This is a genomic window from Streptomyces sp. NPDC006294 (assembly GCF_042870895.1).
Lineage (GTDB): Bacteria > Actinomycetota > Actinomycetes > Streptomycetales > Streptomycetaceae > Streptomyces.
Genome location: NZ_JBIAHV010000015.1, coordinates 113,694 through 170,119, shown reverse-complemented (window position 1 = coordinate 170,119; position 56,426 = coordinate 113,694). Strand labels below are relative to the sequence as shown.

The following is a 56,426-nucleotide window of genomic DNA, read 5'->3' as shown; positions in this document are numbered from 1 at the left end:
TCGGTGTCGAGATGAAGGTGGAGACCCAAGGGTCCATCGGCGCCGAGAACGTGCTCTCTGACAACGATGTCAGCGAGGCGGACGGCATCATCATCGCCGCCGACAAGGACGTCGACCGCAGCCGCTTCGAGGGCAAGAGGGTGCTGGCCGTCGGTGTCGCCGAGGGCATCCGCCATCCCGATCAGCTGATCGAGCGGGTGCGGGACGCACCGGTGCACCGCGCCCAGGGCGGCGCGGGCGCGGACGGCGGCGGCACGGCGGAACCGGCGCGAGGCGCGAAGGGCGGCGCGGGCGGCGGAGGCGGAGGCCAGGGGCGGGGCGTCACGTACAAGGCCCTGATGAACGGCGTCTCGTACATGATCCCGTTCGTGGTGGTCGGCGGGCTGCTCATCGCCGTCTCGCTGGCGCTGGGCGGTGACGCCACGGCCACGGGCTACGCCATCCCGGAGGGGTCCTTCTGGGAGGACGTCTTCAAGATCGGCGAGATCGGCTTCCAGCTGATGATCCCGATCCTGTCCGGCTACATCGCCTTCGCGATCGCGGACCGCCCCGCCCTGGTCCCCGGCATGATCGGTGGCTGGATCGCCAACAACGGCGCGTTGTACGACTCGGAGGCGGGCGCCGGCTTCATCGGCGCCATCGTCACCGGATTCCTGGCCGGCTATCTGGTGCTGTGGATCAAGAAGGTCAAGGTCCCGAAGTTCGCCCGGCCGATCATGCCGATCATCGTCATCCCGATCGTGGCGACGACGGCGCTCGGCCTCTTCTTCATCTACGTCATCGGCAAGCCGATCTCGTGGGTGTTCGCCCACCTCACCGACTGGCTCAGCGGTATGACGGGCGCGAGCGCGATCCTGCTCGGCGCGCTGCTCGGCCTCATGATCGCGTTCGACATGGGCGGGCCCGTCAACAAGACGGCGTTCCTGTTCGGCGCGGGGCTCATCGCGACCGGCAACCAGACGGTGATGGGCATGTGCGCCGCCGCCATCCCCGTCATGCCGCTGGGGCAGGGCCTCGCCACGCTGATGCGCCGCAAGCTGTACTCGGAGCAGGAGCGCGAGACGGGTATGGCCGCGATCTTCATGGGCATGTTCGGCATCTCCGAGGGCGCGATCCCGTTCGCGGCGGCCAGGCCGGCGCAGGTCATTCCGGCGAACATGCTCGGCGGCGCCGTCGCCGGTGCGGTCGCGGGCATGGCCGGTGTCGAGGACGCGGTGCCGCACGGCGGTCCCATCGTGGCGGTACTGGGCGCGGTCGGCGGGGTGCCGATGTTCTTCCTGGCGGTCGCGGCAGGCACGGTGGTCACCGCGATCACCACCAACGCGCTGATCGGCATCAAGGGCCGTGGCGCGCTCACCCCCGTCGACGAGCCGGCCCTCGTGGGTGCAGGGGCCGCCGCGGGCACCGCGGCGGAAGGGACCGGAACCGTACGGGAGACGGGCGCGGGCGGGACGGCCGGTACGTCGGCCGCAGCGGACGAGGAGAGCGCCGGCACCGAGGTCCTGTCCGGTTATCTGACCGCGCAGACCGTGAAGGTGCGGCTCGAGGCCGACAGCAAGGACGCCGCCATCCGCGAGATGGCCGCCATGCTCGCCACCACCGGCAAGGTCGCGGACCCCGAGGCGCTGGTGCGGGCCGCGCTCGCCCGCGAGGAGCAGGGGACCACGGGGCTCGGTGAGGAGATCGCCATCCCTCATGCCAAGTCCGACGCCGTCACCTCACCGGCCGTCGGCTTCGCCCGCTCCGCGCAGGGCGTCGAGTGGGGTTCCCTGGACGGCACCAAGGCCAAGTTGATCTTCATGATCACGGTGCCGGAGGCGGCCGCGGGCGACGAGCACCTGCGGATCCTGGCCATGCTGTCGCGCAAGCTCATGGACACGGAGTTCCGGGAACGCCTGACGGCGGCGCCGGACGAGACCGCGGTCCTCTCCGTACTGCGCGAGATCCGGTAGCCGGTCCGTGGCGGGGACGCCCGTCCCCGCCACGGATCCCGGCACTCCGGTCCCATAGGGTGCGGACGCCACACCTCGCGTGTGCGGCACCCGCACGGCCTTCCGCCCGCGGCGGGTCAGGTTCGGGAGGGGAGAGCTGCAATGGGGCCGAGCAGACCGGGGCGCGGGCTGCGGATCGCGGGACGGGTGCTCACGCCCCTGGGCGTCCTGCTGTGCGCGGGGACGCTGCTGACGCTCGGATCGGAGTACGGCAGCGTGACGATGGCCGGCCAGTCCATGCAGCCGACCTACGGCATCGGCGACAGGGTCGTGTTCGAGACGCTGGACGACGACCGTGTGCAGCGCGGCGACCTGGTGGTCTACAGCGTGCCGGACCGCTACCGCGGAGAGCCGGTGCTGCACCGGGTGATCGGCGTCGGCGGGGACCGGGTCGTGGGCGGTACGGACGGCGGCGCCCTGTCCCTGAACGGCGAGCCGCTGCCGGAGCCGTACGTGCGGCAGGGCGACGCGGTCGGCGGGATGCCGTTCGACGTCGCCGTGCCCGAGGGCCGGCTGTTCCTGCTCGGCGACGACCGCGGCAACTCCAGGGACTCGCGCTCCTTCCAGGACGAGCCCGGCGGCGGAACCGTGGCGTCGGCATCCGTGCACGGCCGGGTCCTCGACGACGTCACCGTGCCGGTCGCGCTCCGCCTCGCCGCCGCGCTGGGGGCCGTCGCCGGGCTGACCGGGGCGGGGCTCGGACTCGCCGGCGGGCTGACGGGGCGACGGCGCCCGGTTCCGCCCTCTGCCGCGGCGGCCCCCGGCTCTCAGGAACGGCTCACGGGAACCGGGCCTTAGCAGCGGGACAGGAACGTGAAAGGCCCCGGACCGGCGTGGTCCGGGGCCTGCGTGCGCTCGGGAAGTACGGGGCCCCGGTCGCGGTTCGGCTGCTCAGTGGTCCGAGCCGCCGGGGGACTTGTCCAGGTCGGTGGCGCCGGCCGCGACCGCCGTCTCGTGGTAGATGTCCGGCTCCAGGTAGATCACGCGCGCGATCGGCACGGCCGCGCGGATGCGGTCCTCGGCGGCGTTGATCGCCTGCGCGACCTCGTCGGCCCTCTCGTGCGCCTCGACGGCGATCTTCGCCGCGACCAGCAGTTCCTCCGGCCCGAGGTGGAGCGTGCGCATGTGGATGATGCGGGTGACCGTCTCACCGTCGACCGTGGCGGCCCGGATCTTCTCGATGTCCTCCGTGCCCGCGGCCTCGCCCAGCAGCAGGGACTTGGTCTCCGCGGCGAGCACGATCGCGATGATGATCAGCAGGACGCCGATGCAGAGGGTGCCGATGCCGTCCCAGACGCCGTTGCCGGTGGCCAGCGCCAGGCTGACGCCGCAGAGGGCGAGGATCAGACCGACCAGCGCGCCGAGGTCCTCGAGGAGGACGACCGGCAGCTCGGGCGCCTTGGCGCGGCGCACGAACTGGGTCCAGGTCAGCTTGCCGCGTACCTCGTTGGACTCCTTGATGGCCGTACGGAAGGAGAAGGTCTCGGCGATGATCGCGAAGACGAGGACGCCGACGGGCCAGTACCAGGCCTCGATCTCGTGCGGGTGCTTGATCTTCTCGTAGCCCTCGTAGATGGCGAACATGCCACCGACGGAGAAGAGCACGATGGAGACGAGGAAGGCGTAGATGTAGCGCTCGCGCCCGTACCCGAAGGGGTGTTGGGGGGTCGCCTCGCGCTGGGCCTTCTTGCCGCCCACGAGGAGCAGGCCCTGGTTGCCGGAGTCCGCCAGCGAGTGGACGCTCTCCGCAAGCATCGACGACGAACCGCTGAAGAGGAACGCCACGAACTTGGCCACCGCGATTGCGAGGTTGGCGACGAGTGCCGCCACGATCGCCTTGGTACCGCCTGACGCGCTCATGCTTGCCGGATGTCCCTTCGTACCTACGCCGACCGGTCCTGTGCCCGGCCTCTGCGGTGCGCCATTGTTGCAGCACCCCCGCGCGGTGCGGAGTCAGGCCACCACTGTCGCGCGGAAGACGGTACCGGCGCCGCCGTCCGCGCCCGAGATCGCCGCCTTCTCACCGGCGGGCACGAACGCCGACTCGCCCGGTGCCAGGGTCAGTTCACCGGCGGTGACGCGGCCCGCCGTGCACAGCAGGATCTGCGGCGTGGACGCGGTCACGTCGCAGGGCTCCGCGTCGGGCGCGAGGACGTAGCGCGACAGCCGGAACTCGTCGATCGGGGTGTCGTAGACCTCTTCGCCGGAGGGTGACACCTCGGGGCGCAGGATGCCGGGGTCGGTCGCCTCGAACCGGACGATGCGCAGGAGTTCGGGCACGTCCACGTGCTTGGGCGTCAGGCCGCAGCGCAGCACGTTGTCGGAGTTGGCCATGATCTCGACGCCGAGACCGTTGAGATAGGCGTGCGGCACCCCGGCCCCGAGGAACAGCGCCTCGCCGGGCTGGAGTTGTACGTGGTTGAGCAGCATGGCAGCGATGACGCCGGGGTCGCCGGGGTAGTGGTGCGCGATCGCGGCGTACGGGGTGTAGTCGCCGCCGAGCCGTTCGGCGGCCGCCGCGGCCTCCGCGACGGTGGCCGCCATCTCCTGCGGGTCCGCGGTCAGTACGGCGGTGAGCACTTCGCGGAGCGCGGCCGCCTCCGGCTGGGCGTGCAGCAGGTCGACGTACGGCTTGAGGGAGTCGACCTCGAGACCGGCGAGCAGCTCGGCCGCCGCGTCGGCGGAACGGAAGCCGCACAGGCCGTCGAAGGGCGTGAGCGCGCAGATCAGTTCCGGCTTGTGGTTGGCGTCCTTGTAGTTGCGGTGCGGCGCGTCGAGGGGGACGCCGGCGTTCTCCTCGGCTCCGTAGCCGTCCCTCGCCTGGGACAGGTCGGGGTGGACCTGGAGGGAGAGCGGGGCGCCTGCCGCGAGGAGCTTGAGGAGGAAGGGCAGTCGCGGGCCGAACTTGGCGACGGCCGCCTCGCCCAGCTCCCGTTCGGGCGCGGCGGCGATGACCTCGGAGAGGGGCTGCTCCGCCTCGCCGCCACGGGTGACGCGGGACGGCGCGCCGGGGTGGGCGCCCATCCACATCTCGGCCTGCGGCTCACCGGTGGGGGCGACGCCGAGCAGCTCCGGAATGGCGGTGGTGGACCCCCAGGCGTAGGGGCGCACGGTGTTGGCGAGGCGGTCCATGATCTTCCTTGGTCATTCGTCGGTGCAGTCGGTGCAGTCGGTGCGGGCTCAAGCCGGTGCGTCACGACGGCCATGGGCGACCGTGCGTTCGCGGCGCGGGGCGTCACATACGGGTGCGACGGCGGTACGCCTAGACCGGATGATCGCCCGACGCCGCGATGGCCAGGTAAACGGCGGCGAAATCGGTGATGGCCAGCAGCTCCGCGATCGACTCGAGCTCCGAGCCGTCCTCCGGTTCGAGCTCGCTGATGGGTGTGTCGTGGCTGAGCGCCAGCTCGCGGGCGGCGGGCGCTGCCGTGAGACCGCCGACCGGGCGGTCGCGCAGCAGTACGACGCGGGCTCGCAGCGCCTGCGGCTCGTCGACCCGGTCGCGGAAGAAGTCGTCCGGATCGCCGCCGGCCGCGAAGTCGCCGGCAAGGAGCACGCCGTGGGCGGGCAGCGCCTCCGGCAGCTCGGCGGCGAGCGCGGGCCGGCCGGCGAGTTCGGCCAGGACCGCGGCGAAGCGTCTGCCCGCCGGAGCGGCTCCGGCGCCCTCGGTCCAGATGAGGGGCAGGCTGTCGGCGAGGTCCGCGGCCAGCGTCTTGGCCGGGTTGCTGTAGGTGGCGACGGCGGGGCCGCAGCGCTCCGCCGTGGTGTCGAGGCGGTCGGCGATCTTGGCCAGCATCTCCGGCGGGGCGTCGAGCAGCCCGACCCGGTCGAGGAGCGCGAGCAGGGGCGTGAACAGCGCCCAGAGCGCGCCGGGGGCGGCCGCCTGGACCTCCTCGTACGCCTCCTCGTACGGCGCGGTGGCCATCGGGACGGCGAGGCCGTGGACGCCGTCGACCGCCTCGGAGAGCGGCGAGCCCTGCGGTGCGACGGAGACGACGGTGCAGCCGCGCCGGTACGCCTGCTCGGCGAGCAGCGCGAGGCCCGGTTCGCTGCCGTCGGAGGTCACCAGGAGCAGGAGGTCGACCGACCCGGCCCAGCCGGGCATGGCCCAGCGCAGGGCTCCGGCCGCGTGGGCGACGCCGGTGGGGCGGAGCGGGATGACGGGCGCGGAGGTGCCGGCGAGGGCGCCGACGAGGTCCGCGACGCCGAGGGAGGCGGTGCCGGGGCCGGCGACGAGGACGGCCCGCGGCCGGCCCTCGGGGGTGAGTTCGGCGATGCCGGCTTCGTCGGCGTGCCTGGCCGCCGCGCGTACGCGGGCCCCGGCCTCCGCCGCGCCGCGCAACAGGCCCCGGCGGTCGGCGCGGGCCAGGGCGTCCGGAGCGTCGAGGAGCGACTCGTCGAGCATGAGGGTGGGCCTCCGATCGCCGTACGCGGGCGGGGGGTCTTGTGCGGTTGTCAGGGACTCGGTCGTACCGGACACGATCGGCCGGAAGACCCGCCGCCGGACGCTCGGTCCGGTCGCGGGGCCCTCCGGCCGTCCCGCCTCACGCCGGGCGGCGTGCCTCGTCGACGAGCAGGACGGGGATGCCGTCCCTGACCGGGTAGGCCAGGCCGCAGTCCTTGCCGGTGCAGATCAGTTCGGGCGTGTCGGCTGCCGTGCGGTCGTCGAGCGGGGCGTGACAGGCCGGGCAGGCGAGGATCTCCAGGAGGCCGGCTTCGAGCGGCATAAGAGCGGTGTCCCTTCGGGCATGCCGCAGGCCGACGGTGCGATGACGATCGCGTCGGACATACGGTCACGGTCTGGCGGATCAGGCGTCGTCAGCCTACCGCCGGGGGGCGGGGTGCGGCTCGTTCTGGGTGCGGCGTGGACCGACGACGCCGAACGGGGCGCGGGGCCGGGCACGGCCCGGGGTCGACCGGACACGACGCGGGGGCCGCCCGACACGCCCCCGGAGCCGGCCCCGGGGGCGGCCGAGTATGAGCCGGGCCGGCATGCACGGCGAACGCACCGGCGCGAACCGATACGGCGACTCCCGCACCGGAGACGCGCGGCGCCACCGCGCACAGCGGCCAGGCGGCCGTGGCGACGCGGCGCCGGAGGCAGCCGCCCCGGCCGACCACGGCCGGGCACGCACCGGAGTCGGCCCCCGGCACGGCGGCGTGCAGGACGGCAGGCGGCCAGGCGGACGCGCCAACCCCTCGCCAGGGAGGGCGGGGCGCGGCATGGTGCCTGGCCGACCCGGCCGGAGGAAGGCCGGAGGACGGTCACGTACGAGACGGGACGGCCGGAGGACGGCCACGTACGAGCCCGGACGGCCGGCATGGCACCGAACGCACCGAACGCACCGAAGCCGGCCTGCCCCGGCCGCGCGCACCGCAGACGGCCGGGCACGGCCGCCTACGGTGGTCGGGCGGGGCGACGCGGGCGGTCCTCTGCCCGTGCGGGCGGCCGGCGGGACTTGCCGCCCGGCGACGCGCAGGCCCCGCCCCGCGGGGGCGTCAGGCGCGGATCAGTGCCAGAACCTCGTCGCGGACCTTGGACATGGTGGCCTCGTCGCGCGCCTCGACGTTCAGTCGCAGCAGGGGCTCCGTGTTCGAGGCGCGGAGGTTGAACCACCAGTCGGCGGCCGTCACCGTCAGCCCGTCGAGCTCGTCGGCCGCCACGCCCTCGCGGGTGGCGAACGCGTCCTTCACCGCTGCCGCGCGGCCGGCCTGGTCCGCGACCTTGGAGTTGATCTCGCCGGAGGCCGCGTACCGGTCGTACTGCGCGACCAGTTCGGACAGCGTGCCGTCCTGGGAGCCCAGCGCCGCCAGCACGTGGAGGGCGGCGAGCATGCCCGTGTCGGCGTTCCAGAAGTCGCGGAAGTAGTAGTGCGCCGAGTGCTCGCCGCCGAAGATCGCGCCGGTGCGGGCCATCTCCTCCTTGATGAAGGAGTGCCCGACCCGGGTGCGCACCGGGGTGCCGCCGTTCTCGCGGACGACCTCCGGGACCGACCACGAGGTGATCAGGTTGTGGATGACCGTGCCGCCGGAGTGCTTGGCGAGTTCGCGGGAGGCGACGAGGGCGGTGATCGCGGAGGGCGAGATGCCCTCGCCCCGCTCGTCGACGACGAAGCAGCGGTCCGCGTCGCCGTCGAAGGCGAGGCCCAGGTCGGCGCCCTCTGCGCGCACACGGGCCTGCAGGTCGACGATGTTGGCGGGGTCGAGCGGGTTCGCCTCGTGGTTGGGGAAGGTGCCGTCCAGCTCGAAGTACATCGGGACGAGGGTGAGCGGCAGGGACTCGAAGACCGTGGGGACCGTGTGGCCGCCCATGCCGTTGCCCGCGTCGACGACGACCTTCAGGGGCCGCATGGCCGACAGGTCGACGAGGGAGAGCAGGTGGGCCGCGTAGTCGGTGAGAGTGTCGCGCCCGGTCACGCTGCCCGGCGTCGCCGCCGGGGCGGGCGCGCCCTGCTCGGACCAGGTCTCGACGAGCTCGCGGATGTCCGCCAGGCCGGTGTCCTGGCCGACGGGGGCCGCGCCTGCCCGGCACATCTTGATGCCGTTGTACTGCGCCGGGTTGTGCGAGGCCGTGAACATGGCCCCCGGCAGCCCGAGGTGCCCGGAGGCGAAGTAGAGCTGGTCGGTCGAGCACAGCCCGATGAGGGTGACGTCGGCGCCACGGGCCGCGGCGCCACGGGCGAAGGCGCCCGACAGGCCGGGCGAGGACGGCCGCATGTCATGGCCGACCACGATCGCGTCCGCGCCGGTCACCTGGACGAAGGCGGCCCCGAACAGTTCCGCGAGCGACTCGTCCCACTGATCCGGCACCACCCCGCGGACGTCGTACGCCTTCACGATCTGCGACAGATCAGCAGCCACTGCCCAACCCCTTCTGAAGTCCATACGGTCACCACAAACTACCCGGACGGCGGAGGGCGGCCGACGGTCCCCTGCCGCAAAACCGTCGAGCGGGGGCGTGTGTGCCGTGAGCGGAAGGGGCGGTCAGGAGTCGGGGGAACGCAGCACCCGCAGATGGCCGCGGCGCGCGACCTCCATCGGGTCCGCGGAGCGCCGGCCGCCGGGGCCGCCCGCTTCCGCCGTACGCCGCTGGGGCCGTGCCGCCTCGCGGACCGCGTTCGCGAGCGCTTCGAGGTCGTCACCGCTGGGGCGGGCCGGGGCGGAGCCGTCGGTGAGCCGTACGACCTCCCAGCCGCGCGGGGCCGTCAGCCGCTCGCTGTGTTCGGCGCACAGGTCGTAGCAGTGGGGCTCGGCGTAGGTGGCGAGCGGACCGAGGACCGCAGTCGAGTCGGCATAGACGTACGTCAGTGTCGCGACGGCAGGGCGGCCGCACGCGGTGCGCGAACAGCGACGTACAGGGCTCACGACGTTGGACGGTACCGCACTCTTGAGCGGGCTGCGACGACTCTCCACCAGGTCACTCCCCCGTGTCGTCGTGTGACATCGGACATATCGGCAGTTCGAGCAACTGGCCTGACCTGCAGGGAAAGAGAACCACACGGGCGACGGCCACACGCCGTGCGGTCACGAGTCGGAGTGATTCAGGTCAATCGTGTCGAGAGCGCCGATCACGAGAGCCGTTGAATCGAGCCCAACATTGGCCGGAATGTTCAATTAGCGACATACCTGCGGCCGGCGACAGGGTGTCGATCGGCACCGGCCCCGGAGAGCTACCCTGCGTCAGTGATGGACAGTCCTGTACCCCCCCGACCGGCAGAGCCGAGGACCCGCCGCCGCGACCGGCACGGACGAGGCATGCGCGGTCCGGTGGCCCCGCCCCAGGTACCGCTCGCGGCCAGCCGCGCCGAGACCTTCCGTGACCTGGTCCAGGACTCGGTGGAGCGGCTGGAGCGGCACTGGCCGCAGCTGGCCGACGTCGACTTCATGGTGCTGGAGGTGCCCGGCACGCCCGACGATTCAGTGCCCCTGGGCAGTGCCGTCCCGGCGGCCAAGGACCGGCCCGCACGGATCATGGTCTATCGCCGGCCGGTCGAGATCCGGACAAAGAACCGCGACGAACGGGCACTCCTCGTGCACGAAGTGGTCGTCGAGCAGGTCGCGGAGCTGCTCGGGCTGGCCCCGGAGTCGGTCGATCCGCGCTACGGGCAGGACTGACGCACCCCACGGGCCCGCCCCGACGCTCTGAGAGCCGGTCGGCCCTCAGTCGTCCAGCACCGAGAGGTCCTGCTCCGCCTCCGGCACCGCGACCGTCCCCCGGTCGTCCGGCAGCGTCTGCACGGTGAACATCGGGATGCCGTCCTCTGGGATCTCCAGCATCCGCGACGCGTGCACCGGGCCTCCGGACACCGTCTCCACCGTGAGCGCGTACGCGCCCTTGAGGCCGGTCGGCGCGGGTGCGGGGACCGCCGTCGTCGTGCCCGCCTTCACGGTGTACTCCTTGACGACCTGGGCGCCGCCCTCCGTGCCCGGGGACGCGGTCACCCTCACCTTCGCGTCCTTGTCCGGCGCCGTCAGTGACAGCTGGGAGCCCTTGGCGCGGTTGTCGGCGACCGTGGCGCGCTCGCCCACCGGCGCGGCGGCCGGGATGAACGCGATCTCCTTGTCGTCGCCCTTGCCGCGCGTCACGCGCAGCGCGGCCACCACCTCACTTGCCGTGCCGCCGTCCGCGGGGCTGAGGATCAGCGACCCCGGCTCGCCCCGGGTGACGTCCTTCAGGTCGACGCTCGCCGTCATCCCGGACTTGACGTGCAGCGTCTCGTGTCCGGCCGGGGTGATCGTGCCGGTGGCGCCCGCCAGCCGCACCTTCAGCTCCGCGTCGTTGTCCCCGGGGGCGAAGGCCACGAGCTGCACCGAGGTCGCGTCGGCCGGGATGCCGGGGAGGACGGCGGTGCCGGAGGGGTCGGCGGAGGCGCTGAGCCAGTCGCTGCCGACGTTCTCCTCCATGGACCGCACGACGGCCCCGACGCGGCCGGTGCGGGTGGTGACGTGCACGGTGACGTCCTCCGCCTTCGCGTCCGTGAGCGTCGACAGCAGCACCGGGACGCCGGTTCCGCCGGGGACCGGGATGCCTTCGGCCACGGCGCTCTTGAGGGCGCCGTCCTTGCCGTGGAGCTCGACGTCGACGACGGCGGTGGCCTCGTCCGGGTTGGTCAGGTGCACATAGTCCTGGCGCTTGTCGGCGAGCGAGGCGCCGGGGAACCAGAAGTCGGTGTCCGGCGCGGTGCAGCTGACGCCGAGCAGGCCGCGGCCGCTGCCCGCGGACACCGTGGTGGTCTGCTGCGCCGTCCAGCCGGGGGCGAGGCTGCCGGTGGCCGTGCCGACGAGCGCCGGGGCCTGGCCGCCGTCCTCGTCGGCGGAGACGGGCTTGCCGGGCTCCTTGAGGGCGAGGAAGGGCTTGTCGGGGGCGGGCTTCTTCGCGTCGTCCTCCTTGCCCTTCTTGTCACCGTCCTTGTCCGCGTCGGGATCAGGGTCGGCCAGGGTGACCGCCGACGGCCGCAGCTCGGCCGCGTCCGCCTCCGCGGCCTCCTCTCCGGACCTCTGCTTCGACGCGCCGCCCTTCGCGGCGGGCGTGAACGACGTGTACCGCGTCTCCGCCAGGTCCGAGGTACTGGGCGCCGGACACAGCAGGCTGGTGCGCTCGACGGGCAGGCGGACCGGAGCCGCGGCCGCCGGCTCGGTCTCGCCCCCGGGGGCCGTGAGCGAGGCGAAGCCGGTGACCGCGGCGAGGGCCGTGGCGACCGCGATCAGTGAGATGGTCGTGCGCTTCACTCTGACTCGCCTCGCGTCGTGCCGGGGGCTTGCGCCGGGGGTTCTGGGTACGGGTCGCCGTTCGGGGCGCCGTCGGGTCCGCCGTAGTACGGGTCGTACTGCCCGTCCTGCTGGTAGGAGCCGCCGGACTGGTACTGACCGTCGGTCCCGTACTGACCGTCCTGCGGGTACGGCTGGTACTGCTGCCCGTCGCCGTAGGACCCGCCCTGGTACTGGTCGCCCTGGTACTGGTCGCCCTGGTACTGGTCGCCCTGGTACTGGTCGCCCTGGTACGGCTGCTGGTACTGGGGGTCGCCGTACGTCCGGTCCCCGCCGTACTGCTGCTGCCCGTCGCCGTAGCCCTGCCCGTCGCCGTAGCCCTGGCCGTCCGCGTACGGGGCGTCCCGGTACCCGCCCTGGCCGTACGGCGTCCCGTAGCCGGTGTCGGTGTACGTCTGCGCGTCCCACTCGCCGGGCTGCTGCTGCGGCGGCACCGCCGCGTACGGCGCGGGCTGCTCCGCGCCCCGCGGGTCCGGTTGCGGCTCCACGGGCTCGCCGCCGGCTTCCGCCTCGGCGGCCTCGGTCTCCGCCTGGGCCCGCAGTCTGCGCGCCCTGCGGCCCTCGCCCGAGACCGGCTGGTCCGGTACGGCGACCGGCTCGTCCGGCAGGTCGTCGTCGATCTCCCGGCGCCGCCCGGGGAGGGCGAGCACCACCAGCACGAGTGCCAGGAAGCCCTGGGTCCAGATCCACGCCGTGTGCGTGGCGGGGGCCTCGAACGTCAGCTCCAGCCGACCGCCCTGCGCGGGCAGCTCGAAGCCCTGGGCCCAGCCGTCGACCGTGGTCTTCTTGAGCGGGCGTCCGTCGAGGGTGGCCTGCCAGCCCTCGTCGGCGCGGTCGGCGATGCGCAGGATGCGACCGGATCCGCCGACGGGGATCTTGGCGTGCGCCTCCACGGCGTCGGAGGCGACCGGCAGCGGTTCGTCCTCGCCGTTCACGATCGTGGCGCGGGCGACCTGGCGGTCCACCCGCCACAGCGCGCTGCCGTCGAGCTGACTGAGCCGGCTCAGTCCGGGTGTGGCGTCCAGGACGCTGCTGGTCTCGCGGGGGGCGCCGTCGCGCACCAGCACGTACCGGATCGCGTAGCCGCTGAGCTGGCTGGTCTGGTCGGCGCCGGAGCCCGCGACCAGGTTGGCGACGATCTTGTCGAGGCGGGCGTCGTCGCCTGCCGCCTCGGTGAGCTCCGCGTCGCCGAGGCGGCCGCCGGAGCCGCGTACGAGCGTGTACGAGACCTTGGCGGCCGAGGCGCCGCCGAGCACCAGGGTGCGCGGCTGGTCCTGGGTGTCGCTCTCCTCGGCGACGAACGCGGGCACCTGGACCGGGTCGCGCCGCTCGAGGGGGCCGCCCGCGCCGCTGACCATCCAGTTCGCCGCGGCGATGACGGGGGCCAGGCCGGCGGCCAGCGCGACGAGGGCGGCGACCGGCTGCCGCCAGCCGAAGCTCTGGGACGCGACACGGGTGCGGCCGCCCTCGGCGCCGAGCACGGCGGCCGCGAGCAGTGCGATGCCGTAGACGAGCGTCGCGGGGCCGGCCCAGCCGGTGCCGCCGTCACCGGAGCCGTTGACGAGGGCCGCGAGGACCAGGGCGACCAGCGCGACCGCCCAGGCGGCGCGGATCGCGAACTGCCGCTCCTCGCGCAGCAGGGCGCCCAGCGCGGCCAGCACGATGCCGATCATGAGGATGCCGCCGACGGTTCCCGGCCCGCCGGGGCTGATGCCGAGCAGGTCGGTGGCGCCGGCCGCGCCGCCGTCGTAGGCGAGTCCGGCCTCGCGGAAGAAGCCGGCGGGTCCGGTCAGCAGGGAGAGCGACCAGGGGGCGAGGACGAGCACGGGGGTGCCCACGGCGGCGACGAAACGAAGCCCGTAGGCCGTGATGTCGTCGCGCCGCAGCACCAGGACGGCGACGCCGAGGATCACGGCGATCGGCCACACGATCGGGGTGAACGCCATCGCGAAGGTGAGCAGCAGCGCGTACGCCCAGGTGGCCCGCCAGCTGCCGCGGCCGCCGCCCGTGACGCGCAGCCCGTGGGCGGCGACGGCCGTGCGGGCGATGAGCGGCAGTACGACGGCGAGGACGGCGGTGCCCAGCCGCCCGGTGGCCAGCGCGCCGGTGGCGGCGGGCAGGAAGGCGTAGGCGACGCTCGCCCAGGCCCGCAGCAGCCGGGACTCGACGATGGGCCGGGAGGCGAAGTAGGCGGTGAGGCCGGCGAGCGGGACCGAGCAGACGAGCAGCACGGTCAGCGCGAGGCCGGTGGAGCCGAGGAACAGCGCGGAGAGCACCGCGAGGACGGCGAGGTAGGGCGGCGCGGTCTGTGTGCCGCCGGTGCCGATGGGGTGCCAGCCGTCCGCGTACCGGCCCCAGAGGTCGAGGACGTCCGGGGGCGCGGGCAGCAGGGCGCCGCCGGCCAGTGCCCCGCCGGCGAAGAGTCCGCGGCAGGCCACGAGGGAGACGACGAGCAGCACGGCGAAGAGGAGCGGGGCCGGCTTGCGGGCGATCTTCTTGAGCCTGGCGAACTGCTCGATCTCCATGAAGTCGGCGTCGTCGCCACCGGGTCCGGATTCGACGGCGCCGTGGCGGGAGCCGCCCGAGTCCGCGTCGGAGCCACCGAAGTTGGAGACGACCTGCTCGATCGTGGCGCGGACCGTCGCGCCGGGCGGCGGGAACAGAGGCCGCAGTTCGGCGGCCTCGACCGCCCGCCGGGACCGTCTGCGCCGCCCGGCCAGGACGCGCTCGGGGCGCAGCAGTACCGCGAAGAGGCCCATGACCTCGTCGACGGCCTGCCCGGGCACCTTGCCGACGAGATAGGCGAGCGTGCGCAGCATGGTGCCGAGGACGACACGCAGCAGTACGTAGGGCAGCGCGGCCCCACGGGTGTTGGTGAGCAGGGTGTAGACCGCGCCCGCCTTGTCGACGCGGTGGGGGCCGGCGACGGACCGGCCGGCGCAGTCGACGGTGCGGCGCTCGCGGGCGGCGGCCTCCGCGTGCCGCAGCACGGCGTCGGGGGCGATGAGGACGCGGTGGCCGGCCGAGTGGGCGCGCCAGCACAGGTCGACGTCGTCGCGCATGAGGGGCAGCCGCCGGTCGAAGCCGCCGAGTTCCTCGAAGACGTCCCGGCGGATGAGCATGCCGGCGGAGGAGACGGACAGCACGGAGCGGACCTGGTCGTGCTGGCCCTGGTCCTGCTCGCGGCGGTCGAGTCCGGTCCAGCGGCGTCCGCTGTTGGCGATGGAGACGCCGGTCTCGAGGAGCTGCCTGCGGTCGTACCAGCCGCGCAGTTTGGGGCCGACGACCGCGGCGTACGCGTCGGAGTCGGCGACGCGGAGCAGCTCGGCGAGGGCGTCGGGCTCGGGCGAGCAGTCGTCGTGGAGGAGCCACAGCCACTGCACGGGCTCGCCGTGCGGCAGCTCGGGCATCTCGTATGCCTCGTCGTGCCAGGTCCTGGTGACCGGGTCCCAGCCGCTGGGCCGCTTCAGATACGGCAGGTCGTCGGCGGTGAGGACGCCGGCGGTGCGGACGGCCTCCTCGACGGCGGTGCCGAAGCCGGTGCGGCGGGCGAGGTGCAGTACGCGGTCGGCGCCGAGGGCGTCGGTGAGCAGCTGCGCGGACTCGTCGGCGCTGCCGGTGTCGGCCGCGACGACGTTCTGCACGGGGCGTTCCTGGCCGATCAGTCCGGCGAGGGCGTCGGGGAGCCAGCGTGCGCCGTCGTGGGAGACGAGCACGGCGGTGACGACGTGCCGCGGGAACTCGGGCGCGGCTGCCGGGACAAACGCGGCTGTGGTGGCGGACATTGAGGTACGGGCCCTCCGGCCGGGGTCGCCCCGTAGGGGCTGTGGTGCGTCACGGACGGGGCCCCACACTAACGGCTGACATGTCGACGGTCCGCAGCCTGTGGACAACCCACAGACGGCGGACCGTTCGTTATGCACCTGGTTGACGCGGTTGTGCCGTTTCGCCGGACGAGCGGGCTGCCGAGCGGGCGGCGGTTCAGACGGCGGCCTTCTTGAGCCGCCGGCGCTCCCGCTCGGAGAGTCCGCCCCAGATTCCGAATCTCTCGTCGTTGTTCAGGGCGTATTCGAGACACTCGGAGCGGACCTCGCAGGCGAGGCAGACCTTCTTGGCCTCGCGGGTGGAGCCGCCCTTCTCGGGGAAGAAGGACTCGGGATCGGTCTGGGCGCACAACGCGCGCTCCTGCCAGCCGAGTTCCTCGTCCGCGTCCTCGACCAGCAGTTGTTCGAACAGCTCGGTCATGTGCGCCCCTCGTCTGTCTTTTTGCGTCCCCGTGATGTTGCCGCGATCGATTTCGGCCGAACGACACGAGTGAAATTACAAGTGTGTAGCTCCGGGCCAGTCAAGCTGAGATCTGCTATTGGGCCCGGTATTCACTCTGCGGAACCAAGGCTATGCGGAAAGTGTGCAAATCACCAAAAAGGTGACACATGCCAGCGGCCTGCTCCACACCCCCGCCACCCTCGAAGGGGAAGACGCCACAGAGCTCGATCTTGTTTCGGTCGAACCCCCGAAGCGATCCGGATCACAGTCCGATCACTTCGAGCCGCCGTGACGTTTACAGACGGAGTTGCTGCCGCATGTCTCCGCCTCCCCGACTGCACAAACCTTTCTCCGTCGCCCGTGACCGGAAAAGGTGAAACATTGCCGCCAAATCGGTCATTGGGTTGACAGTGGACGAGCGGACAAGTCACCTTTGATCCCATGCCAGCGACCTCAGCGCCCCTCGCGACCCGCCACCGCGGGTTCCGCAGCGCTGTCCAGGCGCGCTGTTGCTGTTGCTGTTCCAGCTGTTGATGCCTCCGAGCTCCGGCTTCTTCCCGCACCCTGTGTCACCTTTCCGCTCTGCGACACCCCATGCACTCCTGCTGAGGAACCCCCGCACCCATGAACAGCGACAGCGACCTCCAGATCGCCGGCGACATCCTGGCCGTCCAGCACCTGCTCCAGCCCGCCCGTGAGCATCCGGCCACCGTGGCCGAGTTCGCCGGCCTCGCCCGCTCCATCGCCGCCGACCGCGGACAGTGGGAGCACCTCGTCGAGTACGACGCCACCTCCCGCTGGTACCACCGGCTGCGCACCGGCCCCGGCTACGAGGTGTGGCTGCTCAGCTGGGTCCCCGGCCAGGGCAGCGGTCTGCACGACCACGGCCCCTCATCCGGAGTGCTCACCGTCCTCCAGGGCGAACTGACCGAGCGCACCGAGCACGGCGAGCGCTCGCTGAACTCCGGTTCCCAGAGGGTCTTCGCACCGGGCTACGCACACGAGGTCGTCAACGACGCCCTCGAACCGGCCGTGAGCCTGCACGTCTACTACCCGGGCCTGACCGAGATGCCGATGCACACCGCCGCCAGCTGCACCACCGAGGCCGTTCCCGTCTGACGCCCCCGACGGACCTGCAAGGATGGCGGCATGCGCATTGTGGTTCTGGCCGGCGGTATCGGCGGCGCCCGTTTCCTCCGCGGTCTCAAGCAGGCCGCGCCCGAAGCGGACGTCACGGTGATCGGCAACACCGGTGACGACATCCATCTCTTCGGCCTCAAGGTCTGCCCCGACCTCGACACCGTGATGTACACCCTCGGCGGTGGCATCAACGAGGAACAGGGCTGGGGCCGCCAGGACGAGACCTTCCAGGTCAAGAGCGAACTCGCGGCCTACGGCGTGGGCCCCGAATGGTTCGGCCTCGGCGACCGCGACTTCGCCACCCACATCGTCCGTACCCAGATGCTGAGCGCCGGCTATCCGCTCAGCGCCGTCACCGAGGCGCTCTGCGACCGGTGGCAGCCGGGCGTACGGCTGCTGCCGATGTCCGACGACCGGGTGGAGACCCACGTCGCCGTGACGACCGACGGCGAGCGCAAGGTCATCCACTTCCAGGAGTACTGGGTGCGGCTGCGGGCGTCCGTGGCGGCGGAGGCGGTCGTGCCGGTCGGCGCGGACCAGGCCAAGCCCGCGCCCGGAGTGCTGGAGGCCATCGCCTCCGCGGACGTGATCCTCTTCCCGCCGTCCAACCCCGTCGTCAGCGTCGGCACCATCCTCGCCGTACCCGGCATCCGCGAGGCCATCGCCGAAGCGGGCGTACCGGTCGTCGGCCTCTCCCCCATCGTCGGCGGCGCGCCCGTGCGCGGCATGGCCGACAAGGTGCTCGCCGCGGTGGGCGTCGAGGCGACCGCGGCGGCCGTCGCCCGGCACTACGGCTCCGGGCTGCTCGACGGCTGGCTCGTCGACACCGCCGACGAGGCCGCGGTCCCGGGCGTCGAGGAGGCGGGCATCGTCTGCCGGGCCGTGCCGCTGATGATGACCGACGTGGACGCGACCGCGGAGATGGCGCGAGCCGCGCTGGCGCTGGCCGAGGAGGTACGGGCGTGAGCCCGGCCTCGTACCGGGTCTGGGCGCTGCCCGGACTCGGCGAGGTCCGGCCCGGCGACAACCTCGCCAAGCTGATCGCCGCGACGTCGCCCGCGCTGGCCGACGGGGACGTGCTCCTCGTCACCTCCAAGATCGTCAGCAAGGCGGAGGGCAGGATCGTCGAGGCGACGGACCGCGAGGCCGCGATCGACGCGGAGACCGTCCGGGTCGTGGCCCGGCGCGGCCCCCTGCGCATCGTCGAGAACCGGCAGGGCCTGGTGATGGCGGCCGCCGGGGTCGACGCCTCCAACACCCCCGCCGGGACCGTGCTGTTGCTGCCCGAGGACCCCGACGCCTCCGCGCGTGCGATCCGTGCAGGGCTGCGCGACGAACTGGGCGTCGACATCGGCGTCGTCGTCACCGACACCTTCGGCCGGCCCTGGCGGGCCGGGCTCACCGACGTCGCGATCGGCGCGGCGGGCGTACGCGTCCTCGACGACCTGCGCGGCGGCACCGACACCCACGGCAATCCGCTGGGCGCGACCGTGGTCGCCACCGCCGACGAACTCGCCGCCGCCGGCGACCTGGTGAAGGGCAAGACCAGCGGACTGCCGGTCGCCGTCGTACGCGGCCTGCCGCACGTCGTCGCCGACACCGACGACGGCGCGAGCGCGCTGGTCCGCGGCGCGGCCGACGACATGTTCCGGCTGGGCACCTCGGAGGCCGTACGGGAGGCGGTGACGCTGCGCCGTACGGTGCGGGAGTTCACCGACGAGCCGGTGGACGGCGGCGCGGTCCGGCGCGCGGCCGCGGCCGCGGTGACGGCGCCGGCGCCGCACCACACGACGCCGTGGCGCTTCGTCCTGCTCGAATCGGCGGCGTCACGGCTGCGGCTCCTCGACGCGATGCGCGACGCGTGGATCGCGGACCTGCGGCGCGACGGCAAGTCCGAGGAGTCCATCGCGAAGCGCGTCCGCCGCGGGGACGTCCTGCGCAACGCGCCCTACTTGGCGGTGCCGTGCCTCGTGACCGACGGCGCGCACACCTACGGCGACGAGCGCCGGGACGCCGCCGAACGCGAGATGTTCGTCGTCGCGGCGGGCGCCGGCGTGCAGAACTTCCTGGTCGCGCTGGCGGGTGAGCGGCTGGGGTCGGCGTGGGTGTCCTCGACGATGTTCTGCCGGGACGTGGTGCGGGAGGTGCTGTCGCTGCCGGAGGGGTGGGATCCGATGGGGGCGGTCGCGATCGGTCATGCGGCGGGGGCGCCGAAGGCGCGGGCGGTGCGGGGGGCTTCGGAGTTCATCGAGGTGCGGTGAGGTGGGCGGGGGGGTGGCGCCTGCGGCGGGCTTGTTCCCCTACCCGCCCCTTCCCGAAGCCGGGGCAAGCCCCGGACCCCGTACCGCCCTGCGGGCGGGGTGCGGGCCGGGCTCCGCCCAGGCCCGGTACCGCGCTCCGCGCGGTGGCCTCAATCGCCGGCCGGGCTGGAAATGCCGCTGCGCGGCACCCAGCCCGAGCCGGGCACATCCAGCCCCGCCGGCGATTGAGGCGCGGGGCTCGACCAGACCGGCAAGCACCCAGCCCCCGCGGGTGCCTGAGGCACGGGGCGTGTGGCCCGGCAACTTCAGCCCCGCCGGCGATTGAGGCGCGGGGCTCGGGGCAGCGCCCCGACGAGACCGGCAAGCTCCCAGCCCCGCCGGCGATTGAGGCGCGGGGGCCCGGGGGCGGCAGCGCCCCCGGGCAGCGGGGTCACCACTGGGCGATGTCGACGCGGCGCATCTTCGGCTCGCGGCGCGGTGGGATGCGGCCCGCGAGGAGGATCAGGCGGGCCGCGCGGTGGCGCTGGCCCGCGTAGGGGGACAGCAGCTCCAGCATCGCCGCGTCGTCCGTGTCGCGCTCGCCCGCGAGCGCGTAGCCGACGATCCTCGGCAGGTGCAGATCGCCGACCGTGACCGCGTCGGCAGCGCCGTTGCTGCGCTGGATGACCTCCGCAGACGTCCACGGGCCGATGCCGGGGATCAACTCCAGCCGGGCCATGCCCTGTTCGGGCGTCATCGCCGCCGCTTCCTCCAGTCGGCGCGCCACCTTCACCGCGCGCAGGATCGTCGACGCGCGCTTGTGGTCGACGCCGGCGCGGTGCCACTCCCAGGAGGGGATGAGCGCCCAGGTGCGCGGGTCCGGCATGACGTACATGCCGTGGTCGGGGCCCGGCGCCGGTTCGCCGTGCGTGCGGACCAGCAGCCGCCAGGCCCGGTATGCCTCGTCCGTGGTGATCTTCTGCTCGAGGACCGACGGGATCAGGGACTCCAGCACCAGTCCGGTCCGCAGCAGCCGCAGCCCCGGCCGGCGGTGCCGCGCCGCGGCGACCAGCCGGTGCCGCGGGGTGAACGTCTCGGGGTCGTCCGCCGCCCCGAGCAGGCCGGGCAGCCCGTCGAGCAGCCACTCCGCGCCCGGCCCCCACGCCTCGGCCTCGACGGCGCCGGCCCGCATCGTGACCCGGAGCGTGCCCGGACCGGCGGGTGTGCGGCTGGCGCGCCAGACGGAGCCGTCGGGCGTCGTATGGAAGGTCGGGTCGGCCGGGCCGCGCCGCAGCGGGCCGAGAGTCAGGCCGAGGTCGAGCGGCCACGGCGGCGCCCACCGACGGGTACGGCAAGCGACGGCGGGGGTCGCGTGCGCCGCGTCACCGCGTACGGTGGCGCGGCTCGTACCCGGTCGGAAGCGCCCTGCCATGCGGCCAGGCTACTGGTCGCCCCTACTGGTCGGAGGAGAAACGGATCGCGCCCGCCGGGAGCACCGCGTCGCACCACACCCGCGCGCCGTCCCTCAACTCGTTGTCCTCGCCCACGACCGCGCCGTCCCCGACGACCACGCCGGACAGGACCGTACGCGCCCCGATGCGCGCGCCGGCGCCGACGAGTGAGTCGGAGATCACGGCACCGGGCTCGACGACCGCGCCGGCCAGGACCGTGCTGCCGTCGATCCTGGCGTCCTCGCCGACCTGTGCGCCCTCGCAGACGGCCGTGCCGCCGGTGAGTTTCGCGCCGGGCGCCACCGTCGCGGACGGCAGCACCAGCCGGTCGCCGCGCCGGCCGGGCACGGCGGGGGACGGGGCGCGGCCGAGCACCAGGTCGGCGGAGCCGCGTACGAAGGCGTGCGGGGTGCCGAGGTCGAGCCAGTACGTGGAGTCGACCATGCCCTGGAGGTGCGCCCCGGAGCTCAGCAGCTCGGGGAACGTCTCCCGTTCGACGGAGACGGGCCGGCCCGCCGGGATCGAGTCGATGACGGAACGCCGGAACACATAGGCGCCGGCGTTGATCTGGTCGGTGACGATCTCCTCGGGCGTCTGCGGCTTCTCCAGGAACGCCGTGACGCGCCCGGTCGCGTCCGTCGGCACCAGGCCGAAGGCCCGCGGGTCGTCGACACGGGTCAGGTGGAGGGAGACGTCGGCGCCGGCGGAACCGTGGGTGTCGACGAGGGCCTTGATGTCGAGTCCGGTGAGGATGTCCCCGTTGAAGACGAGGACCGGGTCGTCGGGGCCGGACCGCAGTCGGGAGGCGACGTTGCGGACGGCTCCGCCGGTGCCGAGTGGTTCCTCCTCCGTCACGTACTCCAGGTGCAGTCCGAGCGAGGAGCCGTCGCCGAAGTACGGCTCGAAGACCTCGGCCAGATAGGAGGTGGCGAGGACTATGTGCTCGACGCCCGCGGCCCGGGCCCGTGCCAGCTGGTGGGTGAGGAAGGGGACGCCGGCCGCCGGAACCATCGGCTTCGGGGTACGGACGGTGAGCGGACGCAGCCGGGTGCCCTTGCCGCCGACCAGGAGAATCGCTTCTTGGGCCAGGTTCAATGCGTTCTCTGCTTCCTGCTGGGGCCGGGCGCGGTCGCGATGTGACCGGCCAGTTTACGAGTCGCGCGGATGGCGCCCGGCCCCGTCCCCGGTCAGCGGCCCTGAAGCTTGGCCGACGCCGTTCTGGCAGACCCGAGCTTGCCGTAGAGACGGCTTCCCGGGCAGTCCGTTGCGTATCCGTCACGGTGTCCGGAAATGGCGTTGAGCTTGACCTTCACGCCCTTGGCGTACTTGCCGCTGCCGGCCGAGGTGAGCGTCACCGTGCCCTTCGGGTTGATCCCGTGCAGCCCCAGCTTCCACGCGGTCAGCTTGGCCACGGCGGTCACCGCTGCCTCGGGCGGATTGGAGGAACTGTACGTGCCGAGTACGGCGATTCCGGTGCTGTTCGTGTTGAAACCCAGGGTGTGCGCACCGAGCACGGGCTTGGCCACGCCTCCTGCCCGGCCTTCGTAGATTTTTCCGCATTTGTCGACGGCGAAGTTGTAGCCGATGTCGCGCCAGCCGCTGCTCTTGACGTGGTAGCGGTAGATACTGCGGATGACGGAAGGGGCCTGCGCGCAGGTGTAGTTGTTGCCGGTGGCGCTGTGGTGAACGAACGCGGCCTTCACCGAGCTCGTGTAGACGAACTGCTTCTCGCGCCACGACTCGTCGGCGCCCCATCCCTTGCGGGTGACGATGCCGGGCCTCGGTCCGATGTACGGCTTGGCGCCGGCCGCGAGGTCACCCGCGAGCAGGTCGCCGGCCGCCGCGGCCTCGGCCTCCGTGTCGGCCTGGTTGAGGGCGGGGATCAGGATGCCCCCGAGCGGACCGCGTCCGGCGGCGGGCTCGGCACCGGGGTTCTCGGGGTTCTGCGGGTTCCCGACGGCCGGGTCCGGGGTCGCGACGGCCGGGTCGGCGCCCGCGGCCCCGGCCGGCGTCGTGCCGGTCGACTGACCGACGCCCGCCGGGTCGTCGCCGGGATCGACGAGTTCGAGGCGCAGCCCCTCGGGCAGTTCGCTGGAACTGCCGTCGGCCGCGCGTACGCGCACCTCCACGCCGTCCGACGGGCCCACCCACAGCGGGGCGGTGGACCCGCGCACCGTACGAGACGCGCTCTCGGCGGTGCCCGGGTCGGCCGCGTGCTCCGAGTTGTGGGTCTCGACGTGCTGCCAGTCGGACCACATGCCGGAGCCGACGGAGCGGGTGCGTACTTCGACGATGCCCTCGAGTTCGGTGAGCGCGTCCTCCCAGACCACGCCGACGAGGGAGAAGGGGTCGACGTCCTGTTCGGGAAGGCCCTGTTCACGATGTCCTTGACCGGTGGTGCCGTGGGAGCGTTCCGAGGGGGCCGCGCCGCGGGGCTCCAGCGGCAGGGACTGGGTCGAACCGGGCACGTCCGGGGCCTGTGCGACGGCGGCGGCCGGCAGGGGCGCGGCGAACGCGCCGGAAGCGAGCGGAAGCGGGAGGACGAGCGCGGTCGCGCACGCCACTCCGACGGAAGAAGCCAGGTATCCACGCATGGGAAGGATCCTGGGTCGGCTCAGCGCGCCGCGCTCGCCGGGAAACCTCCGAAAAGCTGACGCCCCATCGGCCCGATGGGAGCACACCGTCACCCGAGCGGCCGCCCCCGCCGCGGGCGGCCGCGTACGCTTGCGCGGATGAACGCCAGCGACCGTACCCCTGCCGACCTGCTGCGATCCGCGCTCGCCGCGGACCCCGCGCGCCCCTTGGTCACCTTCTACGACGATGCCACCGGTGAGCGCGTCGAATTGTCCGTCGCCACCTTCGCCAATTGGGTGGCGAAGACGGCGAATCTGCTCCAGGGCGACCTCGCCGCCGGACCGGGCGACCGGCTCGCGCTGCTGCTGCCGGCGCACTGGCAGAGCGCTGTCTGGCTGCTGGCCTGTTCTTCCGTCGGGGTGGTCGCGGACGTCGGCGGTGACGCGGCGCGCGCGGACGTCGTGGTGGCCGGGCCCGGGCAGTTCGACGCGGGGCTCGCCTGCGGCGGCGAGCGGATCGCCCTGTCGCTGGCGCCGATGGGCCGCCGCTTCCCCACGCCGCCGGCCGGTTACGCCGACTACGCGGTCGAAGTCCCGGGCCAGGGCGACCGGTTCGCCCCGTACGCGCCGGTCGGTCCGGACGAGCCCGCGCTCGTCGTCGGTGACATCGAGATGACCGGCGCCGAACTGGTGGGGCGGGCACGGGCGGACGCGGACCGGCTCGGCCTCGGGCCGGGGTCGCGGCTGCTGTCGGGGAAGTCGTACGACTCCTGGGACGGACTGTCGGCCGGGCTGTTCGCGCCGTTGGCTTCCGGCGGCTCCGTGGTCCTGTGCCGGAATCTGGGCGAGTTGTCCGAGGACGGACTGGCGAAGCGGGTCGAGAGCGAGCGGGTCACCGGCACTGCGGTATGACAAGCCTCGGACCTGCACTCGTGTGGCCCACAACCGGGTCGAGCCCTCCCCCTCCGGCGGCCGTGTGCGGTGGATGATCGGCGACGAACGTGCTTCAACGCACAACCAAGCGCCGGGCTCAGCCGTCTAGACCAGCGATCGGCGGCCCAGCGCGCCGCCGACGCCATGAAGGATGGACGCACACGTGACGGACAAGGCCGGCACCGGGTCCGCGGGGTCCGCCGCGGCGGACGAGGACGCCGACCCCGAGCGCCCGGCAGCCACCCGGCCCGCCATCGCGGGATCCGCTGCCGCGGACGAGGGCGGCACGCCCGAAGTCGCTGCGGGGTCCGACGCGGCGGACATGAGCGAGGGCGACACGGCCGGCACCGGCGCGGACGGACCCGCGGGCGCCGCGCCCTCCTCCGGGACCGCCGACCCGGCCGGCGCCGGTGAGGGCCGCAAGGCGGGCACCGGCAAGCCCCTCGGCCGCGAGGACGGCACCGGCGCGGGCCCGGAGTGGGGCGGCCGCGGGCCGGACACCGAACCGAACGCAGCCGCAGGCGGCCCCGACGGCGGGGACGCCGGCCGGAGCGGCCCCGGTGACACGGCCGAACCCCGCGAGAGCGACCCCGGTGGCGGAGGCGAACCCAACGACGTCGGCAAGGGCGGACCTGACGCCGGCGGAACCGGTGGCGGCCCCAACGGCGGCCGCCCCGGAACGGGCGGACCCGGTGACGAGGACGGACCCGGTGACGGCGCCGCCAAACACCGGCGGCACTGGATGCGATGGGCCGCGCTCGGGCTGTCGCTCGCGCTCCTCGCCGCCGCCGGCGCCGGCTGGTGGTTCTACCGGAAGCTCGACGGCAACATCACCACCGACACCACCGCCGCCGCCGAGCTCAAGACGTACGAGAAGGAACGCCCCACCCCCGTCGTCGCCGGCGCGCAGAACATCCTGCTCCTCGGCTCCGACACCCGCGCCGGTGCGGGCAACAGCAAGTACGGCCGTGACGAGAACGACGGGAGCCAGCGTTCCGACACCACGATCCTGTTGCACATCGCGGCCGACCGTAAGAGCGCCACGGCCATGTCGATCCCGCGCGACCTGGTGGTCACGATCCCCAGCTGCGGCAAGGGGGACGACGGTGACGGCGGCGGCGACCGTACGAAGGAGCGGGTCGCGCAGTTCAACTGGGCGTTCCAGTTCGGCGGGGCGGCCTGCACGATCCGTACCGTCGAGAAGTTCACCGGCATCCGTATCGACCACCACATGGTGATCGACTTCCGGGGCTTCAAGGACATGGTGAACGCCGTCGACGGCGTCGAGGTGTGTCTGACGGAGCCGATCGACGACAAGGACGCGCGGCTGAAGCTGCCGGCGGGGCCGCAGACGCTCCACGGCGAGGAGGCGCTCGGCTTCGTCCGGGCGCGCAAGACGCTGGGCAACGGCAGTGACACCGCGCGGATGGAGCGGCAGCAGCAGTTCCTGGGCGCGCTGGTCAAGAAGGTGCAGAGCAACGGCGTGCTGCTCAATCCGACGCGGCTGTATCCGGTGCTCGAAGCGGCGACCAAGTCGATCACCACCGACCCGGGTCTGGACTCACTCAGGGACCTTTATGACCTGACTCGATCGATTCGCAGCATTCCAACGGAAAAAGTCCAATTTCTCACCGTTCCCCGGCAGCCTCATTCCGCAGACCCGAATCGGGACGAACTTGTCCAGCCCGAAGCCGGCCAGCTTTTCGAGAGTCTGCGCGAGGACGAACCCGTCACCGTCGAGCCGACCGACGAGCAGGACGACGCCGAGGCCAGCGGGGAGCCGGATGCGCAGGGGACCACTGGGCCGAGTCCGACACCCACTTTCCCCGGCACCAATGCCGCCGAAGACATGTGCAAGTAAAGCGATGGCCAAACCGAAGCGGAGAGTATTGACGGAATGGGCGGATTGCCCGGTTGTAAGGAGCGTGGAATTTGTCACGGGCGTCGCTCGACGCTGAACTGGGCGGATAGTGTGACGCGATCCGGTGCTTCCGACCCTGTGTCGCGCACTGCTGGATCGATGGACCGAGCGCCTGCGGGGGAGGCGCCTCGCGTGGCACCGACGGAGGACTCAAGCAACCGTGGATGCGCAAAGCCGTGGGCAGGCGGACGAGATCGACCCCGCCGACCAATGGGTACTCAACCCGCAGACCGGCAACTACGAACTGCGACTGGACCAATCCGCACCGCAGTCGATCCCCTCCGTCAGAGGCTCCCGGTCCAGAGGCGCGGGTCCCCGCGGAGCCGCGGCGACCGACGGCGGTGACGTCGCCACGCAGCAGACGACGGCCCGAACCGGTACCCGGCGCCGTACGGCCACTCCGGCCACCGAGGTCCCCGGCCAGCGCAGCCGTCGCGCCGGTGACACGTCCGGCGGCCGGGCGGCGCAGCAGCAGGCGGGCCGCCGCAAGCGCAAACAGGCCAAGTCGCGCAAGAAGAAGGTGCTGCTGTGGACGGGCGGCACCCTCGCGCTCGTGACGGCCGCCACCGCGACCGCCGGTTATCTCTACCTCGAGCATCTGAACTCGAACATCACGTCCGTCTCGGACGACGGTGCCGGCACCGGCGGCTTCAGCAAGGACCGGGCGATCAACATCCTGCTGATCGGCACGGACAAGCGGACCGGCGACGGCAACGAGGGCTACGGCGACAAGAACAGCCCCGGCCACGCCGACACCACGGTGCTGCTGCATGTGTCGAAGGACCGCACCAACGCGACGGCACTGAGCATCCCGCGTGACCTGATCACCGACATCCCCGACTGCCCGACCACCCAGGACGACGGCAGCACCAAGGTCATCCCGGGCCAGCGGGACGTGCGTTTCAACATCAGCCTCGGTCAGTCGGGCCGTACGCCGAGCTGCACCATGCGGACGGTCACCGACATAACGGGCATCAAGCCGGACCACTTCATGGTGGCCGACTTCAACGCGGTCAAGACCCTGACCTCGGCGGTCGGCGGTGTTCCCATCTGCCTCGCGAAGGACGTCAACGACCCGGACTCGCACCTGAAGCTGCCGGCGGGCGAGCACGAGATAGAGGGCGAGGAGGCCCTCGCCTTCGTCCGGACACGGCATTCGTTCGGCAACCAGGGCGACCTCGACCGCATCAAGATCCAGCAGCAGTTCCTCAGTTCGCTGATGCGCAAACTGAAGTCGAACGACACGCTCACCAGCCCGTCGAAGCTGTTCAAGCTGGCGGAGGCGGGCACCGAGGCACTGACCGTCGACTCGAAGATCGACGATGTCTTCAAACTCCGCGACCTGGGTCTGGAGCTCGGCAAGTTCGACATGAAGAACCTGACCTTCGCCACCGTGCCGGTCGTCGACAACCCGAACGAGCCCCGACCGGTCACGGTCGTCCTCAACGAGGCCAAGGCCGAACAGCTGTTCACGATGGTCCGTGAGGACGTCTCCCTCACCGAGGTCGAGCAGCAGAAGAAGGAGGCCAAGAACAAGCAGAACGCCCTCCTCAAGGGCACCAGGGCCGAGGCGTCCGACGTCCGCGTCGACGTCCTCAACGGCGGCGGCCCGACGGGTGCCGCGCAGAAGACGCTCGACTGGCTGCAGAACACCGAAGGCGTGATGAAGTCCGCCAACAAGGGGAACGCGACGGCGGACGTCCCCAGGACGACGCTGGAGTACGCGCCCAACCAGGCCGACCAGGCCCGCAGGCTCGCGGACCTGATGGGTCTGCCGGCTGCCGCGCTGAAGCCCGGCACCGTGGACGCTGAGGGCCTGGCGGCGATGACGCTGACGATCGGGCCCGACTTCAAGGGGGCAGGGGTGCCCATCACGGGTCCGGCGAAGCTGCCGGACGACGTGACGCGAGTGGAAGCCGACAAGAAGATCTGCGCCAAGTGACGTCGCAAGGACGGCTCATGGCGCGGGCCTGAATACGGGGGGAACCAGGGGTGGGACGGAACAGCGTGCGTGGGGAGGGGACCCGGGAACACGGGGCGGAGCCCGGCGGTCCCGACCGGGACGGCGGACAGTACGGCGAGGGGGCCGGACGTGTCCCCAGGAGCCGTACGGCTCCGGACGAGGACCGGGTCCCGCGCCGCGCGCCGGACGCGGACGGCAGCGGCGGCGGTCACCGGCGCGGCGGTTCCCGGCGGCGCGCGAAGCGCGGCAAACGCCGGATACTCCGCGGCATCGCGATCACGGTGTCGGTGGTGGTGCTCGGCACCGCCGGGGCGGGATACCTCTACTACGAGTACCTGAACAGCAAGCTCCAGAAGGACGACCTCACGCTCGGCAGCGCGATGCCCGACCACAAGGCGAACGCCGCCGGTCAGACACCGCTGAACATCCTGCTGATCGGCTCCGACGCCCGGGACTCCAAGGCGAACCAGAAGCTCGGCGGCGCCAAGAAGACGTTCAACGCGGCGCCGCTCGCCGACGTCCAGATGCTGGTGCACCTCTCGGCGGACCGCAGCAACATCTCGGTCGTCAGCATGCCTCGGGACACGCTGGTGAAGATCCCGGAGTGCACCGACCCTGACGCACCCGAGAAGACGTATCCCTCCTCCGAACTCGCGCTCACCAATGAGTCACTGGGCCGCGGAGGGCCGGGATGCACGGTCGCCACCTGGTACGAGCTCACCGGTATCACGATCGACCACTTCATGATGATCGACTTCGCCGGTGTGGTCTCGATGGCCGACGCGATCGGCGGCGTGCCGGTCTGCGTCGAACAGAACATCCACTCACGCAACGCCAAGGGCGAGGGCTCCGGCCTGAAACTGGAGAAGGGCACGACCTACATCCAGGGCGAACAGGCCCTGCAGTGGCTGCGCACCCGCTACGGATTCAAGGACGGCACCGACCTGGCCCGCGCGCACGGTCAGCACATGTACATGAACTCGATGATCCGCGAGCTGCGCAAGAACACCAAGCTCACCGATCCGAACAAGCTGCGCAAGCTCGCCGAGGCCGCTATCGACTCGCTCACCGTCGACAAGGGCATCGACACGGTCAAGGACCTCTACGACCTGGGCACCCAGCTCAAGAGCGTGCCGAACGCCCGCATCACGATGACCACCATGCCGAACAGGTACAGCACGCGGCCCGGTCTCGAGGGCAAGGTCGAGCCCATGCCGGGCGACGCCGAGCAGCTGTTCCGCATGGTCCGCGAGGACGTTCCGCTGGACGGCAAGGCGCCGAAGAAACCCCCGGCCAAGCCCGCCGCGTCCAAGGACCCGGCCGCCGCGCCCGCGGAGATCCCGGTCATGGTGCGCAACGGCACGGGTGGCGACGGGCAGTTCGCCGAGCAGGGCCGCGCGACGGCGGTCACGGGCCTGCTGACCGACAAGGGCTTCGACCTGGCCAAGCCCGACACGACGCTCGACCCGCAGAAGACGACGGTCGTGCTGTATTCCAACGCCGAGCTGGAGGGCGACGCGCAGGCGGTCGCCAAGGCGCTGGGGATTCCGCAGAGTTCGGTGAAGAGGTCCACGGACGCCACGGGCATCCAGCTGATCGTCGGCGCGGACTGGCGGGAGGGCGACACCTATCCGAAGTCGTCAGCCAAGCCGGACAACAAGACCCCGGACACCGCGAACGTCCTCCGGGGCGACAAGGAAGACGAGTGCATGCCGGTGCAGGACGGCTTCACCTGGTAGCAGGGCCATGAGGAAGGGCCCGGTCGCCGTGACCGGGCCCTTCCTCATGGCCGTACGAGCTGTGCCTACGCGATGTGCCTACGAGCTGTGCCTACGAGCTGTGCCTACGAGCGTCAGGCCGCGGTCTTGACCGAGGGGCGCCTGCTGGCGATGACCTTCTTGGCCAGCGAGCGCGGGCTCGTGAGGAAGCCGTACCCCCACGACATGTGCATCGTCGCCAGTGCCACCGGGATCTGGAGGCGGGCCTTCAGCGAGAGGCCCCTGCCCGCCGGGAGCGAGCCCGCGGTGATCGCCGCGAGGTAACCGCCGGGGACGACGAACGCCCACGGGGTCAGCGCGACACCGGCGACGACGCCTGCGGCGATGGCGCACACGGCGGTCGGCGGGGCCAGGTAGCGCAGATTGATCGAGCCCTGGTGGTAGCGGGCGACGACGTGGCGCCAGCGGCCGTAGTCCTTGTACTGCTTGGCGAGCGCCCGCACGGACGGCCGCGGCCGGTACTGGACCTTCAGCTCCGGAGAGAACCAGATCAGCCCGCCGGCCTCGCGGATGCGGAAGTTCAGCTCCCAGTCCTGGGCGCGGATGAACTCCTCGTTGTACCCGCCCTGCTGCTCCAGCGCCTCGCGGCGGAACACCCCGAGGTAGACCGTCTCCGCCGGGCCGGCCTGGCCGCCGGTGTGGAACGCCGCGTTGCCGACGCCGATCTTGGAGGTCATCGCGGCGGCGACCGCGTCCTCCCAGGCGTTCTCACCCTCGGCGTGCATGATGCCGCCGACGTTCTGCGCGCCGGTCTCGTCGAGCAGGCGGACCGCGGTCGCGATGTAGTTCGGCGAGAGCATCCCGTGCCCGTCGACGCGGACCACGACGGGGTGGCGCGATGCGTTGATCGCCGCGTTCAGCGCGGCGGGGGTGCGGCCGGTCGGGTTCGGCACGGTGTGGACCCGGGCTCGTTCATGGGATGCGGTCTCCCGTACGAGCTCGGCGGCGATCTCGTCGGTGCGGTCCGTGGACGGTCCGAGGGCGATCACCACCTCCATCTCTCCGTCGTACTCCTGCTCGAGGATGTGGCGGACGGCGTTGCGCAGATGCCGCTCCTCGTTGAGGACCGGCATGATCACGGAGACAGCGGGCGTGGCGTTCATCGCCCGCCACGTTACCGCGAACGGGGGACACCCAGGCGCGGCGGCCGGTGCCGCAGATCGTATGGGCCTACGGTGCGGGGAATCCCCTGTCGTCCGCGGAGGTGTCCTCTTGCCCCCACCGCCCCGCCCGCGTCCCCGCCCCCGTCCGGCCCCGCAGCGCGGCGGCAACGGGCGGCCCGCCGCACGTCGGACGGCAGGGCCGGCGGCTCGGCGGGCGGGCGGCGGTGGCGGACGGCCGGTACGGCGGGACGGGCGCCCCGCGCGGCCGCGGCACTGGGGCATGCGGATCGTGACATCTCTCTCGGTGCTGGTGCTGGGCGTCGGCGGCATCGGGCACGCCGTGGTCACCGGTCTCGACACCGGGATCGACCGGGTCGACCCGTTCCGCGACATGAAGAACCGCCCGGAGGGCGGCCGCGGCACGAACATCCTGATCGTCGGCACCGACGGCCGCGACAGGATCACCGCGGCGGAGCGGAAGAAGTACCGGCTCGGCGGCGCACCCTGCAACTGCACGGACACGGTCATGCTGGTGCACGTCTCGCAGGACCGGGAGCGGGCCAGCGTCGTGAGTCTCCCCCGGGACAGTTACGCGGAGATCCCGGCGCACACCGACACCACCACCGGCAAGCACCACAAGCCGCACCCGGTGAAGCTGAACGCCGCGTACGCGGAGGGCGGTCCCGCCCTGACCGTGCGGACGGTCGAGAGCATGACCAAGGTGAAGATCCACCACTATCTCGAGGTGGACTTCACCAGCTTCATGAAGACGGTCGACGTGGTCGGCGGTGTGGAGGTCTGCACCGCGCGGCCCATGAAGGACTCGCACACCGGCCTGGACCTGCCGGTCGGCACCCACAAGCTGAACGGCGGCCAGGCGCTGCAGTACGTGCGCTCGCGCCATGTCGACGGCGCGGCCGACCTGGGGCGGATGCAGCGCCAGCAGCGTTTCCTGGCGGCGCTCGTCGACCGGGCGACCAGCGGCGGTGTGCTGCTCAACCCGGTGAAGTTCCGGAAGGTCACCTCGACCGTGTTGGGCGCGGTCCGCGCCGACAAGGGTTTCGGCACCCGCGAGATGCTCGGCCTCGGCAGGGCCATGCGGAACTTTTCCCCGGCCTCTTCCGAGTTCACGTCCGTGCCCGTCGGCGACGTCGACTTCCGCGTCAAGGGCGTCGGCTCCACCGTGAAGTGGGACGACGCCAAGGCGAAGAAGCTCTTCGACCTGCTGCGCCACGACAAGCCGCTGGCACCGCACCGCCCGAAGCGCCCCAAGGCCACCGCCGTCGACGTCGACCCGAAGCAGATCCGGGTGCAGGTCTACAACGGGACGCACGTCACGGGCCTCGGGGACAAGGTCGACAAGGCGCTGCACGGCATGGGCTTCGACACGACCCGCGCCCCGCGGAACGGCGACAGCGGCCAGGTGAAGAAGACCTATGTGACGTACGACCCACGCTGGGACCGCTCGGCGAAGTCGCTCCAGGCCGCGCTGCCGGGCGCGGAGCTGCGCCCGGTGAAGGGCCAGGGCGCCACGCTGAAGGTGATGGCGGGCACGGACTACAAGGGCGTCGCGGCGGTGCGGGCCCGGGAGACGCACCGCGGGGAGTTCGGCGCGGTGACGGGCGACCAGGTCGTCTGCCCGTAACGCCGGGCCGGGCCCGGCCGGAGTCGGGGGCGGGCCGGGGCCGAAATCGGAGGGCGGGGCCCCGGGCGGCGCTCAGTCCTCCATGCCGTCGGCCGCGCGCTTCTCCCGCAGTTCCCGGATCGCCCGCCGCCTGGCCAGCCGGTGCGTGCGCCGGATCTGCGCCTCCTGGTAGCGCCGCCGGTCCCGTTCCGTCTCCGGCGTCACCGGCGGTACGGGACGGGGCTTGCCGTCCGCGTCCACGGCCGCGAAGACGAGGTACGCGCTGCCGACCTGTGTCGCCGGCGTCGACTCGTTCCAGCGCTCGGCCAGGACCCGTACGCCGACCTCCATCGACGACCGGCCCGTCCAGTTGACCTGCGCCTTCACATGGACCAGGTCACCCACCCTGACCGGCTCGAGGAACACCATCTCGTCCATCGAGGCGGTGACCGCGGGCCCGCCCGAGTGCCGGCCGGCGACCGCTCCGGCGGCGTCGTCCACCAGTTTCATGATCACGCCGCCGTGCACGGTGCCGAGGAGATTCGTGTCACTGCCGGTCATGATGTGGCTCAGGGTGGTACGGGACGCCGAAGTGGGCTTGCCCGGAATTTCATCCTCCGGGCGCGGGGCCTGATCTGTCATGCCGTCCACCATATGCCTGGCCGGAAATGCATCAGCTTCGCTACAGCCCTGGTCCGAATCGCCACCCGCCCTGTCTGGGCGGGCACCGCGACCGGCACACTGTTCGCCATGAATGACTGGCCCGAGGGATGGTCCGCCAACGGCGGCAACGGCGACGCACGCGGCTACGGGCGCGGCAGCGCCGGCGCACAGCCGGAGAGCGCGCGCGTCATGCGCCACGTCCAGCGACCGGCCGCGCCCCCGCACGGTGTGCCCCCGCAGCAGCGCGGTTACGACCAGGGCCAGGGCGGCTACGCGGAGCCCGGTTACAACACCGGCCAGGTCTACGGCGGCGGCCGCGGCGACATCCCGCCGCAGGGCGGCGCGCCCTACGGGCAGCCGGGCCCGGCTCCCGACTGGCGGCGCCGGTTCAAGGTCGGCTCGATCGTCGTCCTCGTGGCGGTGCTCGCCACGACCGTCGGCACGTACTTCTGGGCCGACTCCAAGGTGCGGCGCGAGGTCGACCTCACCAAGGTCATCGAGCGTCCGGCGGAGGGCGACTGCACCACGTACCTGATCGTCGGCTCCGACAGCCGCGAGGGCATGAGCGCCGAGGAGAAGAAGAAGCTCCACACCGGCAGCGCCGAGGGCAAGCGCACCGACTCGATGATGATCCTCGCGGCCTGCTCGAGCGGGAACACCATGGTGTCCCTGCCGCGTGACTCGGACGTCGAGATACCCACCTTCGTCGGCTCCGAGTCCGGCAGGACGTTCCCCGGCAAGGGTCGTCGGGTCAAGCTCAACGCCGCGTACGCGGAGGACGGCCCCGAGCTGCTGGTCCGCACCGTCGAGCACAACACGGGCCTGCGTATCGACCACTACGCCGAGATCGGCTTCGCGGGCTTCGCGGGCATCGTCGACGCCCTCGGCGGTGTCGAGATGAACATCGAGAAGGGCTTCAAGGACAAGAAGTCCGGTGCCGACTTCGAGGCCGGCAAGCAGACCCTCGACGGCGAGCAGGCCCTCGCCTTCGTCCGTACCCGCTACGCGTTCGCGGGCAGCGACCTGGACCGTACGAAGAACCAGCAGAAGTTCCTCTCCGCGCTGGCCAGCCAGGCCGCGACGCCGGGCACGATCCTCAACCCGTTCAAGCTGTACCCGACGCTGGGCGCGGGGCTCGACACCCTGATCGTCGACAAGGACATGTCCCTCTGGCATCTGGGGTCGATGTTCTTCGCGATGAAGGGCGTCAGCAGCGGCGACGGCACGTCGATGAACATCCCCATCTCCGGCAGCCGCGGCGGCAACCTCGTCTGGGACAAGGCGAAGGTGCGGCAGTTGGTGCAGCAGATCCAGAACGACGAGAAGGTCACCGTCTCCGACAAGTGACCGGCGGTGCCCACGGGCCCGTGTCGCGCTCGAAGCGCGGTACGGGCCCGTTGCCGTGCGGCGGCACCACATGTCGTTCTGACATGTTCGTTCTGACATGTTCCTGCCTACACCTGACCTGGACGCGTCGGTGTGCTTGAGTTGTCAACGCGCGTAGTTGCAGGGTGAGTTACCCACCCCACCTTGTCATGACCATGCCTCTACTGCCATTTGCGGGCGGAGACCGCATCTCTCCCTGCCGCGCGCACGAGCGACCGCTGTCCCACCACTCTCAGGAGCCCCCATGTCCCTGTGCACGACAGCAACCCGTCGACGCCTCACCACGGCGACCCTGGTCGCCGCGGCCCTCTGCGGACTCACCCTCGCCTCGGTGCCCGCCGCCGCGATCCACTCACCCGCGGCCCCCTCCCCCGCACCGCACGCCACCGCCGCTCAGGCCCAACAGGGCCCCGTCGGCCGCGCCTTCGCCGCGGCCGCCGCCCGCCACGACGTGCCGCGCGACCTGCTCGTCGCCCTCGGCTGGAGCGAGACCCACCTCGACGGCCACGACGGCGCCCCGAGCCAGGCGCACGGCTTCGGCGTCATGCACCTCACCGACAACCCCCGCAACCGCACCCTCCGCGAGGCCGCCGCGCTCACCGGCCACCCGCTCGCCCGGTTGCGCACCGACACCGCCGCCAACATCCACGGCGCCGCCGCCGTCCTGCGCTCCTACGCCGACGACCTCGGGCTGAACGCCGCCGAGCGCCGCGACCCGGGCGCCTGGTACACGGCCGTCGCCCGCTACAGCGGCGCCGGCAAGCAGGCCGCCGCCCTGTACGCCGACAGCGTCTACGGCTTCCTCACGGGCGGTCTGCTCGCCCGGCCGGGCGGCCCGCGCAGCACGGAGGAGGTCGTCGTCCTCGGACAGTCCGTCAGCCCCGACAAGGGCGCGTACGCCGAGGCCGGGCTGTCCATCCAGAGCACCGACTACGGGCCGGCCCGGTGGGTGCCCGCCTCGTCGACCAACTACACGTCCGGGCGCTCCGCCTCGATCAACAAGGTCGTCGTCCACGTCACCCAGGGCTCGTACGCCGGCGCGATCAGCTGGTTCCAGAACCCGTCCTCGAACGTCAGCGCGCACTACGTGATCCGCTCCTCGGACGGCGAGATCACCCAGATGGTCCGCAACCGCGACACCGCCTGGCACGCCCGGTCCGCCAACTCGTCCTCCCTCGGCATCGAGCACGAGGGCTGGGTGGACAACCCGAGCTGGTTCACCGACACGATGTACCGCTCCTCGGCCGCACTGACCAAGCACCTGTGCGACACCTACGGCATCCCCAAGGACCGCGCGCACATCGTCGGCCACAACGAACTCCCCGACAACGACCACACCGACCCCGGTCCGCACTGGAACTGGACCTACTACATGCAGCTCGTCGGCGGCACCTCCGGCAGCGTGGACGGCATCAGCTTCAGCTCCTACCCGACGCTGACCAGCGGCGCGACCGGCGCCCACGTCAAGGCACTGCAGACGCTGCTGAAGGCGCAGTCCTTCGACCCGGGCTCGGTGGACGGGCAGTTCGGGCCGGCGACGCTGAGCGCGGTGAAGGCCTTCCAGACGTCACGGAAGCTGGCCGCCGACGGCACGGTGGGCCCGAAGACCTGGACCGCGCTGCTCTCCGCCGGTGACCGGCCGACCCTTCGCCAGGGCAGCACGGGCGAGGCCGTCAAGCGACTCCAGCGCGCCCTGACGGCCGCGCTCGGCAAGACCGTCACCATCGACGGCAGCTTCGGCCCGGGCACCGACTCGGCCGTCCGCTCCTACCAGAGCACCCGCGGCCTGGTCGTGGACGGCATCGTCGGCTCCGGCACCTGGACCGCGCTGCAGGCGGGCCGTTGACCCCTCGCCCACGCGTACGCGCGCCCCGTCTGCTTACGGGGCGCGCGTACGCGGGTCAGTTGCCGGAGGCGTACGTCACGAAGTCCGTCCACGCGGAGGGCGTGAAGCCGAGCTCGGGACCGGGCACGTTCTTGGAGTCCCGGACGTGTATAGCGCCGGGGGCGACGGCAGCTTCGACGCAGGCAGGGCCGTCGTTGCTGCTGTAGCTGCTCTTGAACCACGCGCGTGTGGAGCCGGCCCTGTCGGAGGGCTTGAGGATCATATGGCCCTCCATCAGCTTCCGGAGGCGTACGTCACGAAGTCCGTCCACGCGGTGGACGTGAAGCCGAGCTCAGGGCCAGGCACGTTCTTGGAGTCCCGGACGTGGACCGTGCGGAGGACTGCGGCGACCTCGACGCAGTCGGGACCGTCGGCTGTGCTGTGGCTGCTTTTGACCCACGTCAGTCCGGAGATGTCTCCGGTCGGGGGCTTGGCGCTCATGTGTCTCCCAACAGTTTCTCGATGAATGCCCGCGACAGTCGAGGCGTGAGCGCCTGCGCACGGATCAGGCCGTATCGCATCTCAAGGATCTGGACCTCCTTGGGATCGCTGATGAGACGGCTGGTGAGCTGGATCTCGACATGCCCCACCGCCGTGCCGTCCTTCAGCTTGAGCACTCGATGTGAACCGTTAAGCCCCGCATGCTCCTCCGTCTCCGTCGGCATGACCTGGATCTCAACGTGCCTCAACGCGCTCAATTCAAGCAGGCGTTCGAGCTGTCGGCGCAACACCATTCTGCCCCCGGTCGGCCGCCTTAGCGTCGCCTCTTCCTGAACGAAGGTCAGAAGCGGGGCGGGCTGACCCTCGAAGACGGACTGACGGGCCATGCGCGCGGCCATGAAGCGCTCGATCTGGTCCTCACTGAACGCGGGCCGCCGCTCGCCGAACAGCGCCCTCGCGTACTCCTCGGTCTGGAGCAGCCCGTGCACCACGACACCCGCATACGCCCCCATCTCGACCGCGTCCGCCTCCAGCTTCGCCAGGTCGCGGACCTTCTTCGGGTACCGCGCCTCCGCGACGTCCTTCTTCATCGCGGCCAGCTTGCCGCCCGCGCCCAGGACTTCGTCCGCCCGGTCCAGGAACTCGGGCTTCGGGATGCGCTTGCCCGCCTCGACCTTGTAGACCTGGTTCTCGCCGTACCCGATCGCCGCGCCCAGCTCCGCCGCCCTCATGCCCGCCGCCTCGCGCCAGAGGCGGACCTGCCGGCCGACCGCCGCGATCACCGCGCCCGAGTCGTCGTCGTCCAGGTCGAGCTCCCGGTCCGGTTCCTCCGTGCCCTCAGTACCCTCCGTCATACGCAACCCGCCTCCGCCCGTACGTGTACCGCGACTTGGACGACGCCGTACCGGTTGGACAGGGCCGTACACCACCGGGACGGTCACGGTCCGTACACGCGTCGCTCTGTTCAGCGTAAGCACGAACCGGCCACGCTGAGTCACGTGAATCAGGAAATCACTCGAACCGAACGTTCCGCTCCTGCTCGCCAGTTCACCGTGCTGCTCTCCCCCACCCGCCGGGGAGCCCGGCTGGCGCGGCTGCTGACCAGCGCCCAGTTGAGCTCCTGGGGCCTGCCGTCCGAGTCGGCCGCGCAGATCGTCGCCGAGCTGGCGACCAACGCGGCGGTGCACGGGCGTGTGCCGGGAAGGGACTTCCGGCTGGAACTCGCCGTCGAGGACGGCGGCAAGCGGCTACGGATCGCGGTCAGCGACACCCGTGGCGACCGTCTGCCCCGCTCCTCCGCTCATGCCGCCGACTCCGAGTCCGAGTCCGGGCGCGGGCGCGGGCGCGGGCTGTTGATCGTCGAGGCGCTGGCGGACCGGTGGGGCGTGGCGCTCGGGCCCGTACCCCGGAAGACCGTCTGGGCGGAGCTGGATCTTGTTCCGTGACTGGTGGGACCGGGTCGCGGAGACACGCGACCCGGTTGTCCGCGACGCGGGTCCGCACGATGCAAGAGCTCTAAAGAACGCTTGAAAGAAACGGGTAAAACCACCCACCCCACCCGACCCCGGTGCTGTCACTCGCGCGGGTGACATTGACCAATCGGACTGGATTTCGGGCGGGTTGGCGGGCATATGCTCGCCGCGACAACACCAGACATGCGACGGCCCCCGGCCGGGACTGCGAATCCCGATCGAGGGCCTGACCACCGAGGAAGTTAGGGCTTCCCGATGGATACCCAGCAGATTACCGCGCCCTCGCGCGCCTCGTCCCGTGTTCCCGGCCGCGCCACCGCTTTCGGCGTGATCCATGTGAACTCGATCCACACCACACGCTTCACGATCGTCGGCAACCACCGCGCCCAGCACGGGCAGTTGTCGCTCACCGCGATCGGGCTGGCCGTGCACATCCAGTCGCTGCCCGAGGGGGCGAAGGTCGGCATCAAGGTGCTCGCCGACCGCTTCCCGGAGAGCGAGGCCAGGATCGCGGCGGCGCTGCGCGAACTGGAGGAGCACAGCTACCTGGCGCGCAGGCTGGAGCGCCTGCCCGGGGGCAAGCTCGTGACGCGCACGGTCTCGTACAACCGCCCGGAGGCGGCGACCGCCGCGTGCCCGCCGCCGGTACGGGAACCGGAGCCTGCGCCGGAGCCCACGCCGGAGCCAGAGCCCGTACCGGAACCGGAACCGGCCCGCGCACCCGCGCCCGCACCCGCGCCCGCACCCGCACCCCAACGCCCACGCCCGCCGCTGCCGCAGCCCGAGGCCCCCGACCTGGAGCGCCACCGCGTGGCCACGGACCTGCTCGCGGGCCTGCGCCGCGACGAGCCCCGGCTGATCCTCGGCGAACAGGACGTCCGCCGCCTGGCCCCGGCCGTCGCGGCCTGGCTGGAACGCGAGGCCGCCCCGGACGCCGTACGCCAGGCGCTCACGACGGGGCTGCCAGACCCTGTGAAGCAGCCCGCGGCCCTCCTCGCCCACCGCCTCACCGTGCTCCTGCCACCACCACTCCCGGCAGTGCCGACGGTCCGGCCCCGGGACCCGCTCCAGAACTGCGACACATGCGACCGCGCCTTCCGGTCCTCCCGACCAGGGCACTGCCACGGCTGCCGACCGGATACGCAGGCAGCCGCCTGACGACAACCGACGCCACCACACCCACCGAAGGACCGCGCATGGTGAGTTCGCCTCACGAGGCGATGCATCGCATCTTCCAGGAGTATCCGGGCCTCTTCTCCCGTGTCTCCGAAGCCCTGGGGGTCCCGTTCTCCCCACCGTTATCGGCCGTCATCCTCCCCACCGACCTCACGGAGGCCCGTCCGGTGGAGCGCCGCGTCGACACGCTGCTGCGCATCGACGCCGAGGACGGCGACTCGTTCCTCCTCGCCATCGAGGCGCAGGGAAAGAAGGACCCGGACAAACCGGCCAGCTGGGCCTACTACCTGTCCTTCCTGCACACGAAGTACCGGCTGCCGCCCGTCCTGCTGATCGTCTGCCAAGACCGGAGCACCGCCGCGTGGGCGTCGCAACCGGTGGACATCGGGCCACGCCAGTGGCCGGCGCTCACCCTGCGCCCCCTGGTCGCAGGCCCGCACAACATGCCCGTCATCACCGACGTCGCCGAGGCCCGCAAGGATCTGGCTCTCGCGACGCTCGCCGCGATCACACACGCAGACGATCCGGACATCGGTACCATGCTGAAAACGCTGTCCGCCGCGCTCCGGGACGTACCGGAAGCCATCGCCGACCCCGTCGTCGAACTCACCGCACAGGGCATGGGCAAGCGCCCGGCCCTCCAACAGTGGAGGAACCTGGTGGCCGTGGACCTCTCCTTCTACAAATCGCCGTTGTCGGAAGAAATCAGGGACGAAGGCCGTGCCGAAGGCCGCGCCGAGGACATCCTGCTGATCCTCGCAGTGCGTGGCCTGGACGTTTCGGACGCCGTCCGCGAGCGCATCACCAACGCCGACGACCCCGAAGTGATGCGCCGGTGGCTCAGCAAGGCCGTCACAGCCACCAGTGCCGAGGAGATCCTCAGCGAGGAGTGACGAGCGCGACCGCGCCTTCCGAGCCCCCGCCGCAGGCGGCTGTCGCGAGTGCCGAACCGACGACCTCGCGACGGCACCCGCCACGCGGACGAACCGCGCAACGATAGGCCCGGCGCAGTCGTCCCGGACCGGGCGCCACCCGCTCGCGTAGTCCTCGACGTATGCGGCGATCAGGTCGAGCAGGGCGTCGGCCCGGCGGCGGTCCCCGCGCCGGGCGCGCAGGGCCGCGTCGGCGGCCCGAAGGCGGGACCGGGCCGGGCCGGGCCCCGGCATACAGACCGGCGACCCGGTCAGGCGTCGTCGCTCTCGTACGTGACGGTCCCCCACTCGTCCATCGTCGGATGGAGCTGCATCGGCTCCTGGCTGTTCAGGTCCGAGGGGCGCGGCGGCTCCGGGCCGTCGGGCCCGATGCGCACCATGCGCTCCACCCGGGCGATGTGGAAGCGCCGCCCGCGCACCACCAGTTCGTCGGGCCGGGTCCGCTCTTTGAAGCGCTCGGCGGCGCGGGCGTACACCGCGGCGTCCTTCTCTTCGATGTCCTCCAGCATCGGCATGAACTCCTGCAGGTAGTTCACGAGAGAACGCCGGGCGTCCTGCGGGGTCGGCAGCGGGGCGGAGACCATCGACCATCCGTCCTCGCTTCTCTCCGTCACCCGGAACGCCACCGGCAGCAGCACCACGCCCGGATGCGTGCGCAGGGCACGCCGGGAGTCGGCCAGCACGTCGGCCGGGTAACGCTCCGAGGAGTACGCGAAGTTGACCAGCGTCGCCCGGTCGAGGCCCTCCGACAGCCCTACCGCGGAGGCGTGGTCGAGCACGAACCCCTTCGTCCGCGACTCGCTGCGCAACGAGCGGTCCCAGCCCTCGGAGTCCACGTCCGTGGGCCGTGGCGGCTCCGGCCGGCCGTCGCCGATCCTCACGAACTCGTCGGCGCGGACGATGCGGTAGCGCGTCCCGGCCACCGTCAGCTCGTCCACCCGCTCCTTCTCGAGCCGGGCCACGGCGTCCAGCAGCTCACGCCGCTCACGAGGATCCTCGGTCTCGTCCTTGGCCTTGAACCAGAGATACGAGTTGAGCGTATCCCGCGCCACCTGCGGACACCCGGAGGAATCCATGTCCGCCAGCAGCCGCCACCGGGGCCGTTCCCCGCGCCGTTGCTCCGCCACCCCGAACAACGGTCCGCGCACCACGATCTTCGGATACGCCACCTGGGAGGCGAAGGCGTCCACCTCAGTGACCTCGGCCACCGGGTCGTCCGGCTGCTGGATCCTGATGACGAGATGACTCGGCACTTCCGGCGGGTGATCGACCATGCACACAGTGTGGCGGCGACCCGGTCAACTCGTCAGAGATTCCCGTGAATTGCGGTGCGGAAGCAGCGGCGACACCTTCGGGGAAGCGGGCGTGAGCCGCCGTCGGCGCAATCCGTTCGATCAACAGCGCAATCCTCCGTACAGTTGACGGGCCATAAGAAGATCATGTGAAGAAGCGTGGGAGTCCTCCTTGAAGTTGTCTCGCATCGCCTCGGCCGTCACGGTCGCCGCCCTTGCTCCGGCCCTGCTCGCGTCGCCGGCCCTCGCGGAGGACTCCGCCACCCGGTCGGCGCCTCCCGCCCCCAGCTCTCCCGACCAGCAGCTCTCCGGGACTGACGAGCAGGCGGAGAAGGACCGGATCGAGATCCTGCGCATCATCGGCGCCGCCAAGCCGGGCTCGGTGGTGGCCGAGGCGGGCAGCGCGGCCATCGACAAGGGCCCGGAGGCGATGCGGGCGTTCCTCGAGAGCGGCCAGCACGTCGCCCGGGACCAGGACAACCGCGTCCTCATCACCCAGATCATCAGCACCGGCGGCCGCGGTGTGAAGAGGGACGGCCTGGCCGCGCTGAAGGGCACTCCCGAGGACCGCGTCGCATTCCTGGAGACCGGGCAGCACACCGCCCGCGACGAGGACAACAAGGTCGAGATCGTCCGCCTCCTCAACGGCGCCGGACCCGGGCTGTACGAGGCCGCCGTGGCCGCCCTCGAAGGCACCCCCGAGGACCGCACCGCCTTCCTCGAGAGCGGCCAGCACACCGCCCGCGACGCCGACAACCAGGTGCTGATCTCTCATATCATCAGCAAGGGCGGCTCCCATGTGAAGGAAGCCGGCAAGGCCGCACTGAAGGGCACTCCCGAGGACCGCGTCGCATTCCTGGAGACCGGGCAGCACGAGGCGCGCGCCCTGGACCAGAAGGCCGCCGAAGAGGAGAACGCCGGCAACGGCGGTGACGACAGCACCGGCGGCGGTAACGGAGACGCCGACGACGGTGACGACAAGGACGCCGACACGAAGCCTGCCGTCGGCTCCGACCAGGCCAAGACCTCCGGAACGACCACCACGACCGCTGCCACCACCGGTCATCAGAACGTGGTGACGACCGGCAGCAGCCGCACCCTGGCCGCCACCGGCGCCGGCTCCGACCTCACCCTGGCCGCCGGCGGTGCGGCCGCGGCGGCCGTCGCCGGTGCGGGGCTGATGTTCGCCGTGCGCAGGCGCCGGGCGGGTGCCGACGGCAGAACCGCTGACCATGCGTGAACGCCCCTGCCGGGATCGTCGGGATCGGCAGAGGGCGTTCGTCGTCGGCTCAGGAGCCGCAGACGGCAGGTTGCGGGGCATCACGGTCCGCTGAAGCCGGTCGGTGCCCTCACAGATCTGGGTGCTCTACATCGTCTGTCGCTGTGACCTGCACGAACACCTCCTCGCAGGGGGCCTCCCCAGCATCATCCGCATGTGAAATGCCACCATCGCTGGTCAGCCCAGGGATGCCACCGCATCCGCGATGAGGGAGCGTGCTGCCGAACCCCGTGCAGCCTGCTGCGAGAGACGTACAAAAGCGCGGCCGTACAGCTCGACCTGGCTGGGCTGCGTGAGCGTGGAGGCGGCGTCCAGGGTGTCGGCGTGCACCCTTCGGTCGTCGAAGATCGTAAAGGTCGGCATCGGCCACACTGTCCGTTGCTCCGAGAACGGGAGGATGCCCACAGCGACGTTCTGGAGGTCCATGACCCCGAGCAGGTGGCCAAGTTGAGCCGCCATGGCTTCGGCGGTGCACAACCGGTACCGCAGCACCGACTCCTCCAACACGAAGGAGAACCGGCGCCCGCCCGTTCTCAGCACCTCGTTACGCCGTATCCGAGCCGCCACGGCCTGGCTCACGTCGTCGGGTGTTCCTCGGAAGTCCGCAATGGAGGACAGCAGGGCGGAGGCGTACCCCGGTGTCTGGAGGAAGCCAGGGATCACGTCGGATACGTAGACACGGAATGCCTTGGTGTGTTGGTACAGGTCGCCGGTGCTCTCTTGGAGCCGCCGGAGGCAGGTCCGCTGGAGTCGCTTCCACTCCACATGCGCTTCGGCGGACTGCCGGTTGGCCGCGATCACGTCCGGAGCCTGGTCCTCGGCGGCACAGGCCGCGCACCACGCCCGGATATCGGCATCGGACGGGGGCGTCCTGGCGTTCTCGATCCGAGATGACTTCGACTCGGACCAACCGCACCTGACGGCTCGCTCTGATCCTGCATACGCACCTGTACGAGAAGCTGTGCGAGCGCCTGGGGCGGTTCGTGCACCACTGGCCCGAGCGCCCCGACGCCGAGCGGCACGACGCACACGCGCTCACCCGTACAGTGGCCATCATCGAGCAGGCCGGGCACACCGTAAACGGTGAACTGTGGACGGGCCCGACCAAGGCCCTGGTCTCTGTGGCAGCGAACTGCTCCCACACGCCCAAGCCCGGCGGCTGCGGCCCGATCAATCCGGGCAGGTGTGCTTCGCACTGCTCGGGCGGTGGTGGTGGCCAGGCCGGCCGGAAGTAGAGGGAAGGCGGAAGCGTGGACGCTGAGCAGGCCCGGCAAGTTGACGCTGTGCTGAGGCAGTTGGGAATCGCCGGTGTGGTCGCGCCCGTGGACCCGGAGAACGCGGCGGGGCCATGGCGCGTGTACGACACGGCCGACTCGGCCACGCGCCGGGACGTGACGGCTGATGCGCTGGCATCTGTGGCCGCCAAGTTCCCTGAGGAGAGACCGGGGCCAGGGCCGATGCGAGGATTCGTCATTCCCCCGAAGGACGAGTGACCGCCTGCGACGCTGTCCGGCCAACGAACGCCCCTGCCGCGAATGGCAGGGGCGTTCGTTGGCCTCCGGGGCCGGACCGGAAGCCGATCGCTGCTCCCGGAGCACCGGAAAAGGGGACTGACCTGCGAAAGCTGTTACGGCAGGTTGCGGGCCATCACGATCCGCTGGACCTGGTTGGTGCCCTCGTAGATCTGGGTGATCTTGGCGTCGCGCATCATGCGCTCCACCGGGTAGTCGCGGGTGTAGCCGTAGCCGCCGAGCAGCTGGACGGCGTCCGTGGTGACCTCCATCGCGACGTCCGAGGCGAAGCACTTGGCGGCCGCGCCCTGGAAGGTGAGGTCCCCTTCTCCACCTCCGGCGGCGACGCGCTCCGACTTGGCGGCGGCCGCGTACGTGAGCTGGCGGGCGGCCTCGATCTTCATGGCCATGTCCGCGAGCATGAACTGGATGCCCTGGAAGTCCGCGATCGGCTTGCCGAACTGCTTGCGCTCCTTGACGTACCCCTTGGCGTAGTCGAGGGCGCCCTGCGCGATGCCGAGGGCCTGGGCGGCGATGGTGATGCGGGTGTGGTCCAGCGTCTTCATCGCGGTGGCGAAGCCGGTGCCCTCCTCGCCGATCATGCGGTCGGCGGGGATGCGGACGTTGTCCAGGTAGACCTCGCGGGTCGGGGAGCCCTTGATGCCGAGCTTCTTCTCCGGAGCGCCGAAGGAGACACCCTCGTCGCCCTTCTCCACGACGAAGGCGCTGATGCCCTTGGAACGCTTCGAAGGGTCGGTGACGGCCATGACCGTGTAGTACTCGGAGACGCCGGCGTTGGTGATCCAGCGCTTCACGCCGTTCAGGACGTAGAAGTCGCCGTCGCGGACGGCCTTCGTCTTCATGCCCGCCGCGTCGGAGCCCGCGTCGGGCTCGGACAGGCAGTACGAGAACATCCCGTCGCCCTTGGCGAGCGGCCCCAGGTACTTCTTCTTCAGCTCCTCGGAGCCGGAGATGATCACCGGCAGCGAGCCCAGCTTGTTCACGGCCGGAATGAGGGAGGACGAGGCGCAGACCCGGGCCACCTCCTCGATCACGATGACCGTGGCGAGCGCGTCGGCGCCGGCGCCGCCGTACGTCTCCGGCACGTGCACCGCGTGCAGGTCGGAGGAGACCAGTGCGTCGAGCGCCTCCTGCGGGAAGCGGGCCTCCTCGTCCACCGCGGCGGCGAACGGCGCGATCTTCGCCTCGGCGAGAGAGCGGACGGTCTCCCGGAGCATGTCGTGCTCCTCGGCCGGGCGGTACAGGTCGAAATCAGCGGTTCCCGCCAACGTCTCTCACTCCCCAGAATGTTAACTACCGTTAAGTATTTCGATTTTAGACGCCCGCTCCGCACCAGGCATACGTGACCTTGGCGACAGCGGCTGCGCCTCATGCGGAACCTCCCCCGCGGCCGCCCGGATATGCTCGGGCGCGCACCTCTCCCGCGTCACCACTGGAGCACCCCATGGCCCTCAAGATCACCGTGATCGGCACCGGCTACCTCGGCGCCACGCACGCCGCGGCCATGGCGGAGCTGGGCTTCGACGTCCTGGGGCTGGACGTGGTCCCGGAGAAGATCGAGATGCTCGCGGCCGGCAAGGTCCCCATGTACGAGCCCGGCCTCGAGGAGCTGCTGCGGCTGCACGTGGCCGGGATCGAGGGCTCCAGCGGGCGGCTGCGCTTCACCACCTCCTACGAGGAGGCGGGCGAGTTCGGCGACGTCCACTTCATGTGCGTGAACACTCCGCAGAAGCACGGCGAGTACGCGTGCGACATGAGCTACGTCGACGCCGCCTTCGCCTCGCTCGCCCCGCACCTGAAGCGCCCGGCGCTCGTCGTCGGCAAGTCGACCGTGCCGGTCGGCTCCGCCGAGCGGCTCGCCCGGCTGCTCGCCGAGAAGGCCCCGGCCGGGCAGGACGTGGAGCTGGCCTGGAACCCGGAGTTCCTGCGCGAGGGCTTCGCCGTCGACGACACGCTGCACCCGGACCGGATCGTGGTGGGCGTGCGGAGCGAGCGCGCGGAGAAGCTGCTGCGTGAGGTGTACGCGACGCCGCTCGGCGAAGGATCGCCGTTCGTGGTGACCGACTTCCCGACGGCGGAGCTGGTGAAGACCGCGGCGAACTCGTTCCTCGCGACGAAGATCTCCTTCATCAACGCCATGGCCGAGGTGTGCGAGGCCGCCGGCGGCGACGTCGTGAAGCTCGCGGAGGCCATCGGGCACGACGAGCGGATCGGCAAGAAGTTCCTCCGGGCCGGGGTCGGCTTCGGCGGCGGCTGCCTGCCGAAGGACATCCGCGCCTTCATGGCCCGCGCGGGCGAGCTGGGCGCGGACCAGGCGCTCACCTTCCTCCGCGAGGTCGACTCGATCAACATGCGCCGCCGCGGGCACATGGTGGAGCTGGCACGGGAAGCGGTGGGCGGCACGTCGTTCCTGGGCAAGCGGGTGGCTGTGCTCGGCGCGACGTTCAAGCCGGACTCGGACGACGTCCGTGACTCGCCCGCGCTGAACGTCGCCGGGCAGATCCACCTCCAGGGCGGCCAGGTGACGGTCTACGACCCCAAGGGCATGGACAACGCGCGCCGCCTGTTCCCGACGCTGGGCTACGCGGACACGGCGCTCGAGGCGGTACAGGGTGCGGACGTGGTGCTGCACCTGACGGAGTGGCGCGAGTTCCGCGAGCTGGACCCGGCGGAGCTGAAGGAGGCGGTGGCCTCGGCGATCATCCTGGACGGGCGCAATGCGCTGGACCCGGTGGCGTGGCGTGACGCGGGCTGGACGTACCGCGCGATGGGCCGCCCACGGGCGTAACTCTCCCCCGACCCGCCCCGCCCCTTCCCGAAACCCTGCCGGGGGCTGGTCGGCTGGCGGAGCGGGCGGTGGCCCCACGGGTCGACAGCTTCGCGCCGCGGGCACGGCGGGCCGGGGACGGCAGGCTCCACGCCGCAGGCCGGGGGCGGCAGGCTCCACGCCGCAGGCACGGCGGGCCGGACGCGGCGGCTTTGCCCCCGGCAGGTCACGCGCTCCTGCCGGTCAGGCGGACCGATGACCCTGAGCGTCACGGACCGGTGCCCGACCGTCCTCGGCGTACCCGTGGCGGCAGCTTCGCGCCCCCGGGCTCGGCGATGGCTGTGTGCGGCCGCGCATACGGCGGCCGCCGCGGTCAGGGGGTGCGGCGGGCGCGGTAGGTGCGCATTTTGGTGCGGGCGCCGCAGAGGGACATGGAGCACCAGCGGCTGCGGCCGCCCGGGCTGCGGTCGTAGTACGCCCAGTGGCAGTCCTCCGCCTCGCATGCCTTGAGGCGCGCCCATGTGCCGTCCGCCGTCGCCGTGGCGATGGCTTCCGCCACGCGCGAGAGAAGCGTCGCGGGGCCGAGGGCGCGGACCGCGGCCGAGCCGTCGGAAGCGATCGCCACACGCAGGGGCGCGTCGGCCAGCAGCGTGTCGAGGGCGGTCGCCGTGCCGTGGCCGGCGTGGGCGAGGCAGGCCGCGCGGAGCGCCTCCCGGAGGTGACGCGCCGCAGGGAGGTCGGGTGGGGTGAGGCTGAAGCGCTCGCGGACCTCCGGCGTGTCGAGGCCGTCCGCGCCGGTCTCGATGTCCAGCGTGTTCACCAGCGCCTCGATCAGCGCGAGACCCCCGGGTGCGGGCGGCCTGTCATTCATGGTTGCGACGTTACCTGTTATGCGGGAGCATGCGGTAACCGCGTTACCGGTTGGGAGCAGTTGCCGGTAACTACCGAGGAGGAACCATGAGCATCGGCAAAATCGGCGCCGTCGTACTGGACTGTCCCGACCCCGTGGCCCTCGCCCGCTTCTACGCCGAACTCGTCGGCGGAACGATCGAGGAGGTCAAGGATTACGGGGAGGGCGGCTGGGTGGACCTCAAGGGGTCCGAGGGCGCGGCCCTCGCGTTCCAGGCGGCGCCCGGGTTCGTACCGCCGAGCTGGCCGTCGGGCGACCGGTCGCAGCAGATCCATCTGGACGTGACCGTCGAGGACCTGGACGCCGCGGAGGCCAAGGTGCTGGCGCTGGGCGCCACCGTGCTGGAGGCGGAGGACCGCAAGCGGTCCTTCCGCGTCTACGCCGACCCGGCGGGGCATCCGTTCTGCCTCTGCGCCTGCTAGTGCCCCTCCCGGCAACCTAGCCCGCCGGGGCCGTCAGAGGTCCAGCGCGCCGATGGCCGCCCGTGAGGGCGCCCGGCGCGGCTGCGCGGCGCGCGCGGCGAACTCGGCGCCGCGCAGCACCCGGGCCACGTTCGACCAGGTCAGACCGGTGACCTCGGTCTCGGACCAGCCCCGTTCGAGCAGTTCGGCGATCAGCCTGGGTACACAGGAGACGTCTTGGAGACCGGCCGCGTGCGCCTGGCCGGTGTCGTACGCGCCGCTGAGGGCGGTGGACTCCGGCCCGGCGATCTCGCGCACGCGGTCGAGCAGGTCGGCGGTCTCGGGGAGCGTCCCGGCGGTGGCCATCACCATGCAGACGCCGTTGTTGGCGCGCAGAGCGCGCAGCACGTCGTCCGGCAGGGGCTCCGCCTGGTGCGAGAGGAGCACCGGGGCCCTCGCGACGCAGAGCGTGCGGCGCACGGTGTCGAGTGAACAGCCCGAGAGGTCCACGAGGACACCGAGCCGGTTCATCTCGCGGACCATCTCGTGTCCGAAGGGCGTCAGACCGCCGTTCTGCGTCCAGCGGGTGCCGGCGAGGGCCATACTGCGCACACCGAGCGTGTACATGGCTCGCAGCGCGGCGAGCGAGTCGCCGAGCGCGGTGCCCGCCATCGGGCCGAGGAGTACGGAGATCCGCCCGCAGTTGCGGCTGTTCACGACGTCGTCGGCGCTGAGCGCCAGCCGCAGCCCCTCGGGACAGTCGGCCACCGTGGCCCGCACCAGGTCGATCAGTTCCAGCGCCGCGCCCAGCGACGATGCCTCGTCGCTGCCGGCCGGCTCCCGCAGGGACCAGAACTGCGCGCCGATCCCGCCGCGCCGCAGCCGCGGCACATCGGTCTCCAGCAGGCTCTCCCCGGCTTCGAGGTCGTACCAGTGCATGCTGCGCAGCACGGGCGCGAGACCGCTGTAGCCGTCGATCAGGGGGTGGCTGCGCAGCAGCCGCCGGGCGCGGGTGAGCGGATCGGCGGCCTCGGGCGCCGATGGCCCCGGCGATGCCTCCACTGCCTCCGGCGCCGAGGAGTCCGGATCGGGAGGCGCGGCCGTCGCGGCCGCGAGTGCGTCGAGATCGCCGTCGAGGTCGTCCAGTTCGACGGTGCTGAGGGACGAGGCGTCGTGCAGATCTGCCATGTGCTGCTCCGGGTTCGCCGGCGGGTGCCGTTACGCCGACCGTGGCACGGGAGCGGTGCGGGGTCGCGGCGAACGGTGCGTTCGGGGTACGCGGCCGGGCGCCGCGTACCCCGGGACGGGCCGTCCGGCTCAGAGCGCGTCGAGTTCCTCGATCGTCACGTTCGACGGGCCGCGGCCGGCGGCCTGGAGGTCGGTGGCCACGTCCTCGGCGGCGCGCAGGGCGCGGACCGCGTTCTGCCAGGTCAGTTTGGCCAGGTCGGCGTCGGACCAGCCGCGGTGCAGCAGTTCCGCGATCAGGTTCGGATAGCCCGCGACGTCCTCCAGGCCGGCCGGGGTGAAGGCCGTCCCGTCGAAGTCGCCGCCGATGCCGATGTGGTCGATGCCGGCGACCTCGCGCATATGGTCGAGGTGGTCGGCGACCGTGGCGGCGGTGGCGACCGGCCGCGGGTTGGCCGCCTCGAACGCCTCGTGGATCTTCATCGCCCGCTCCGTGGTGTCCAGGTGGTGCAGGCCCTGGGCGCGGAGGTTCTCGTCGGCGGCGCGGGTCCACTCGACGGCGGCGGGGAGAATGAACTTCGGTACGAAGGTGACCATCGCGACGCCCCCGTTGGCGGGCAGCAGGGCCAGCACGTCGTCGGGGATGTTCCGCGGGTGGTCGCAGACGGCCCGCGACGAGGAGTGCGAGAAGATCACCGGCGCGACGGAGGTGGCGAGCGCGTGGCGCATCGTCGTCGCGGCGACGTGCGACAGGTCGACGAGCATGCCGATGCGGTTCATCTCGCGCACGACCTCGTGGCCGAAGGCGGAGAGGCCGCCGACGCCGGGCTCGTCGGTCGCGGAGTCCGCCCAGGCGGTGTTGTCGTTGTGCGTGAGGGTCATGTAGCGCACGCCCAGCGCGTACAGGGCGCGCAGCGTGGCGAGCGAGTTGTTGATGGAGTGGCCGCCCTCGGCGCCCATGAGCGAGGCGATCCGGCCCTCGTCACGGGCGATCTCCATGTCCTCGGCGCTCAGGGCGCGCGCCAGGTCGGCGGGGTAGCGCTCGAGGAGCTGGTCGACGACGTCGATCTGCTCCAGCGTGGCGCTGACGGCCGTGTCACCCGCCATGTCGCTGCGGACGTACACCGACCAGAACTGCGCGCCGACCCCGCCGCTGCGCAGCCGCGGAATGTCGGTGTGGAGCCGGCCCTGCTGGTCGGCCGCGATGTCCATGCGGTCGAGGTCGTAGCGGACGTTTCCCCTCACCTGCGGCTGGGGAGACCCCATCCGCAGTGCCCAGGGGAGGTCGTTGTGGCCGTCGACGACGGGGTGTGCGGCGAGCAGTTCGCGGGCCCGCTCGAGAAGATCGGTGGGGGTGTCCATGGGCTGTTACTTCCCGGCGCTCTACTTGCCGAAGCCGAAGGAGTCCCCGCCGCCGACCTTGGCGCGCAGCCGCTTGCCCTTCTCGGTGGCCTGGTCGTTCAGCTCCCGCTGGAAGTCCTTCATCCGGGCGAGCAGTTCGGTGTCGTGCGTGGCGAGGATGCGGGCGGCCAGCAGTCCCGCGTTGCGCGCACCGGCGACGGACACGGTGGCGACGGGCACGCCGGCGGGCATCTGCACGATGGACAGCAGGGAGTCCATGCCGTCGAGGTACTTCAGGGGGACCGGGACGCCGATGACGGGCAGCGGCGTGACGGAGGCGAGCATGCCCGGCAGGTGGGCCGCTCCCCCGGCGCCGGCGATGATCGCCTTGAGCCCGCGGTCGGCGGCCTCCTCTCCGTACGCGACCATCTCGCGCGGCATCCGGTGCGCGGAGACGACGTCGACCTCGTACGCGATCTCGAACTCGTCGAGCGCCTGCGCGGCCGCCTCCATGACGGGCCAGTCGGAGTCGGACCCCATGACAATGCCCACGACAGGACTCATGCTGTTCACTCGGTGATCGTTCCTCGCAGATAGCCGGCGGCGTGGCGGGCGCGGTCGAGCGCGTCGGCCAGGTCGTCGCCGTATGTGTTGACGTGCCCCACCTTGCGGCCGGGCTTCACGTCCTTGCCATACATATGGATCTTGAGCTGTGGGTCACGGGCCATGCAGTGCAAGTAGGCCGGGTACATGTCCGGGTAGTCGCCGCCCAGAACATTGCACATGACCGTCCACCTGGCGCGGGGGCGCGGATCGCCCAGCGGCAGGTCGAGCACGGCGCGGACATGGTTGGCGAACTGCGAGGTGACCGCGCCGTCCTGGGTCCAGTGGCCGGAGTTGTGGGGGCGCATGGCGAGCTCGTTGACGAGGATGCGGCCGTCGGCCGTCTCGAAGAGTTCGACGGCGAGATGGCCGACGACACCGAGCTCCTTGGCGATGCGCAGCGCCAGTTCCTGCGCCTGGCCCGCCAGCTCCGGGGCGAGGTCCGGTGCGGGCGCGATCACGGTGTCGCAGACCCCGTCGACCTGCTGCGACTCGACCACCGGGTAGGCGACGGCCTGGCCGTGCGGGGAGCGGACGATGTTCGCCGCCAGCTCGCGGCGGAAGTCGACCTTCTCCTCGGCGAGGACCGGGACGCCCGCCTTGAACGGGGCCGCGGCGTCCTCTTCCGTACGGACGAACCAGACGCCCTTGCCGTCGTAGCCGCCCTGCACCGTCTTCAGGATGACGGGGAAGCCGTCGCCCTCCTCCGCGAACGCCGTCACGTCGGCCGGGTCGGACACGATCCGGTGGCGGGGGCAGGGAGCGCCGATCTCCATGAGCTTGGCGCGCATCACACCCTTGTCCTGGGCGTGCACCAGGGCGTCGGGGCCCGGCCGGACCTTGATGCCCTGGGCCTCCAGGGCGCGCAGGTGCTCGTACGGCACATGCTCGTGGTCGAAGGTGATCACGTCACAGCCGCGCGCGAACTCCACGAGCGTGTCCAGGTCGCGATAGTCGCCGACGACGACATCGCTCACCACCTGGGCAGCGGAGTCCTGAGGGGTGTCACTGAGGAGCTTGAACTTCAGGCCGAGGGGGATACCCGCCTCATGGGTCATGCGGGCGAGCTGACCGCCGCCGACCATGCCGACTACCGGGAACGTCACTCTCCTAGGGTATCCGCCCAGCCGGCGGGCCCTTCCTTCCGTATGTTCCGACAACCGTTGTACCGCGCGTCACATCGGCCCCACGGCTCCCAGGCGACTCGGAGAGCCGGTGGTTAGCATGGCGGATACGACGATGCCGATCTGATGAGGCTGGGCTCGCACTATGGGTGTACGAGGCGGAAGGCTGCGCGGGCAGCTGCACCAGCTCGTCCGGGAAGCGGCGAAGTTCGGCGCGGTCGGCGGGGCGGGGCTGCTCGTCAATCTCGCGGTCTTCAATCTCCTGCGGCAGGTCACCGACATCCCGGTCGTCCGGGCCTCGGTCCTCGCGACGATCATCGCGATCGCGTTCAACTACGTGGGCTTCCGGTACTTCACCTACCGCGACCGCGACAAGAGCCGCCGCACCCGCGAGCTGACGCTGTTCCTGCTGTTCAGCACCGCCGGTCTGGTGATCGAGAACGGCGTCCTCTACACGGCGACGTACGGCTTCGGCTGGGACACCCCGCTGCAGAGCAACATCTTCAAGTTCCTCGGGATCGGCGTCGCGACGCTGTTCCGGTTCTGGTCGTACCGCACATGGGTGTTCCGGGCGCTGCCGCCGAGGGGGTCCGCGCCGCAGGCGGAATCGTTTCTCGGCCAGCGGCGAGCGGAACCGGAGCCGGTGAAGGACCCCGTCGGGCGCTGACACACGCCGGCCTGCGGCTATCTGACCGGAGGCTTCTCGTCCTTGCGCTTCTTCGCCACCCGGCTCAGGAAGAGCGCGAACACCGGCGGATGCTGCTGGAGCAGCTCCAGCCGGCCGCCGTCCGCCTCCGCCAGGTCCCGCGCGACCGCCAGTCCGATGCCGGTCGAGTTGCGGCCGCTGATGGTCCGCTCGAAGATCCGCGCCCCGAGATCGCTGGACACACCGGGCCCCTCGTCGGTCACCTCCACCACCGCCTGATTGCCGGTGACCCTGGTGCGCACGGCGATGGTGCCGCCGCCGTGCATCAGCGAGTTCTCGATCAGCGCCGCGAGCACCTGGGCCACCGCGCCGGGCGTGCCGACGGCCCGCATTCCCTGCCGGCCCGAGCAGACGATGGCGCGGCCGGCGCTGCGGCAGACCGGGCGCCACTCCTCCAGTTGCTGCTTGACCACCTCGTCCAGGTCGAAGGCGACGGCCGAGCCGGTGCGCGGGTCGCGGGAGTTCGTCAGCAGCCGCTGGACCACGTCGGTGAGCCGCTCCACCTGCGTGAGGGCGATGCTCGCCTCCTCCTTCACGGTCTCCAGGTCGTCGGTGACCGTGATCTCCTCCAGCCGCATCGACAGCGCGGTCAGCGGCGTACGGAGCTGGTGCGAGGCGTCCGCCGCGAGCCGCCGCTCCGCGGTCAGCATCCGGGCGATCCGTTCTGCGCTGGCGTCGAGCACGTCGGCGACCCGGTCCAGCTCGGGCACGCCGTAGCGGCGGTGGCGGGGCCGCGGGTCGCCGGAGCCGAGGCGTTCCGCGGTCTCCGCGAGGTCGGTGAGCGGCGAGCCGAGCCGGTGGGCCTGCCGCACCGCGAGGAGTACGGCCGCGACGACGGCGAGCAGCGCCACCCCGCCGATGATCAGCAGGGACCGGCCGACCTCGCGGTTCACGGAGGAGCGGGACTCCTCCACGGTGACCGTGATGCCCCGCTCGCCCTCCGCCGTGCCGCGGATGACGCTGCCGGTGGGCCGCTCGCCGATCTCGATGGCGCCCCGGCCGGGGACGCGGACCTCGGCGTAGCGGGTGATGTCGCTCTGCTCGGCGAGGATATCCGGATTGACCGGCTCACCGCCGACCTGCCGGCTCTCGACGATGCTCACCAGGCGCAGCGCGTCGGAGTCCACGCTCTCCTGGGCGCTGCTGGTGATGGTGCGCGTCTCGACCAGGACCAGGGACACGCCGAAGACGGCGATGACGACGAGCACCACGGCGAGCGTGGAGGTGATCAGACGGCGGCGCATGGTGCCCGGCCTTCCTGGGGGGCCCGGGGGACTGGGTGACCCGGGGGTCAGTGTCGGGTCAGGACTTCTCGGTCAGGACTTCTCGAAGCGGAAACCGACACCGCGCACCGTGGCGATGTAGCGGGGGTTCGCCGCGTCGTCGCCGAGTTTCTTGCGCAGCCAGGAGATGTGCATGTCCAGGGTCTTGGTGGACGACCACCAGGTGGTGTCCCAGACCTCGCGCATCAGCTGCTCTCGGGTGACGACCCGGCCGGCGTCCCTGACCAGGACGCGCAGCAGGTCGAACTCCTTGGCCGTCAGCTGGAGTTCCTCCTCGCCCATCCAGGCGCGGTGGGACTCGACGTCGATCCGCACCCCGTGCGTGGCGGGCGCCGGGACCGGCTCCGCGGTGCCGCGCCGCAGCAGGGCCCGGACCCGGGCGAGCAGTTCGGCGAGACGGAACGGCTTGGTGACGTAGTCGTCGGCGCCCGCGTCGAGGCCGACGACGGTGTCCACCTCGTCGGCGCGTGCGGTGAGCACCAGGATCGGGATCGAGTGCCCCTCGGCGCGCAGCCGTCGGGCGACCTCCAGCCCGTCCATGCCCGGCAGCCCGAGATCCAGCACCACGAGATCCACCCCGCCCGCGAGCCCCGCATGGAGCGCGGCCGGACCGTCCTCGCGTACCTCGACCTCGTATCCCTCCCGGCGCAGGGCGCGGGCCAGCGGTTCCGAGATGGACGCGTCGTCCTCGGCGAGCAGTACACGGGTCATGGGGTGATGGTAGTCCGCGGAACCCCACCCCGTGGCTGGACCTTGAGGACCTGCGCCTGTGGGGTGCGATTCCGATTGACACCTTCGATTCAGGGCAGATGGTTCCACGTTCACCTGTGATCCATGTCTCAAGTCCCGTCATATGCCGCAGTGTCCCGCAGTGTCGTGTCGTATGGTGGCGAGACGCCCGTAGTACGACCGGGGACCTTTGGCTGCCTTGTGCACCAGAGGTCTCTTTTCTGTGCCAAGGCCGGTGCCCGATACCGTTTGAGCCGTTTCGAGCCCGGTCGGACGCAGTCAATGACCTGTTGGCCGGGCTCCGGGTGCGATTCGGCTTCCGGGGCGTGGATCCCGGTGCGGACCGTTCCCAGCCTCCGAATCCGCGGAGGAGCCCCCGAAAGGCGTGGGGGTGGACCGCCGCCGGTGCCGGCCTCCCCCCACCGGGCGCGTACCGCTCACGAAGCGCCGCGTCCCGAGCAAGCAAGGATCGACCATGGCGTCCAGCCTGACGAAGGACTCCGCCAGTACCCCTGGCAGCGAGAAGACCTTCTTCGGCCACCCCCGCGGTATGGCCACGCTGTTCATG

Annotated in this window: 48 protein-coding genes (2 of these 48 cut by a window edge); 21 read left to right on the top strand and 27 right to left on the bottom strand. The window is 71.7% G+C overall.

Features of this window, described 5'->3' with window-relative positions:
• Both ACFYOP_RS26075 and lepB read left to right on the top strand, forming a co-directional pair.
• Positions 1-1,952, top strand: the 3' portion of a protein-coding gene (locus ACFYOP_RS26075; protein ID WP_356894100.1) for a PTS fructose transporter subunit IIABC. 118 nt of this gene lie to the left of the window's left edge; only the last 1,952 of its 2,070 coding nucleotides appear in the window; its start codon lies off the left edge, out of view; its stop codon occupies positions 1,950-1,952.
• A 141-nt stretch (positions 1,953-2,093) separates the two neighbouring features.
• A complete protein-coding gene (gene lepB / locus ACFYOP_RS26070) occupies positions 2,094-2,789 on the top strand; it encodes a signal peptidase I (RefSeq protein WP_356894102.1) in 696 nt (231 codons plus the stop codon).
• A gap of 93 nt (positions 2,790-2,882) precedes the next feature.
• On the opposite strand, the gene ACFYOP_RS26065 is transcribed toward lepB, so the two are convergent.
• From ACFYOP_RS26065 to ACFYOP_RS26040, 6 genes are all read right to left on the bottom strand, one after another.
• Positions 2,883-3,851, bottom strand: a complete 969-nt coding sequence (locus ACFYOP_RS26065; protein ID WP_356894104.1) for a cation diffusion facilitator family transporter — start codon at positions 3,849-3,851, stop codon at positions 2,883-2,885.
• A gap of 93 nt (positions 3,852-3,944) precedes the next feature.
• A complete protein-coding gene (gene manA / locus ACFYOP_RS26060) occupies positions 3,945-5,123 on the bottom strand; it encodes a mannose-6-phosphate isomerase, class I (protein ID WP_356894106.1) in 1,179 nt (392 codons plus the stop codon).
• A gap of 130 nt (positions 5,124-5,253) precedes the next feature.
• A complete protein-coding gene (locus tag ACFYOP_RS26055) occupies positions 5,254-6,396 on the bottom strand; it encodes an SIS domain-containing protein (RefSeq protein ID WP_356894108.1) in 1,143 nt (380 codons plus the stop codon).
• 139 nt (positions 6,397-6,535) lie between these two features.
• The gene (locus ACFYOP_RS26050) at positions 6,536-6,718 is read right to left on the bottom strand and encodes a Trm112 family protein (RefSeq protein ID WP_100107426.1); all 183 of its coding nucleotides are present in this window, start codon (positions 6,716-6,718) and stop codon (positions 6,536-6,538) included.
• A gap of 772 nt (positions 6,719-7,490) precedes the next feature.
• Positions 7,491-8,852 carry a phosphomannomutase/phosphoglucomutase gene (locus ACFYOP_RS26045; RefSeq protein WP_356894110.1) on the bottom strand — a complete coding sequence of 454 codons (1,362 nt, stop codon included), beginning with the start codon at positions 8,850-8,852 and terminating at the stop codon, positions 7,491-7,493.
• A gap of 123 nt (positions 8,853-8,975) precedes the next feature.
• Complete coding sequence (locus tag ACFYOP_RS26040; protein ID WP_356894112.1) at positions 8,976-9,404, bottom strand: DUF3499 domain-containing protein; 429 nt, start codon at positions 9,402-9,404, stop codon at positions 8,976-8,978.
• Positions 9,405-9,677: 273 nt separating this feature from the next.
• On the opposite strand from ACFYOP_RS26040, the gene ACFYOP_RS26035 reads away from it, so the two are divergent.
• On the top strand, positions 9,678-10,106 hold the full coding sequence (locus tag ACFYOP_RS26035; protein ID WP_356894114.1) for a metallopeptidase family protein: 429 nt from the start codon (positions 9,678-9,680) through the stop codon (positions 10,104-10,106).
• A 45-nt stretch (positions 10,107-10,151) separates the two neighbouring features.
• On the opposite strand, the gene ACFYOP_RS26030 is transcribed toward ACFYOP_RS26035, so the two are convergent.
• The 3 genes from ACFYOP_RS26030 to ACFYOP_RS26020 form a co-directional block, all read right to left on the bottom strand.
• Positions 10,152-11,720 carry a DUF5719 family protein gene (locus ACFYOP_RS26030; protein WP_356894116.1) on the bottom strand — a complete coding sequence of 523 codons (1,569 nt, stop codon included), beginning with the start codon at positions 11,718-11,720 and terminating at the stop codon, positions 10,152-10,154.
• On the bottom strand, positions 11,717-15,544 hold the full coding sequence (locus ACFYOP_RS26025; protein ID WP_356894118.1) for a glycosyltransferase: 3,828 nt from the start codon (positions 15,542-15,544) through the stop codon (positions 11,717-11,719). Before ACFYOP_RS26025 ends, ACFYOP_RS26030 begins: the two co-directional genes overlap by 4 nt.
• A gap of 196 nt (positions 15,545-15,740) precedes the next feature.
• A complete protein-coding gene (locus ACFYOP_RS26020) occupies positions 15,741-16,004 on the bottom strand; it encodes a WhiB family transcriptional regulator (protein WP_053557226.1) in 264 nt (87 codons plus the stop codon).
• Between the two features lie 645 nt (positions 16,005-16,649).
• On the opposite strand from ACFYOP_RS26020, the gene ACFYOP_RS26015 reads away from it, so the two are divergent.
• Genes ACFYOP_RS26015 through ACFYOP_RS26005 form a run of 3 tightly spaced genes read left to right on the top strand, consistent with a single transcriptional unit; the run spans position 16,650 to position 19,426 of the window.
• Entirely contained in the window at positions 16,650-17,144 is a 495-nt protein-coding gene (locus ACFYOP_RS26015; protein WP_356894120.1) for a cysteine dioxygenase family protein, read from the top strand.
• 30 nt (positions 17,145-17,174) lie between these two features.
• Positions 17,175-18,131, top strand: a complete 957-nt coding sequence (gene cofD, locus ACFYOP_RS26010) for a 2-phospho-L-lactate transferase (RefSeq protein ID WP_356894122.1) — start codon at positions 17,175-17,177, stop codon at positions 18,129-18,131.
• A complete protein-coding gene (locus tag ACFYOP_RS26005; protein ID WP_356894124.1) occupies positions 18,128-19,426 on the top strand; it encodes a coenzyme F420-0:L-glutamate ligase in 1,299 nt (432 codons plus the stop codon). Before cofD ends, ACFYOP_RS26005 begins: the two co-directional genes overlap by 4 nt.
• Positions 19,427-19,856: 430 nt before the next feature.
• On the opposite strand, the gene ACFYOP_RS26000 is transcribed toward ACFYOP_RS26005, so the two are convergent.
• The 3 genes from ACFYOP_RS26000 to ACFYOP_RS25990 form a co-directional block, all read right to left on the bottom strand.
• Entirely contained in the window at positions 19,857-20,837 is a 981-nt protein-coding gene (locus ACFYOP_RS26000; RefSeq protein ID WP_356894126.1) for a DNA-3-methyladenine glycosylase 2 family protein, read from the bottom strand.
• A 22-nt stretch (positions 20,838-20,859) separates the two neighbouring features.
• Positions 20,860-21,951, bottom strand: a complete 1,092-nt coding sequence (locus ACFYOP_RS25995) for an NDP-sugar synthase (RefSeq protein ID WP_356894128.1) — start codon at positions 21,949-21,951, stop codon at positions 20,860-20,862.
• 92 nt (positions 21,952-22,043) lie between these two features.
• The gene (locus ACFYOP_RS25990) at positions 22,044-23,450 is read right to left on the bottom strand and encodes a peptidoglycan recognition protein (RefSeq protein ID WP_356894130.1); all 1,407 of its coding nucleotides are present in this window, start codon (positions 23,448-23,450) and stop codon (positions 22,044-22,046) included.
• 138 nt (positions 23,451-23,588) lie between these two features.
• Between ACFYOP_RS25990 and ACFYOP_RS25985 the strand changes: the two genes are divergently transcribed.
• The 4 genes from ACFYOP_RS25985 (at position 23,589) to ACFYOP_RS25970 (ending at position 29,985) form a co-directional block, all read left to right on the top strand.
• Positions 23,589-24,341, top strand: coding sequence for a TIGR03089 family protein (locus ACFYOP_RS25985; RefSeq protein ID WP_356894132.1), 753 nt, complete (start codon positions 23,589-23,591; stop codon positions 24,339-24,341).
• 343 nt (positions 24,342-24,684) lie between these two features.
• On the top strand, positions 24,685-26,223 hold the full coding sequence (locus ACFYOP_RS25980) for an LCP family protein (protein ID WP_388452963.1): 1,539 nt from the start codon (positions 24,685-24,687) through the stop codon (positions 26,221-26,223).
• Between the two features lie 220 nt (positions 26,224-26,443).
• On the top strand, positions 26,444-28,225 hold the full coding sequence (locus ACFYOP_RS25975) for an LCP family protein (RefSeq protein ID WP_356894136.1): 1,782 nt from the start codon (positions 26,444-26,446) through the stop codon (positions 28,223-28,225).
• 50 nt (positions 28,226-28,275) lie between these two features.
• Positions 28,276-29,985: an LCP family protein gene (locus tag ACFYOP_RS25970; protein ID WP_356894138.1), complete on the top strand. Its 1,710-nt coding sequence runs from the start codon at positions 28,276-28,278 to the stop codon at positions 29,983-29,985.
• A gap of 113 nt (positions 29,986-30,098) precedes the next feature.
• Here ACFYOP_RS25970 and ACFYOP_RS25965 read toward each other — a convergent pair whose 3' ends face one another.
• On the bottom strand, positions 30,099-31,127 hold the full coding sequence (locus tag ACFYOP_RS25965; RefSeq protein WP_356894139.1) for a glycosyltransferase family 2 protein: 1,029 nt from the start codon (positions 31,125-31,127) through the stop codon (positions 30,099-30,101).
• A gap of 280 nt (positions 31,128-31,407) precedes the next feature.
• Between ACFYOP_RS25965 and ACFYOP_RS25960 the strand changes: the two genes are divergently transcribed.
• Positions 31,408-32,772, top strand: coding sequence for an LCP family protein (locus tag ACFYOP_RS25960; RefSeq protein WP_356894141.1), 1,365 nt, complete (start codon positions 31,408-31,410; stop codon positions 32,770-32,772).
• Positions 32,773-32,844: 72 nt separating this feature from the next.
• Here the strand turns inward: ACFYOP_RS25960 and ACFYOP_RS25955 are convergent, their stop codons facing one another.
• Positions 32,845-33,393, bottom strand: a complete 549-nt coding sequence (locus ACFYOP_RS25955) for an acyl-CoA thioesterase (RefSeq protein ID WP_356894143.1) — start codon at positions 33,391-33,393, stop codon at positions 32,845-32,847.
• A gap of 108 nt (positions 33,394-33,501) precedes the next feature.
• Between ACFYOP_RS25955 and ACFYOP_RS25950 the strand changes: the two genes are divergently transcribed.
• Positions 33,502-34,761: an LCP family protein gene (locus tag ACFYOP_RS25950; RefSeq protein ID WP_356894145.1), complete on the top strand. Its 1,260-nt coding sequence runs from the start codon at positions 33,502-33,504 to the stop codon at positions 34,759-34,761.
• A 283-nt stretch (positions 34,762-35,044) separates the two neighbouring features.
• Positions 35,045-36,646 (top strand): N-acetylmuramoyl-L-alanine amidase, encoded by a 1,602-nt coding sequence (locus ACFYOP_RS25945; RefSeq protein WP_356894147.1) that lies wholly within the window; start codon positions 35,045-35,047, stop codon positions 36,644-36,646.
• Between the two features lie 55 nt (positions 36,647-36,701).
• Here ACFYOP_RS25945 and ACFYOP_RS25940 read toward each other — a convergent pair whose 3' ends face one another.
• Genes ACFYOP_RS25940 through ACFYOP_RS25930 form a run of 3 tightly spaced genes read right to left on the bottom strand, consistent with a single transcriptional unit; the run spans position 36,702 to position 37,980 of the window.
• A complete protein-coding gene (locus ACFYOP_RS25940; RefSeq protein ID WP_356894149.1) occupies positions 36,702-36,908 on the bottom strand; it encodes a DUF397 domain-containing protein in 207 nt (68 codons plus the stop codon).
• Positions 36,909-36,919: 11 nt separating this feature from the next.
• Positions 36,920-37,126 (bottom strand): DUF397 domain-containing protein, encoded by a 207-nt coding sequence (locus ACFYOP_RS25935; RefSeq protein WP_356894151.1) that lies wholly within the window; start codon positions 37,124-37,126, stop codon positions 36,920-36,922.
• Complete coding sequence (locus ACFYOP_RS25930) at positions 37,123-37,980, bottom strand: helix-turn-helix transcriptional regulator (protein ID WP_356894153.1); 858 nt, start codon at positions 37,978-37,980, stop codon at positions 37,123-37,125. The genes ACFYOP_RS25935 and ACFYOP_RS25930 overlap by 4 nt, the downstream gene beginning before the upstream one ends.
• Positions 37,981-38,124: 144 nt before the next feature.
• Here ACFYOP_RS25930 and ACFYOP_RS25925 point away from each other — a divergent pair, with 144 nt between their 5' ends.
• The 3 genes from ACFYOP_RS25925 to ACFYOP_RS25915 all read left to right on the top strand — a co-directional run bounded on the left by ACFYOP_RS25925 (position 38,125) and on the right by ACFYOP_RS25915 (position 40,667).
• A complete protein-coding gene (locus ACFYOP_RS25925; protein ID WP_356894155.1) occupies positions 38,125-38,571 on the top strand; it encodes an ATP-binding protein in 447 nt (148 codons plus the stop codon).
• Between the two features lie 282 nt (positions 38,572-38,853).
• A complete protein-coding gene (locus ACFYOP_RS25920; protein WP_356894157.1) occupies positions 38,854-39,756 on the top strand; it encodes a helix-turn-helix domain-containing protein in 903 nt (300 codons plus the stop codon).
• A 38-nt stretch (positions 39,757-39,794) separates the two neighbouring features.
• Positions 39,795-40,667, top strand: coding sequence for a hypothetical protein (locus ACFYOP_RS25915; RefSeq protein WP_356894159.1), 873 nt, complete (start codon positions 39,795-39,797; stop codon positions 40,665-40,667).
• Between the two features lie 290 nt (positions 40,668-40,957).
• Here the strand turns inward: ACFYOP_RS25915 and ACFYOP_RS25910 are convergent, their stop codons facing one another.
• Positions 40,958-41,980 (bottom strand): DUF5954 family protein, encoded by a 1,023-nt coding sequence (locus tag ACFYOP_RS25910; protein ID WP_356894161.1) that lies wholly within the window; start codon positions 41,978-41,980, stop codon positions 40,958-40,960.
• Positions 41,981-42,170: 190 nt separating this feature from the next.
• Here ACFYOP_RS25910 and ACFYOP_RS25905 point away from each other — a divergent pair, with 190 nt between their 5' ends.
• A complete protein-coding gene (locus ACFYOP_RS25905; RefSeq protein WP_356894163.1) occupies positions 42,171-43,238 on the top strand; it encodes an ALF repeat-containing protein in 1,068 nt (355 codons plus the stop codon).
• Between the two features lie 216 nt (positions 43,239-43,454).
• Here the strand turns inward: ACFYOP_RS25905 and ACFYOP_RS25900 are convergent, their stop codons facing one another.
• Together ACFYOP_RS25900 and ACFYOP_RS25895 are read right to left on the bottom strand one after the other, a co-directional pair.
• Positions 43,455-44,306, bottom strand: coding sequence for a DUF5753 domain-containing protein (locus tag ACFYOP_RS25900; protein ID WP_388452932.1), 852 nt, complete (start codon positions 44,304-44,306; stop codon positions 43,455-43,457).
• 598 nt (positions 44,307-44,904) lie between these two features.
• A complete protein-coding gene (locus tag ACFYOP_RS25895) occupies positions 44,905-46,077 on the bottom strand; it encodes an acyl-CoA dehydrogenase (protein ID WP_356894165.1) in 1,173 nt (390 codons plus the stop codon).
• A gap of 176 nt (positions 46,078-46,253) precedes the next feature.
• Between ACFYOP_RS25895 and ACFYOP_RS25890 the strand changes: the two genes are divergently transcribed.
• Positions 46,254-47,597, top strand: a complete 1,344-nt coding sequence (locus ACFYOP_RS25890; RefSeq protein WP_356894167.1) for a UDP-glucose/GDP-mannose dehydrogenase family protein — start codon at positions 46,254-46,256, stop codon at positions 47,595-47,597.
• Positions 47,598-47,949: 352 nt separating this feature from the next.
• Here ACFYOP_RS25890 and ACFYOP_RS25885 read toward each other — a convergent pair whose 3' ends face one another.
• Positions 47,950-48,447, bottom strand: coding sequence for a CGNR zinc finger domain-containing protein (locus ACFYOP_RS25885; RefSeq protein WP_356894169.1), 498 nt, complete (start codon positions 48,445-48,447; stop codon positions 47,950-47,952).
• 86 nt (positions 48,448-48,533) lie between these two features.
• Here ACFYOP_RS25885 and ACFYOP_RS25880 point away from each other — a divergent pair, with 86 nt between their 5' ends.
• Positions 48,534-48,908 (top strand): VOC family protein, encoded by a 375-nt coding sequence (locus tag ACFYOP_RS25880; protein WP_356894171.1) that lies wholly within the window; start codon positions 48,534-48,536, stop codon positions 48,906-48,908.
• A gap of 33 nt (positions 48,909-48,941) precedes the next feature.
• Here ACFYOP_RS25880 and ACFYOP_RS25875 read toward each other — a convergent pair whose 3' ends face one another.
• From ACFYOP_RS25875 to ACFYOP_RS25860, 4 genes are all read right to left on the bottom strand, one after another.
• On the bottom strand, positions 48,942-50,075 hold the full coding sequence (locus tag ACFYOP_RS25875; protein WP_356894173.1) for a membrane dipeptidase: 1,134 nt from the start codon (positions 50,073-50,075) through the stop codon (positions 48,942-48,944).
• Between the two features lie 129 nt (positions 50,076-50,204).
• Positions 50,205-51,434 (bottom strand): dipeptidase, encoded by a 1,230-nt coding sequence (locus ACFYOP_RS25870; protein ID WP_356894175.1) that lies wholly within the window; start codon positions 51,432-51,434, stop codon positions 50,205-50,207.
• Positions 51,435-51,455: 21 nt separating this feature from the next.
• Entirely contained in the window at positions 51,456-51,977 is a 522-nt protein-coding gene (gene purE, locus ACFYOP_RS25865) for a 5-(carboxyamino)imidazole ribonucleotide mutase (RefSeq protein ID WP_356894177.1), read from the bottom strand.
• 5 nt (positions 51,978-51,982) lie between these two features.
• Positions 51,983-53,101, bottom strand: a complete 1,119-nt coding sequence (locus ACFYOP_RS25860; protein ID WP_388452960.1) for a 5-(carboxyamino)imidazole ribonucleotide synthase — start codon at positions 53,099-53,101, stop codon at positions 51,983-51,985.
• A 184-nt stretch (positions 53,102-53,285) separates the two neighbouring features.
• Between ACFYOP_RS25860 and ACFYOP_RS25855 the strand changes: the two genes are divergently transcribed.
• The gene (locus ACFYOP_RS25855; protein WP_356894181.1) at positions 53,286-53,807 is read left to right on the top strand and encodes a GtrA family protein; all 522 of its coding nucleotides are present in this window, start codon (positions 53,286-53,288) and stop codon (positions 53,805-53,807) included.
• A 17-nt stretch (positions 53,808-53,824) separates the two neighbouring features.
• On the opposite strand, the gene ACFYOP_RS25850 is transcribed toward ACFYOP_RS25855, so the two are convergent.
• On the bottom strand, positions 53,825-55,090 hold the full coding sequence (locus ACFYOP_RS25850; protein ID WP_356894183.1) for an ATP-binding protein: 1,266 nt from the start codon (positions 55,088-55,090) through the stop codon (positions 53,825-53,827).
• 72 nt (positions 55,091-55,162) lie between these two features.
• Positions 55,163-55,840, bottom strand: a complete 678-nt coding sequence (locus ACFYOP_RS25845; protein WP_356894185.1) for a response regulator transcription factor — start codon at positions 55,838-55,840, stop codon at positions 55,163-55,165.
• 493 nt (positions 55,841-56,333) lie between these two features.
• Between ACFYOP_RS25845 and ACFYOP_RS25840 the strand changes: the two genes are divergently transcribed.
• Positions 56,334-56,426, top strand: the start of a protein-coding gene (locus ACFYOP_RS25840; RefSeq protein WP_356894187.1) for a peptide MFS transporter. The gene runs 1,413 nt beyond the window's last position; only the first 93 of its 1,506 coding nucleotides appear in the window; it begins with the start codon at positions 56,334-56,336; its stop codon lies off the right edge, out of view.

What these genes read in the sequence shown, in the direction of transcription:
- lepB (WP_356894102.1), top strand. Translation starts at nt 2,094, where the DNA reads ATGGGGCCGAGCAGACCGGGGCGCGGGCTGCGGATCGCGGGACGGGTG.
- ACFYOP_RS26065 (WP_356894104.1), bottom strand. Translation starts at nt 3,851, where the DNA reads ATGAGCGCGTCAGGCGGTACCAAGGCGATCGTGGCGGCACTCGTCGCC.
- manA (WP_356894106.1), bottom strand. Translation starts at nt 5,123, where the DNA reads ATGGACCGCCTCGCCAACACCGTGCGCCCCTACGCCTGGGGGTCCACC.
- ACFYOP_RS26055 (WP_356894108.1), bottom strand. Translation starts at nt 6,396, where the DNA reads ATGCTCGACGAGTCGCTCCTCGACGCTCCGGACGCCCTGGCCCGCGCC.
- ACFYOP_RS26050 (WP_100107426.1), bottom strand. Translation starts at nt 6,718, where the DNA reads ATGCCGCTCGAAGCCGGCCTCCTGGAGATCCTCGCCTGCCCGGCCTGT.
- ACFYOP_RS26035 (WP_356894114.1), top strand. Translation starts at nt 9,678, where the DNA reads ATGGACAGTCCTGTACCCCCCCGACCGGCAGAGCCGAGGACCCGCCGC.
- ACFYOP_RS26025 (WP_356894118.1), bottom strand. Translation starts at nt 15,544, where the DNA reads ATGTCCGCCACCACAGCCGCGTTTGTCCCGGCAGCCGCGCCCGAGTTC.
- ACFYOP_RS26020 (WP_053557226.1), bottom strand. Translation starts at nt 16,004, where the DNA reads ATGACCGAGCTGTTCGAACAACTGCTGGTCGAGGACGCGGACGAGGAA.
- ACFYOP_RS26015 (WP_356894120.1), top strand. Translation starts at nt 16,650, where the DNA reads ATGAACAGCGACAGCGACCTCCAGATCGCCGGCGACATCCTGGCCGTC.
- cofD (WP_356894122.1), top strand. Translation starts at nt 17,175, where the DNA reads ATGCGCATTGTGGTTCTGGCCGGCGGTATCGGCGGCGCCCGTTTCCTC.
- ACFYOP_RS26000 (WP_356894126.1), bottom strand. Translation starts at nt 20,837, where the DNA reads ATGGCAGGGCGCTTCCGACCGGGTACGAGCCGCGCCACCGTACGCGGT.
- ACFYOP_RS25990 (WP_356894130.1), bottom strand. Translation starts at nt 23,450, where the DNA reads ATGCGTGGATACCTGGCTTCTTCCGTCGGAGTGGCGTGCGCGACCGCG.
- ACFYOP_RS25985 (WP_356894132.1), top strand. Translation starts at nt 23,589, where the DNA reads ATGAACGCCAGCGACCGTACCCCTGCCGACCTGCTGCGATCCGCGCTC.
- ACFYOP_RS25980 (WP_388452963.1), top strand. Translation starts at nt 24,685, where the DNA reads ATGAGCGAGGGCGACACGGCCGGCACCGGCGCGGACGGACCCGCGGGC.
- ACFYOP_RS25965 (WP_356894139.1), bottom strand. Translation starts at nt 31,127, where the DNA reads ATGAACGCCACGCCCGCTGTCTCCGTGATCATGCCGGTCCTCAACGAG.
- ACFYOP_RS25960 (WP_356894141.1), top strand. Translation starts at nt 31,408, where the DNA reads ATGCGGATCGTGACATCTCTCTCGGTGCTGGTGCTGGGCGTCGGCGGC.
- ACFYOP_RS25955 (WP_356894143.1), bottom strand. Translation starts at nt 33,393, where the DNA reads ATGACAGATCAGGCCCCGCGCCCGGAGGATGAAATTCCGGGCAAGCCC.
- ACFYOP_RS25950 (WP_356894145.1), top strand. Translation starts at nt 33,502, where the DNA reads ATGAATGACTGGCCCGAGGGATGGTCCGCCAACGGCGGCAACGGCGAC.
- ACFYOP_RS25945 (WP_356894147.1), top strand. Translation starts at nt 35,045, where the DNA reads ATGTCCCTGTGCACGACAGCAACCCGTCGACGCCTCACCACGGCGACC.
- ACFYOP_RS25940 (WP_356894149.1), bottom strand. Translation starts at nt 36,908, where the DNA reads ATGATCCTCAAGCCCTCCGACAGGGCCGGCTCCACACGCGCGTGGTTC.
- ACFYOP_RS25935 (WP_356894151.1), bottom strand. Translation starts at nt 37,126, where the DNA reads ATGAGCGCCAAGCCCCCGACCGGAGACATCTCCGGACTGACGTGGGTC.
- ACFYOP_RS25930 (WP_356894153.1), bottom strand. Translation starts at nt 37,980, where the DNA reads ATGACGGAGGGTACTGAGGGCACGGAGGAACCGGACCGGGAGCTCGAC.
- ACFYOP_RS25920 (WP_356894157.1), top strand. Translation starts at nt 38,854, where the DNA reads ATGGATACCCAGCAGATTACCGCGCCCTCGCGCGCCTCGTCCCGTGTT.
- ACFYOP_RS25915 (WP_356894159.1), top strand. Translation starts at nt 39,795, where the DNA reads ATGGTGAGTTCGCCTCACGAGGCGATGCATCGCATCTTCCAGGAGTAT.
- ACFYOP_RS25910 (WP_356894161.1), bottom strand. Translation starts at nt 41,980, where the DNA reads ATGGTCGATCACCCGCCGGAAGTGCCGAGTCATCTCGTCATCAGGATC.
- ACFYOP_RS25890 (WP_356894167.1), top strand. Translation starts at nt 46,254, where the DNA reads ATGGCCCTCAAGATCACCGTGATCGGCACCGGCTACCTCGGCGCCACG.
- ACFYOP_RS25885 (WP_356894169.1), bottom strand. Translation starts at nt 48,447, where the DNA reads ATGAATGACAGGCCGCCCGCACCCGGGGGTCTCGCGCTGATCGAGGCG.
- ACFYOP_RS25880 (WP_356894171.1), top strand. Translation starts at nt 48,534, where the DNA reads ATGAGCATCGGCAAAATCGGCGCCGTCGTACTGGACTGTCCCGACCCC.
- ACFYOP_RS25875 (WP_356894173.1), bottom strand. Translation starts at nt 50,075, where the DNA reads ATGGCAGATCTGCACGACGCCTCGTCCCTCAGCACCGTCGAACTGGAC.
- ACFYOP_RS25870 (WP_356894175.1), bottom strand. Translation starts at nt 51,434, where the DNA reads ATGGACACCCCCACCGATCTTCTCGAGCGGGCCCGCGAACTGCTCGCC.
- purE (WP_356894177.1), bottom strand. Translation starts at nt 51,977, where the DNA reads ATGAGTCCTGTCGTGGGCATTGTCATGGGGTCCGACTCCGACTGGCCC.
- ACFYOP_RS25860 (WP_388452960.1), bottom strand. Translation starts at nt 53,101, where the DNA reads ATGGTCGGCGGCGGTCAGCTCGCCCGCATGACCCATGAGGCGGGTATC.
- ACFYOP_RS25855 (WP_356894181.1), top strand. Translation starts at nt 53,286, where the DNA reads ATGGGTGTACGAGGCGGAAGGCTGCGCGGGCAGCTGCACCAGCTCGTC.
- ACFYOP_RS25850 (WP_356894183.1), bottom strand. Translation starts at nt 55,090, where the DNA reads ATGCGCCGCCGTCTGATCACCTCCACGCTCGCCGTGGTGCTCGTCGTC.
- ACFYOP_RS25845 (WP_356894185.1), bottom strand. Translation starts at nt 55,840, where the DNA reads ATGACCCGTGTACTGCTCGCCGAGGACGACGCGTCCATCTCGGAACCG.